Source organism: Paenibacillus intestini (assembly GCF_030803945.1).
Lineage (GTDB): Bacteria > Bacillota > Bacilli > Paenibacillales > Paenibacillaceae > Paenibacillus > Paenibacillus polysaccharolyticus.
Window position 1 is genome coordinate 57,461 of the sequence record NZ_JAURUN010000001.1, and the last position, 57,671, is coordinate 115,131.

At 46.4% G+C, this 57,671-nt stretch carries 48 protein-coding genes and 1 other annotated feature (2 of these 49 running past the window's edge); of the genes, 40 read left to right on the forward strand and 8 right to left on the reverse strand.

Features of this window, described 5'->3' with window-relative positions:
- The 23 genes from dapB to J2T16_RS00440 all read left to right on the forward strand — a co-directional run.
- Positions 1 to 101: the 3' end of a 4-hydroxy-tetrahydrodipicolinate reductase gene (dapB, locus tag J2T16_RS00330; RefSeq protein ID WP_221788199.1), read on the forward strand. It extends 703 nt beyond the left edge of the window; only the last 101 of its 804 coding nucleotides appear in the window; its start codon lies beyond the left edge, outside the window; its stop codon occupies positions 99 to 101.
- 18 nt (positions 102 to 119) lie between these two features.
- Positions 120 to 560 (forward strand): methylglyoxal synthase, encoded by a 441-nt coding sequence (mgsA, locus tag J2T16_RS00335; RefSeq protein WP_090917168.1) that lies wholly within the window; start codon positions 120 to 122, stop codon positions 558 to 560.
- The gene (bshB1, locus tag J2T16_RS00340) at positions 557 to 1,246 is read left to right on the forward strand and encodes a bacillithiol biosynthesis deacetylase BshB1 (RefSeq protein WP_090917166.1); all 690 of its coding nucleotides are present in this window, start codon (positions 557 to 559) and stop codon (positions 1,244 to 1,246) included. The genes mgsA and bshB1 overlap by 4 nt, the downstream gene beginning before the upstream one ends.
- A gap of 339 nt (positions 1,247 to 1,585) precedes the next feature.
- Positions 1,586 to 2,746, forward strand: a complete 1,161-nt coding sequence (gene bshA, locus J2T16_RS00345; RefSeq protein ID WP_253493422.1) for an N-acetyl-alpha-D-glucosaminyl L-malate synthase BshA — start codon at positions 1,586 to 1,588, stop codon at positions 2,744 to 2,746.
- Positions 2,747 to 2,787: 41 nt separating this feature from the next.
- The gene (locus tag J2T16_RS00350; RefSeq protein WP_499017419.1) at positions 2,788 to 4,086 is read left to right on the forward strand and encodes a CCA tRNA nucleotidyltransferase; all 1,299 of its coding nucleotides are present in this window, start codon (positions 2,788 to 2,790) and stop codon (positions 4,084 to 4,086) included.
- A complete protein-coding gene (locus J2T16_RS00355) occupies positions 4,073 to 5,050 on the forward strand; it encodes a biotin--[acetyl-CoA-carboxylase] ligase (protein WP_154890604.1) in 978 nt (325 codons plus the stop codon). The genes J2T16_RS00350 and J2T16_RS00355 overlap by 14 nt, the downstream gene beginning before the upstream one ends.
- Positions 5,051 to 5,403: 353 nt before the next feature.
- Complete coding sequence (gene panB / locus J2T16_RS00360; RefSeq protein WP_499017422.1) at positions 5,404 to 6,276, forward strand: 3-methyl-2-oxobutanoate hydroxymethyltransferase; 873 nt, start codon at positions 5,404 to 5,406, stop codon at positions 6,274 to 6,276.
- The gene (gene panC, locus J2T16_RS00365; RefSeq protein ID WP_499017424.1) at positions 6,276 to 7,178 is read left to right on the forward strand and encodes a pantoate--beta-alanine ligase; all 903 of its coding nucleotides are present in this window, start codon (positions 6,276 to 6,278) and stop codon (positions 7,176 to 7,178) included. The genes panB and panC overlap by 1 nt, the downstream gene beginning before the upstream one ends.
- Positions 7,171 to 7,554 carry an aspartate 1-decarboxylase gene (gene panD / locus J2T16_RS00370; RefSeq protein ID WP_090917154.1) on the forward strand — a complete coding sequence of 128 codons (384 nt, stop codon included), beginning with the start codon at positions 7,171 to 7,173 and terminating at the stop codon, positions 7,552 to 7,554. The genes panC and panD overlap by 8 nt, the downstream gene beginning before the upstream one ends.
- A 41-nt stretch (positions 7,555 to 7,595) precedes the next feature.
- Positions 7,596 to 8,291, forward strand: a complete 696-nt coding sequence (locus tag J2T16_RS00375) for a tetratricopeptide repeat protein (RefSeq protein ID WP_312027597.1) — start codon at positions 7,596 to 7,598, stop codon at positions 8,289 to 8,291.
- A gap of 200 nt (positions 8,292 to 8,491) precedes the next feature.
- Positions 8,492 to 11,353: an ATP-dependent DNA helicase DinG gene (dinG, locus tag J2T16_RS00380; protein WP_221788202.1), complete on the forward strand. Its 2,862-nt coding sequence runs from the start codon at positions 8,492 to 8,494 to the stop codon at positions 11,351 to 11,353.
- 218 nt (positions 11,354 to 11,571) lie between these two features.
- Positions 11,572 to 12,228, forward strand: coding sequence for a redox-sensing transcriptional repressor Rex (locus J2T16_RS00385; protein WP_154957563.1), 657 nt, complete (start codon positions 11,572 to 11,574; stop codon positions 12,226 to 12,228).
- Positions 12,212 to 13,519 carry an amidohydrolase gene (locus J2T16_RS00390; protein WP_221788204.1) on the forward strand — a complete coding sequence of 436 codons (1,308 nt, stop codon included), beginning with the start codon at positions 12,212 to 12,214 and terminating at the stop codon, positions 13,517 to 13,519. Before J2T16_RS00385 ends, J2T16_RS00390 begins: the two co-directional genes overlap by 17 nt.
- Before the next feature lie 44 nt (positions 13,520 to 13,563).
- Complete coding sequence (locus tag J2T16_RS00395) at positions 13,564 to 14,094, forward strand: hypothetical protein (protein ID WP_499017428.1); 531 nt, start codon at positions 13,564 to 13,566, stop codon at positions 14,092 to 14,094.
- 332 nt (positions 14,095 to 14,426) lie between these two features.
- Entirely contained in the window at positions 14,427 to 14,954 is a 528-nt protein-coding gene (locus J2T16_RS00400) for a hypothetical protein (RefSeq protein ID WP_090917144.1), read from the forward strand.
- Entirely contained in the window at positions 14,947 to 16,449 is a 1,503-nt protein-coding gene (locus tag J2T16_RS00405) for an AAA family ATPase (protein ID WP_336120221.1), read from the forward strand. Before J2T16_RS00400 ends, J2T16_RS00405 begins: the two co-directional genes overlap by 8 nt.
- A gap of 133 nt (positions 16,450 to 16,582) precedes the next feature.
- A complete protein-coding gene (locus tag J2T16_RS00410; RefSeq protein ID WP_123066052.1) occupies positions 16,583 to 17,455 on the forward strand; it encodes a 3-hydroxyacyl-CoA dehydrogenase family protein in 873 nt (290 codons plus the stop codon).
- On the forward strand, positions 17,452 to 18,657 hold the full coding sequence (locus tag J2T16_RS00415; protein WP_154890595.1) for an acetate/propionate family kinase: 1,206 nt from the start codon (positions 17,452 to 17,454) through the stop codon (positions 18,655 to 18,657). The genes J2T16_RS00410 and J2T16_RS00415 overlap by 4 nt, the downstream gene beginning before the upstream one ends.
- Positions 18,658 to 18,759: 102 nt before the next feature.
- Complete coding sequence (gene asnS, locus J2T16_RS00420; protein ID WP_090917136.1) at positions 18,760 to 20,055, forward strand: asparagine--tRNA ligase; 1,296 nt, start codon at positions 18,760 to 18,762, stop codon at positions 20,053 to 20,055.
- Between the two features lie 20 nt (positions 20,056 to 20,075).
- Positions 20,076 to 20,780, forward strand: a complete 705-nt coding sequence (locus tag J2T16_RS00425; RefSeq protein ID WP_499017432.1) for a DnaD domain protein — start codon at positions 20,076 to 20,078, stop codon at positions 20,778 to 20,780.
- A 245-nt stretch (positions 20,781 to 21,025) separates the two neighbouring features.
- Positions 21,026 to 21,526, forward strand: a complete 501-nt coding sequence (locus J2T16_RS00430; protein ID WP_090917132.1) for an RNA polymerase sigma factor — start codon at positions 21,026 to 21,028, stop codon at positions 21,524 to 21,526.
- Complete coding sequence (locus J2T16_RS00435) at positions 21,519 to 21,971, forward strand: hypothetical protein (RefSeq protein WP_253493490.1); 453 nt, start codon at positions 21,519 to 21,521, stop codon at positions 21,969 to 21,971. The genes J2T16_RS00430 and J2T16_RS00435 overlap by 8 nt, the downstream gene beginning before the upstream one ends.
- A gap of 28 nt (positions 21,972 to 21,999) precedes the next feature.
- The gene (locus J2T16_RS00440; protein WP_336120220.1) at positions 22,000 to 23,334 is read left to right on the forward strand and encodes a multi-tm2 domain protein; all 1,335 of its coding nucleotides are present in this window, start codon (positions 22,000 to 22,002) and stop codon (positions 23,332 to 23,334) included.
- A gap of 77 nt (positions 23,335 to 23,411) precedes the next feature.
- Here J2T16_RS00440 and J2T16_RS00445 read toward each other — a convergent pair whose 3' ends face one another.
- From J2T16_RS00445 to J2T16_RS00475, 7 genes are all read right to left on the reverse strand, one after another.
- Complete coding sequence (locus tag J2T16_RS00445; RefSeq protein WP_336120219.1) at positions 23,412 to 24,065, reverse strand: methylthioribulose 1-phosphate dehydratase; 654 nt, start codon at positions 24,063 to 24,065, stop codon at positions 23,412 to 23,414.
- A gap of 2 nt (positions 24,066 to 24,067) precedes the next feature.
- Positions 24,068 to 24,745, reverse strand: a complete 678-nt coding sequence (locus tag J2T16_RS00450; RefSeq protein WP_154890591.1) for a 2-hydroxy-3-keto-5-methylthiopentenyl-1-phosphate phosphatase — start codon at positions 24,743 to 24,745, stop codon at positions 24,068 to 24,070.
- Positions 24,742 to 25,965, reverse strand: coding sequence for a 2,3-diketo-5-methylthiopentyl-1-phosphate enolase (locus J2T16_RS00455; protein WP_336120218.1), 1,224 nt, complete (start codon positions 25,963 to 25,965; stop codon positions 24,742 to 24,744). Before J2T16_RS00455 ends, J2T16_RS00450 begins: the two co-directional genes overlap by 4 nt.
- A complete protein-coding gene (gene proC / locus J2T16_RS00460; protein ID WP_336120217.1) occupies positions 25,958 to 26,824 on the reverse strand; it encodes a pyrroline-5-carboxylate reductase in 867 nt (288 codons plus the stop codon). The genes J2T16_RS00455 and proC overlap by 8 nt, the downstream gene beginning before the upstream one ends.
- Positions 26,825 to 26,861: 37 nt before the next feature.
- Complete coding sequence (locus J2T16_RS00465; RefSeq protein WP_154957555.1) at positions 26,862 to 28,109, reverse strand: glutamate-5-semialdehyde dehydrogenase; 1,248 nt, start codon at positions 28,107 to 28,109, stop codon at positions 26,862 to 26,864.
- 25 nt (positions 28,110 to 28,134) lie between these two features.
- Complete coding sequence (gene proB, locus J2T16_RS00470) at positions 28,135 to 29,238, reverse strand: glutamate 5-kinase (RefSeq protein ID WP_090917119.1); 1,104 nt, start codon at positions 29,236 to 29,238, stop codon at positions 28,135 to 28,137.
- Positions 29,239 to 29,320: 82 nt separating this feature from the next.
- Positions 29,321 to 29,540, reverse strand: a binding site (T-box leader).
- 74 nt (positions 29,541 to 29,614) lie between these two features.
- The gene (locus tag J2T16_RS00475; RefSeq protein ID WP_499017437.1) at positions 29,615 to 30,823 is read right to left on the reverse strand and encodes a pyridoxal phosphate-dependent aminotransferase; all 1,209 of its coding nucleotides are present in this window, start codon (positions 30,821 to 30,823) and stop codon (positions 29,615 to 29,617) included.
- Positions 30,824 to 31,065: 242 nt separating this feature from the next.
- On the opposite strand from J2T16_RS00475, the gene J2T16_RS00480 reads away from it, so the two are divergent.
- From J2T16_RS00480 to J2T16_RS00495, 4 genes are all read left to right on the forward strand, one after another.
- Positions 31,066 to 32,094, forward strand: coding sequence for an ABC transporter substrate-binding protein (locus J2T16_RS00480; protein WP_336120213.1), 1,029 nt, complete (start codon positions 31,066 to 31,068; stop codon positions 32,092 to 32,094).
- 214 nt (positions 32,095 to 32,308) lie between these two features.
- The gene (locus J2T16_RS00485) at positions 32,309 to 33,934 is read left to right on the forward strand and encodes an ABC transporter substrate-binding protein (RefSeq protein ID WP_336120212.1); all 1,626 of its coding nucleotides are present in this window, start codon (positions 32,309 to 32,311) and stop codon (positions 33,932 to 33,934) included.
- Between the two features lie 68 nt (positions 33,935 to 34,002).
- Entirely contained in the window at positions 34,003 to 34,818 is an 816-nt protein-coding gene (locus J2T16_RS00490) for a carbon-nitrogen family hydrolase (RefSeq protein ID WP_221788217.1), read from the forward strand.
- Positions 34,819 to 34,908: 90 nt separating this feature from the next.
- On the forward strand, positions 34,909 to 35,091 hold the full coding sequence (locus J2T16_RS00495; protein WP_090917106.1) for a hypothetical protein: 183 nt from the start codon (positions 34,909 to 34,911) through the stop codon (positions 35,089 to 35,091).
- 385 nt (positions 35,092 to 35,476) lie between these two features.
- Here the strand turns inward: J2T16_RS00495 and J2T16_RS00500 are convergent, their stop codons facing one another.
- Positions 35,477 to 36,397, reverse strand: a complete 921-nt coding sequence (locus J2T16_RS00500; RefSeq protein WP_090917104.1) for a LysR family transcriptional regulator — start codon at positions 36,395 to 36,397, stop codon at positions 35,477 to 35,479.
- A 369-nt stretch (positions 36,398 to 36,766) separates the two neighbouring features.
- Between J2T16_RS00500 and leuC the strand changes: the two genes are divergently transcribed.
- The 13 genes from leuC to J2T16_RS00565 all read left to right on the forward strand — a co-directional run.
- Positions 36,767 to 38,188, forward strand: a complete 1,422-nt coding sequence (leuC, locus tag J2T16_RS00505; RefSeq protein ID WP_221788280.1) for a 3-isopropylmalate dehydratase large subunit — start codon at positions 36,767 to 36,769, stop codon at positions 38,186 to 38,188.
- 31 nt (positions 38,189 to 38,219) lie between these two features.
- Positions 38,220 to 38,822 carry a 3-isopropylmalate dehydratase small subunit gene (gene leuD, locus J2T16_RS00510; RefSeq protein ID WP_090917100.1) on the forward strand — a complete coding sequence of 201 codons (603 nt, stop codon included), beginning with the start codon at positions 38,220 to 38,222 and terminating at the stop codon, positions 38,820 to 38,822.
- A gap of 234 nt (positions 38,823 to 39,056) precedes the next feature.
- On the forward strand, positions 39,057 to 40,463 hold the full coding sequence (locus J2T16_RS00515; RefSeq protein ID WP_154957549.1) for an N-acetylmuramoyl-L-alanine amidase family protein: 1,407 nt from the start codon (positions 39,057 to 39,059) through the stop codon (positions 40,461 to 40,463).
- Between the two features lie 259 nt (positions 40,464 to 40,722).
- The gene (locus J2T16_RS00520; RefSeq protein ID WP_090917096.1) at positions 40,723 to 42,132 is read left to right on the forward strand and encodes an N-acetylmuramoyl-L-alanine amidase family protein; all 1,410 of its coding nucleotides are present in this window, start codon (positions 40,723 to 40,725) and stop codon (positions 42,130 to 42,132) included.
- 34 nt (positions 42,133 to 42,166) lie between these two features.
- Positions 42,167 to 42,862: a GerMN domain-containing protein gene (locus tag J2T16_RS00525; RefSeq protein WP_154983645.1), complete on the forward strand. Its 696-nt coding sequence runs from the start codon at positions 42,167 to 42,169 to the stop codon at positions 42,860 to 42,862.
- A gap of 71 nt (positions 42,863 to 42,933) precedes the next feature.
- Positions 42,934 to 45,672 (forward strand): S-layer homology domain-containing protein, encoded by a 2,739-nt coding sequence (locus tag J2T16_RS00530; RefSeq protein WP_499017443.1) that lies wholly within the window; start codon positions 42,934 to 42,936, stop codon positions 45,670 to 45,672.
- Positions 45,673 to 45,835: 163 nt separating this feature from the next.
- A complete protein-coding gene (gene nth / locus J2T16_RS00535) occupies positions 45,836 to 46,534 on the forward strand; it encodes an endonuclease III (RefSeq protein ID WP_090917090.1) in 699 nt (232 codons plus the stop codon).
- A gap of 20 nt (positions 46,535 to 46,554) precedes the next feature.
- A complete protein-coding gene (locus J2T16_RS00540; RefSeq protein ID WP_090917088.1) occupies positions 46,555 to 46,827 on the forward strand; it encodes an NAD/NADP transhydrogenase alpha subunit in 273 nt (90 codons plus the stop codon).
- Between the two features lie 439 nt (positions 46,828 to 47,266).
- On the forward strand, positions 47,267 to 50,938 hold the full coding sequence (locus J2T16_RS00545) for a dynamin family protein (RefSeq protein ID WP_499017446.1): 3,672 nt from the start codon (positions 47,267 to 47,269) through the stop codon (positions 50,936 to 50,938).
- A 389-nt stretch (positions 50,939 to 51,327) separates the two neighbouring features.
- The gene (locus J2T16_RS00550) at positions 51,328 to 53,100 is read left to right on the forward strand and encodes an ABC transporter ATP-binding protein (RefSeq protein WP_090917085.1); all 1,773 of its coding nucleotides are present in this window, start codon (positions 51,328 to 51,330) and stop codon (positions 53,098 to 53,100) included.
- A complete protein-coding gene (locus tag J2T16_RS00555; RefSeq protein WP_221788221.1) occupies positions 53,097 to 54,947 on the forward strand; it encodes an ABC transporter ATP-binding protein in 1,851 nt (616 codons plus the stop codon). Before J2T16_RS00550 ends, J2T16_RS00555 begins: the two co-directional genes overlap by 4 nt.
- A 248-nt stretch (positions 54,948 to 55,195) precedes the next feature.
- A complete protein-coding gene (locus J2T16_RS00560) occupies positions 55,196 to 56,857 on the forward strand; it encodes an AraC family transcriptional regulator (RefSeq protein ID WP_499017449.1) in 1,662 nt (553 codons plus the stop codon).
- 130 nt (positions 56,858 to 56,987) lie between these two features.
- A protein-coding gene (locus tag J2T16_RS00565) for an ABC transporter substrate-binding protein (RefSeq protein WP_154983643.1) crosses the window boundary here: on the forward strand, positions 56,988 to 57,671 show its 5' portion. The gene runs 318 nt beyond the window's last position; only the first 684 of its 1,002 coding nucleotides appear in the window; it begins with the start codon at positions 56,988 to 56,990; the stop codon falls past the right edge of the window.

Sequence of the window (57,671 nt, forward strand, 5' to 3'; positions counted from 1 at the left end):
CATATGAGCGTGCTGGTTATATGCCGGGAGTCAAGATCGGTGTACAAAAGGTGATGGAATATACAGGACTCGTTTACGGCTTTGACCACTTTATCGACTAAAGGAGATTGAAGATTGTCATGTTGAAAATCGCATTTATTGCCCACGATCGTAAAAAAGAAGAAATGGTAAACTTCGTTACGGCCTATGAGCCTGTGTTTACAGACCATCAATTATATTCAACAGGTACGACAGGTCTTCGTATTATGGAAGGTACATCCCTGCAGATTCATCGTTTTGAATCAGGGCCGCTTGGGGGAGACCAACAGATTGGAGCGTTGGTTGCACAAAACGAGATGGATCTGATCATTTTCCTTCGTGATCCATTAATGGCACAGCCCCATGAGCCGGACATTAATGCACTGCTTCGCCTGTGCGATGTTCAGGGCATTCCACTGGCTACCAATATTGCAACAGCCGAGATCCTTGTTAAAGCTCTTGACCGTGGTGATTTTGCTTGGAGGGAACTCGTACATAAGTATAAGCCGGACGCTGGATTGAATACGGGTGACTCTCAATGAGTCTAGATATTCTTATCTTCGGTGCACATGCGGACGATGCCGAGATTGGCATGGCTGGAACGATTGCGAAACATACGGCTGCCGGGTTAAAGGTAGGCGTATGTGACCTGACTCGTGCCGAGATGTCCTCCAATGGCACCGTGGAGCGCAGAACCGAGGAAGCGGAGCAAGCCTCACGCGTCCTCGGTCTTTCGTGTCGAACAAATCTCGAATTACCTGACCGGGGGCTGTATGTTACACCAGAACATGTAGAAGCGGTTACCGCTGAGATTCGCAGACATGCACCTCGAATTGTTTTTGCACCTTACTGGGAGGATCGGCATCCCGATCATATTATGTGTAGCAAACTCGTGCAAGAAGCGGTATTTAACGCGAAGCTTCGAAATTATATGCCGGACATGCCAGCTGTACAAGTGAAGGAAACTTATTTTTACTTTATCAACGATATCGGTCCTACGGATTTGATTGTGGATATTACGGAACACTATGAACAAAAGGAAGCCTCGCTTCGCTGTTATCGATCTCAGTTCGAGCAGGGTGCAGGTATCGTATCTACACCGCTGAATCAAGGTTATATCGAACGAGTGAGGGCACGTGATTCCTTACTTGGACAACGTAGCTTAATCCCGTTTGCAGAAGGATTTGCAACGATAACGCCTTATGTAGTGAAACAGTTTGGCGTCTAAACGGCGCTACCTCTGTATATAGATAGAACCATATATTCACACTTGAACGGAGAGGACAGAAAATACCTGAAAAAGCGAAGCGCTCGCCTAAAAGCTTCCTGAAAGAAAGCTACTTTGTAAGCATAGGCTTATCACCGGATTTTCCCCTTTTAGTAAAAGGGAATCCAAAAAATCTGGGGATAACAGCGATTGGCAGGTAATTCTGTCATCGGAGTGGACGTGTGAATTATAATAGGTCTAGTTATATAAACAGACCATAAACAAATCATGACATCAATTAATTTCCGTTGCATGATATCAACCTGCAATATGCGGGAGATCAAAGGAGCGTCCAACCCGATGGATCAAAAGCTAAAAATCGGAATCACCTGTTATCCGTCCCTCGGAGGATCCGGGGTTGTCGCAACGGAACTCGGCAAATTGCTGGCCGAACAGGGACATCAGGTTCATTTTATTGCGAACAGCATTCCGTTCAGATTAGGAAAGTTTCAGAAGAATATCTTTTATCATGAAGTAGAGGTTAACGATTATTACGTGTTTCGGTATCCTCCGTATGACCTGTCTTTAGCAACCAAGATGGCTCAGGTGGCAAAGGCTCAACAGCTAGACTTGCTACATGTGCATTATGCTGTACCGCATGCGGTATGTGCATTTCTCGCCAAACAGATGGTCGGAGACAATCTGAAAGTGGTTACAACTTTGCATGGGACGGATATTACGGTACTTGCTCAGGATGAATCGTTGAAAGATCTGATCCGTCTTGCGATCAATGAAAGTGATGCGGTAACAGCTGTTTCTCAGGATTTGATTCGGGAGACGGTTGAGCTACTGGATATTCAGCGTCCGATTGACCTGACCTATAATTTTATTGATAAACGTGTTTATTATCCAAGAGATGCAGCGAGTCTGCGACGTGATTATGCTGCCCCTCATGAAAAAATACTGATGCACATCTCGAACTTTCGTCCAGTCAAGCGAACACAAGACGTAGTGGAAGTATTCCGTCAAGTTCAGGAGCAGGTTCCCGCGAAGTTGTTGTTTGTGGGTGAAGGCCCCGACTTGCCCAAAATTCAGTGTAAAATTAAAGAACTGGGCTTGAGTGAAAAGGTTCATTTCCTGGGTAGACAGGATGATGTGGCTCAGGTGATATCAATGGCCGACATTTTAATGCTTCCATCCGAGAAAGAGAGCTTTGGTCTGGTAGCACTTGAAGCGATGGCATGTGGTGTGCCTACGATTGGTTCGCAGGCTGGCGGTATTCCGGAACTAGTATTGCATGGGAAGACAGGATTTCTCTCTCCGATCGGGGATACCCAATCTATGGCTGAGAATGCGATTCGTCTTCTGACGAATGAGCGTTTGGCTGCCGAGATCCGGGAGGCTTGCCTTCATCGTGCACATCATGATTTCTGCAATGACTCCATTCGGCAGGAATATGAAAAGATATATTATCGTGTGCTTGGAAGAGAAATCCCCAGTCTCAATCCCGTTTGCGGTTAAGTGTGGGGAACCACAACTGGCAAGAGAAGAGGTGATATGTGGTGGTTCAATGGACACAAGCAGATGATGAAATGGCAAAACAAAGTCAGAATGTCCTTACTCGATTAAATGAACATGGCTTCGAGGCTTATTGGGTTGGCGGCTGTGTTCGGGATGAAATATTGGGGCGTGCCGTGGACGACATGGACATTACGACCTCTGCTTCTCCCGAGCAAGTTATGGCTCTCTTTGATGATTGTATTCCTACGGGATTACAGCATGGGACCGTGACGGTCCGCTCTGGCGGCTATTACTTTGAAGTGACGACCTTTCGGACAGAGTCGGAATATCAGGATAATCGTAGGCCTGCAGCAGTGCAGTTTGTTCAAGACATCAAGGAAGATTTAGAGCGGCGTGATTTCACCATGAATGCTCTTGCAATGGACGTGAAGGGAGCTATAGTTGACCCTTTTGGCGGACAAGTTGATATTAAACAAGAGCTTGTGCGTTGTGTAGGCTTGGCGGTTGAGCGTTTTGGTGAGGATGCTCTGCGTATGTTGCGCTGCGTTCGGTTCGCTTCCGTCTTTAATTTCAGAATTGCGTACAATACCTGGAAGGGACTCGTTGATCAACGCGAACTGCTCCGGCATATTGCGATGGAACGGGTTCGTACCGAGATGGTAAAAATGATGGCAGGTCCTCATCCGCTCAAGGGATTGGAATTGTTATTTCGCAGCAGAGCGCTAGAATATGTCAAAGCACCAGTGGATTCTTCCAGGTTCAATAAAGATTTGTTAACTGGCTTGCAACATTTGGCAGGAGAACATGTGTTGCTTCGATGGTCATGTGTGTTGCTGGCTGGTGGATACAACCGGGAAGAAGCAGACAAGTTATTGCGGCTGTGGACATTTTCCAATGAACAACGTGTTCGAATTACGGGTGTGCTTCAGATGGAGCAACTGGTGACTGATTTTGTGGAGCATTGCGAAGATGATCAAGGGCTGCGGGAAAACTGGATTGTGTCCGTACTCCATTGTGGTGCTCAGGCGGCTAACGACTGGCTGCTCTTGCAAGAGCAATTGCCGAAACAGTGGCGTGAAGGTTCTGAACAGACACATGATCGACTCGTTAAAGTTCAAACTCTCGCGGCAGACTGGAGCCGATCCATGCCAGTCCACGCAATAAAAGAACTCGAAATCACTGGTGAACAGGTGTTGCAATTAGTGGAGCGCAAAGGTGGACCTTGGCTCGGACAACTCATGAAACATCTGCTCAGGGAAACGGCGATTGGAAATATAAAGAATCAGTATGAAACACTAAGTGCTGAAGTGAAACGGGTGGCTGCGAATGACCAAGCATGAGGACTTATTACATATGTTACTTCATGCTGACGGACAGTTTGTGTCGGGCGAGGAGATTAGCCGGCATCTGTCCATCAGCCGAACCGCCGTATGGAAACATGTCAATAAATTACGGGAGATGGGTTATGAGTTTGAAGCCGTTTCCCGTAAAGGGTACCGTCTGGTCACGAGACCCGAAAGCATTGATGAGACAGCTCTCCAACTTGCTCTGAAGACGACAACATTTGGCCGTAAAGCGATCATGCTGTCCTCAACGTCATCTACACAGGCTGATGTTCTTAAGCTGGCAGAAGAGGGCGAGAGTGAGGGCGCGGTGGTTTTCGCTGAAGAACAGACTGGCGGCAGGGGGCGTTTCGGCCGCAAGTGGTTCTCCCCTCCTGGAAAAGGGATCTGGATGAGCGTGCTGCTACGCCCCGAATTACCGTTGCAACATACGCCCCAGCTTACCCTTATGACTGGTGTAGCTGTATGTCGAGCGATTCGAGCTTATACTGGTGCAGAGGCTGGCATCAAATGGCCGAATGACTTGTTGATTAATGACCGTAAGATATGTGGCATTTTACTTGAATCTGCGGTGGAAGATCATCAGGTTCGATATTGCATTGCGGGCATTGGCGTAGATGTAAATTTCGATTCTCAGGATTATCCGGAAGACTTGCAACAGATTGCCACCTCGATTCAGATTGAAACAGGGCAAGCTATTGATCGGACGGGGCTGGCAGCCGCTATTTTAACGGAAATGGAACATCTTTATTTTTTATATCAAAAAGAGGGATTTGGAGTTATATCTTCACTATGGGAAGCGTTGTCCGTTTCGTTAAATCGAAAGGTGACTGTTACCAATCCTCACGGTGTGATTGAGGGAACAGCTGTAGGGCTGGACTCTTCGGGAGCACTGGTAGTTGAGAAGCAGGATGGGGTACGCGAACTGATCATATCTGGCGAAGTGACTTGGAAAAGCTGATATTTTGTCGAAAACTCTTGAATGATCTCGAACATAAGACGTGAACTTTGAGCAGAACTTTGGTATACTGTTTTCGTGAGGCGGTATCGGGCTTTATTGACCGAGCTGCACTCCGATGAGCAGTAACCTTTGTTCTGCTTGATGCGTTTTACCTAGACAAGTAGGACAGCAATAGCAAGGAAAAAATGGAATAAGAACAAATGTGTTGTTGGATTCTGCTCTGAGCCGAAGAGGACCGAGACAGAAGGGACGATCGCAAGTGACTCTTTTTTGACTTTTCGGGACTTTTTAGTGGAAAACTAAAAGGTTTTTTTGTTGCGTTTAATTGAAAAGGTGAGAGGGGTACAAGACAAATGGCAAACAAACAAGCATTAAACATTGTGAAGATGAAAAAATACAAGCAAGATGGCATTCCGCTTAGCATGATTACAGCTTATGACTATCCAACTGCTCTGCTCGCCGAAGAAGCCGGCATTGACATGATTTTGGTGGGCGACTCTCTAGGTAATGTTGTCCTCGGTTATAACTCAACTTTGCCAGTCACGATTGATGATATGGTCTACCACACTCGGTCGGTTGTGCGTGGAGCGGAACACACGTTTATCGTTGCAGATATGCCTTTTATGACGTATCACGGTAGCGTTGATGAAACATTGAAAGGTGTTCGCCGGTTGATGCAGGAAGGTCATGCTCATGCGGTCAAAATGGAAGGCGGCGTTGAGATTGCAGAGACAGTCAAGGCTGTTGTGCAAGCAGGTGTGCCTGTGCTCGGACATATTGGATTAACACCACAATCGGTGAATCAGATCGGTGGTTACCGGATTCAGGGCAAGGATGCAGCAGATGCCAAACGTCTGATGAATGAAGCCAAAGCGCTTGAAGCCGCAGGGGCTTTCGGCATCGTGCTCGAGCTCGTGACGGAAGAAGTGGCCGAGGCAATCTCGAAGGAATTGTCGATCCCGACCATTGGCATTGGTGCAGGGCGGGGATGTGACGGTCAAGTGCTCGTTTTTCATGATGTGGTTCAATATGCTTCACCATACACGCCTAAACGATTTGTCAAAACCTATGGTGATGTAGGAAGTGTGATTCGCAGCAGTATTGAAACGTATGTAAAAGAAGTGAAGGATCGCTCCTTCCCGGCCGAAGAGCATGTTTTCAGTGCAGCGGATGGCGTGCTGGATGGATTGTATGGACAACGTAAAGAAAAGGTGGAAATTCGCTGATGAAAGTCATACGGACGATCACAGAGTTAAGACGGGAACTAAGCTTGATGCGAAAAAAGCAAGCGATCCATTCCGAAGAAACGATCGTTGGACTGGTGCCCACCATGGGATACCTTCATCAAGGCCATGCCAGTCTGATGAAAGCAGCGAGAGAACAGAGCCACATCGTTGTTCTAAGCATCTTTGTTAATCCGATACAGTTTGGCCCGAATGAAGACTTTGAAAGTTATCCGCGGGATGAACAGCGCGATCTTGAAACGGCTCGTGCTGAAGGGGTAGATATCGTATTTATTCCCTCGGTGGAAGAGATGTATCCCCAGCCGACGCAAACGACGATTGCCGTATCCGGGATTACAGAGCGCTTATGTGGCGCATCCCGGCCAGGACATTTTAACGGAGTGACTACCGTAGTATCGAAGCTGTTTAACATCGTGCAACCGCAGAAAGCCTTTTTTGGGATGAAGGATGCACAGCAGGTGGCCGTTATTGAGCAAATGGTACATGATCTGAATATGCCAGTGGACATTATCCCTTGTCCTATCGTTCGTGAGCAGGACGGTTTGGCGCTCAGCTCCCGTAATGTCTATTTGAGCGCAGAGCTACGTCAGGAAGCTTTGGTCTTGTCTCAGGCACTGCGCGCCGCACAGGAGTCGGTGGAGATTAGAACAGCCGTTACAGCAAAAGACATTCGTCGTCTGCTTCATGAACATATTGGCAAATCTGAGCATGCTGTCATTGATTATGCCGAGATTCAGGCTTTTCCAAGTCTGGAGCCTCTTGCAGACCAAGAGGAATTGAATGCATATGATGATCTGCTAATTGCACTAGCCGTGAAATTTGGGAAAACAAGATTGATTGATAATATACGTATTCAAAAAATGGAGGTGCTGTCCCATGTTTAGAACTCTAATGAAATCCAAGATTCACCGTGCTACGGTAACGGAAGCCAACTTGAACTATGTGGGTAGCATTACCATTGATGAAGACCTTATGGAAACTTCGGATTTAATGGAAAATGAAAAAGTGCAAATTGTGAACAATAACAACGGAGCAAGGCTGGAGACTTATGTAATTCCAGGACCTCGCGGCAGTGGCGTCATCTGTCTGAACGGTGCTGCCGCTCGTCTTGTACAGCCTGGAGATACAGTCATTATCATTTCTTATGCCATGATGTCACAGGAAGAAGCGAATACGCATAAACCTACCGTGGTGTTTGTGGACAGTCAGAACAAACCGGTTCAGACGATGAAGAAAGAAGTTCACGCCACGATCTTGTAATCGACTGGGAAGGGGAATGAAATCGGCCCATCCAGCAAAAAATGAGTACAGGTCACTGCACTAATTCATTTTCCAAGGGTGGGGATGCATCGATGTTCCAGCATGTTTTCGCCGAAATGAACGACATGTTAGATGAAATTATCAAGAGCTATCCTTCCGCTGAAGGTCTGAACAAACAGGAGCTGCAACAAAAATGGAATTTGCTCAAACGAATGAGTGACGGGATGCTGGATGAATGGCTAATGTTTGAAGAAAAGATGAGTCAGATTCGGGAAAGGGAGCTGGACAAACCGGCTTCACTTGAGCCGGAGCAGGAAGCAGTGACAGCTTTGCCTGAACTTCATCTTGAATGCTTCAGCCGCGGCCAAGGATATTTTAAGCTACAAATGTATCCGCAGGCTATTGATCAATTCTTACGGGTTGTGAACGATTACCCGGATAGTGCCTTAGCCCGTTTTTATCTGGCACTCGCACACTTAAGTCTGGAGCAGATTTATGAGTCTGAAACCCATTTACAGCAGATTATGCTACTTAAGGGATCAGCAAGACTCAAAGGCCTTGTATGTAATGCTCTGGGCTGTATCCAAGCGAAGCTCTCCAATCCAGAAGCAGCATGCTCCCTGTTCGCACAGGCCCTTCAGTATGACCCGACGTTGACCGAACCTCTGTACAACATGGAAGTTTGCAGGCTGAACAGAGGTAAACTGCAATACGCAAACCAGCTAGGGTGTGTCTGAAAATCTGCACTTGCACTTCAGTCTGTTTCAAGACATGCCCAAATTGCCCTGAATTGAAAAAGACATGTGGCAACAAAAGAACGGTGTTTCCTCCTTTGACATAGCGGCGGAAACACCGCTTTTTTGTCAGTTAATTTTCAAATGTCCTTTTTTTTGCTATGCTGTAACATAGACTGGAATGGAAGGGATCGTATATTGCAATGAAATTTGCCGTTTTGGATTTCGAAACAACCGGCACGCAGTCCGACGGTGAGATCATACAGGCCGGACTTGCCATCATAGACCATGACTTCAGCATAACTCAAATATATAGTTCTTATGTAAATCCGGGTGTTCCAATTCCGCCATTCATCACTGGGTTGACCGGAATTACAGAAGAAGATGTCGCGGATGCTCCATCTCTTGAAGAGATGATGATGGAGATGGTACCGCTTCTTGACGATGTGGTTCTGGTGGGCCATAACGTAGCATTCGATTTTCATTTTTTACAGAATGCACTTGATCGATGTGGATATTTACCGTTTACAGGTCGTATTCTGGATACGATTGATTTCTTGAAAATAACTTTTCCGTCGCTGGGTTCATACCAGCTTGGTTATGTATCAGCCGAATTTGGATTTGAACATGACCGGCCTCATCAGGCTGACAGTGATGCACTGGCAACAGCTCATGTTTTGCTCAAATGTCTCGATGAACTTAGAGAGCTGCCGTTAATTACAATTCAGCGGCTTAGCGACCTGTTTGCACCAGAAGACAGTGATCTGGGATGGTTTTTCGACGGACTACGTGCGGAGAAGGAAGCAGAACCGATTCAGGACCTGGATGGGCATACCTATTACCGTCAGCTGGCGCTTAACGTTAGTGACTGGACGGAAATTGGAGCTCCTCGGGATGAAAGAGAAGCGAATCCGCTGGACGGTGTGACCTTTGATCAGTTTATGGATCAGGTGCGCGCCAACCTCAAAGAGACACTGGATCATTATGAAGAGCGTGAAGCACAGACACAGATGTTTGGCAGCGTGCGGCAGGCACTGGATGAAGAGAAACATCTTTTGCTGGAAGCCGGAACGGGAACAGGGAAATCCCTGGGATATTTGTTACCTGCTATTTATGAAAGTGTAAAACAAGAACAGAAGGTGATGGTAAGCACTCACACCATTAACTTGCAAGAACAACTGCGCGAACGGGATATTCCGATGCTGACGCAGGTGGTTCCTTTTCCGTTCAAAGCTTCCGTGTTCAAGGGGAGAGGCCATTATCTCTGTCTACGCAAATTCGAACACAAAATCAACAAACGTGAATTTGCTACGCCGAAAGAGGATTACTTCACGGCAGCACAGATGATTGTGTGGCTCACACAAACCGAAACGGGTGACGATGAAGAATTGAACCTCAGTGCACGCGGAGGAGATTTCTGGGAAACGGTGCAGAGCGAGTCCGAGTCTTGTCTCGGTAGATCCTGTCCGTGGTTCCGCAAGTGCTTCTATCATCGTGCGAAACATGAGGCGGGACTTTCTGATATTGTGATTACCAATCACTCCAAACTGTTTACAGACGTGAAGGCTGCTCATCAGCTGTTGCCAGCTTATGAAAGTCTGGTCATTGATGAAGCGCACCATCTTGAAGATGTAGCGGGTAAACATTTGGGGCTTCACATGAAGTATTTTACGCTCGTACACACACTGACCCGTTTGTTCAAAGATAGTCGTAATGGTCAGCTTCCCATGCTTCGCTCTCAGTTGTCAGGGCACGAGAACGGTGTACAGTGGGGTTCAATGGTGGATCAGATGTTTCCTCTCGCCGTGGAAGTGAAGGAAATGTGGGATCGTCTGAGCGATGCTCTGTTTGGTCTTTTGCCTGAACGGAGTGATGCTTCTCCAGGGGAGACCGGACAGTTCTCGCTGCGGCTTAAAGCGTCTCAGAAGCCTGCCAAGTGGCAGGAGTTGCAGGATTTGGAGAACCAGATCTATGTGACATTGGGTGATTTGGTTCGTAAGGGTGACAAACTGTTGCTCGAAGTAAAAGAAGATCAGGATGATTATCAGTCCGACAGTCTGATCACTGATATCACCGGGCTCTTGAAAGATCTGACGACGATGAAGGAGAATTTAAGATTCTTCATGCGTATGGATGATGCCAAGACCGTGTACTGGATGGAGGCCAGCGGACAGTTCCGTAGCAAGTCACTCCAGCTATACGCTGTTCCGGTTGATGTGAGCGCGCAATTGAAAGAGATGTTTTTCGATAAAAAGAAAAGCGTTGTGCTTACATCGGCTACGCTGTCGGTGGATAAGTCATTCCAGTTCATGATTGAGCAACTGGGTTTGCAGGAAGCTGCCGACAATAATCGGCTTCTGACCTCGATGCTACCTTCCCCATTCAATTATCGGGAACAAGCTTTGTTAGTAATCCCGCGGGATTTCCCGAGTCTGAAGGGGAGCGTAGGGGACGCGCACTTTGTACAGATGCTGGTGCACTCTCTTGCTGAGACGGCGATTGCAACTCAAGGACGTATGATGGTGCTGTTTACCTCTTATAAAATGCTTCGACAAGTCTATGAACCACTGAAAGAGGCTTTGTCCGGGAATGACATCTCGTTACTGGGGCAAGGTGTTGACAGCGGGAATCGTTCGAAGTTGACCCGACGCTTCCAGGATGCCAAAGCAGCAGTCCTGCTGGGTACGAGTAGCTTCTGGGAGGGCGTGGATATTCCGGGTGAAGCGCTGACCTGTCTTGCGATTGTGAGACTGCCTTTCCAGCCGCCTAACCATCCGCTTCTGGAAGCGAAGAGTGAACTGTTGCAAGAGCAGAAGAAGAATCCATTCATGAAGCTGTCTGTGCCACAGGCAGTCATTCGCTTCAAGCAGGGCTTCGGCCGACTCGTTCGGACAGGCAAAGATCGCGGAATCGTCATTGTGTATGATACGCGTGTAATTGAAGCTTATTACGGCAAGTACTTCCTGTATTCGCTACCGGGACCAAAGATGGAGCATATGCTGACAGAACAGATGGTTCCCCGTATTGCTGAATGGTTAGATCGACCTGCAGAAACTCAAAAATAATTACGATGTAAAGCTATAACATTGCATTGGACTTCACCATGGCGTTAAACTTTGAAGAAGACTTCACAAAGTTCGAACAGGGCAGCGCTTTAATGAACTTATATTCCTAATAATTCGGGCATTCTGTATGAGGACATCATGCATGGATATTGCATGTATACAGAATGCTCATCTTTTCAATATTTATTTAATCGTGGCGATGGTAAGGGGGAGCAAGGATGAAATCGGATAAAATATCAGAAGCGGTAGTACGGCGTCTGCCTGTATATTTGCGTTATTTAAACGAGTTGGTTCAGCGTGAGGTGACAACGGTTTCCTCGCAGGAACTAGGACAGCGACTGGATTTGAATCCAGCTCAAATCCGTAAAGATTTAGCTTATTTCGGTGATTTTGGTCGTAAAGGAATCGGGTATGATGTGTCTTACCTGATCGAGAAGATTCGTCACATTTTGAAAATTGATCAGCAAATTAATGTGGCTCTGGTAGGGGCCGGTAATCTCGGACATGCCTTATCGAATTATAATGCTTATTTGAAGGACAATATGAAAATTGTCGCTATTTTTGATGCGTTTGGGCCTAAGATTGGCAGTAAAATTAATAGCCTGACGGTCAAACCTATGGAAGAACTTACAGAAGCGGTTCAGAAAGATAACATCCGTATCGGGATCATCACGGTGCCGGACACGGAAGCTCAGAATGTTGCCGATCAACTGATTGAATCGGGTATTGAGGCGATCCTGAATTTTGCACCGACGATTCTAAAAACGCCTTCACATGTGCGGATTCATCATGCAGACTTTACAACGGATTTGCTCAGTTTGGCTTATTATTTGGAGAACGGGAAGGAAGATGAGCTTGATGACAACAACGAATAAATGGGTAATCCAAAATGGTAAATTTGCTGTAAATGAAGGTGCCAATTGGACTGTGATTCAAGGGTATATGGTCGTTGAAAATGACAAGATTGTGCATATTGGTGAGACGCTGCCGGATGGTGACGAGAACCTGCCTAAAGTGGATGGAAAAGGACTGCTCTTCCTGCCGGGTCTGATCAATACGCATGGTCATGCGGCAATGTCTCTGCTTCGAGGTCATGGTGATGACCTGGCATTGCAAGTGTGGTTACAAGAAAAAATGTGGCCAATGGAAGCCAAAATGACTTCTGAGGACGTGTATTGGGGAGCATCCCTTTCGGTGCTTGAGATGTTAAAAGGCGGAACAACAGCTTTCCTGGACATGTATGACCACATGGATCAGGTAGCAAAAGTGGTTGAACAGTCAGGAGCAAGAGCTGCGCTGGCTCGCGGTGTCATTGGACTGTGCTCCGAAGAAGAGCAGATGCGAAAGCTCGAAGAGTCCGCTGCGTTTGCGCGTGAATGGAATGGACAGGCGGATGGACGCATCACAACCGTAATCTCTCCGCACGCGCCTTACACATGCCCTCCAGATTACATAGAGAAGCTTGTTCAAGTTGCGCATGATCTAAACCTGCCTCTCCATACGCACATGTCAGAGACGCTTCGTGAAGTGGAGCAGAATGTATCAGATTACGGCATGCGTCCAGTGGCACATTTGGAGAAGCATGGCTTTTTCTCACGTCCTTCACTCGTAGCGCATGCTGTGCATCTCAACGATGAAGAGATCGAGATCTTGGCACGTCATGATGTCGCTGTATCCCATAATCCGGGTAGTAATTTGAAGCTTGCATCGGGTGTAGCTCGTGTTCCCGCTTTGTTGAAAGCAGGAGTTACTGTATCTTTAGGAACAGACGGACCGGCAAGCAACAACAATCTGGATATGTTTGAGGAAATGAGACTTGCAGCTTTAATTCATAAAGGAGTATCCGGTGATCCTACCGCCGTACCTGCCGGGGAAGCGTTGCTTCTTGGAACAGCTTACGGTGCGAAGTCCATCTTCCTGAACGATACTGGAGTTTTGAAAGTTGGTAAAAAGGCTGATTTTATTGCACTCAACATTGAACAGGCTCACTTCTATCCACACACGGATTTGATTTCACATGCAATTTACTCGGCTTCGGCGAAAGATGTGGAACATGTATGGGTAGATGGCAAACAAGTCGTAAAACATGGTGAATGTTTAACACTGGATGAAGAGCGCATTTTGCGGGAATCCCAGTTGGCCTTTGATCAATTGCTTGCGCGTTAAGAGGCAACTTCAATGCGCACTTTTAGGGAAAGGAAGTTCAACTCTTGAAGAAAAAAAAGAAGTGGATATGGATATCGCTGCTCATTCTCGTTCTGATCTTGATTGGGCTTCAGCGATATTACGTCTATGTCACGCAGGATCAGCGGCAGGAAGAAGCATTGGCGATTGAATCGGCACAGAACCAGCTGGGCATTACAGCACCTGATGAACTGCGGAAGTACGTGTGGGGCGAAAAGAGTGGCGCTGACAACATATACTGGACGATGACAGCTAAAAACAAAGATAATCAGGACATTATGATCTGGGTTAAGTTTGATAATAACAATCAGCCTGTACAAGGCGCGGCAGGTGTGCACAGTGAGTTATTGCAGAACGGGATGACCGAAATGCAGATTCGCAACCGTTTCAGCTCAGATGTTCCAGGCGGTGAGATCAAACGGATCATGCCAGGTGTTGTGAACAATATCTATGTGTGGCAAGTGTACTATGACGATGATACGCATAACTATTATCGCTTTTACCGATTTAGCAACGGAGAGCAAGTCGATCTGGTATATACGTTACCGAACAGCTGACTTCATACATCTTCTTCCATTATGATGATGAATAAAACGGTCAATTCATAGATAGTTGCACATAACAATAAGCCAAAAAACCGGCAGACGGGATACCGACTGAACCGGTTTTTTGCATTCCAACCATTGAACATCAAATGAAATAGTTAAAATTATTAATTTATTCATATTTTCGCCTTCGAAATTGTATATACGATGTGATATACTCAGATATGTACTGAAGTTAACGAACAACGCAAATAAATCTGCAATAAACGTTGCAGACATGATGTACAGCTAAATATACAAGCCTGTAGATTAAGGACGGGCTCATTTTGGGAGGGGTAATTCATTTGAAGCTGAAAGTATTGCCTATTGTTCTAACCGCCGTAGTTTCTGCCGTCCTGTTGTTTGGAGGTTGGTTCATATACCGTCAAGTAGCCGTACAGAGTCCGATTGAAAAGATGGTTACTCAGTACGAAGGTGTTAATAGCGTTCAGTTAACTATTAACCGCAATGATGTACAAATGAAACTTGATTTAAAGCCAAATGTAGATTTAGGTAGACTGGTGCAATATATTCATAGAGAAGGACAGAACCTGATCGGCTCCCGAGCGCTCAAACTGGATGTCGTAGACCACTCCAATGAGGCGCTTGAAAACTGGTGGGGAGATGCCATGTTTACCGTAGCCCAGGCGATGGAGAACAAACAATACGCCGAGATTACTCCGACGTTGTCCAAGATGGCTACAGGAGGAATTCAAGTCAATACGGCGATGGATGACAACAATGTTTATGTAAGTCTGCGAGACGGAGAAGCCAGCAAGTTTATTATACTGCCGCGTGTACCCGGTCAGATAGGAGTGTGGCCTAATGCCTAAATGGACAAAAGAAGCAGCCATAGGAATTGTCCCAGTTGTTATCATTTTTCTTGCTTTTATCGGTGTGAATATTGTTCCGATTCTGATCGCAGCATTGCTGGTTGGTGGGTTGTTATTCATGATGCAGATGCGCGGCGGGATTACGGTAGGTGCTGGACAAGAGCGTAAACGGAAGAAAAAAGGACCTTCAAAACTGACGTTTGAAGAAATTGGAGGTCAGGACAGTGCCAAGCAGGAATTAAGAGAGGCGCTTGACTTTCTGATCCGTCATGAAGAAATACAGAAGTTTGGGATAAGGCCAATGAAAGGTATTTTGCTGACTGGTCCTCCGGGAACAGGGAAAACGTTGATGGCTAAAGCCGCGGCTCACTACACGGATTCGGTATTCGTAGCTGCATCAGGCAGTGAGTTTGTTGAAATGTATGTCGGTGTAGGTGCCAGCAGAATCCGGGATTTGTTTAAGGATGCCAGAACACGGGCAGCGAAGGAAAACAAGGAAAATGCGATCATTTTTATTGATGAGATTGATGTGATCGGTGGTAAACGTGAAGGTGGACAGCAACGTGAGTATGATCAGACCTTAAATCAGTTGCTGACGGAGATGGATGGCATATACACTTCCGAGACGCCTAGGATATTGCTGATTGCAGCTACCAACCGTAAAGAGATGCTCGATAGTGCACTGACACGTCCAGGGCGCTTTGACCGTCATATTCAGGTGGATTTACCAGATAAAAAAGGTAGAAAACACATCTTGGAGCTACATGCAGTGAACAAACCACTTACACAGGGCGTGAGTCTGGAAAAAACAGCGGAAGAGTCTTACGGTTTCTCAGGCGCACAGCTCGAAAGTGTCATGAATGAAGCTGCGATCTATGCGATGCGTGAGGGCTTGCTTACCATCGAACAGCGTCATTTATCTCTTGCGATTGACAAAGTGATGATGGGTGAGAAAACCGATCGCGAGTCGAGCGTTGAGGAAAAGAAAAGAGTGGCCATTCATGAACTTGGACATGCCATTATGGCTGAGCTTGTGCGTCCTGGGAGTGTAAGCCAGGTAGCCCTTAGTCCGCGTGGACAGGCACTTGGGTACGTGCGTCATAACCCGCAACAGGAGCAGTTTCTGTATACGAAACGTTTTCTGGAGGAGCAGATCATGATTGCACTGGGTGGTGCAGCCGCCGAAGAAATGTACTATGGTGGTCGTTCTACAGGTTCACGCAATGACTTTGAACAAGCGACGAATGTTGTACAGACGATGATGGCTTCCGGTTTGACGTCACTCGGGATTGTAAATATGGATATGGTCACTACCGAAGAACTGATGAGAGAAAATAAAGTTATTCTTCAGGAACTGATGGAGCAGACGAAACGCCGGCTTGAAGAGCAACGGTCAATTTTCGACAATTCTCTCGACATTCTGATGCGTGAGGAAGTTTTGTCAGGAGAACAATTTCGTTGTCAATTTCGTGACAGTGCACGTTTACCAGCATAATTTCTTTATGCTGGTTATTTTTTTTTACATTTCAGTCGTGCTAAGATATTATTAGTTGTTGGGTCGAAATTTGTAATTTTCGGCGAACAGGGTACAATAGAGAAATAGAGAACCGAAAGGATGGAGCAGAACCATGTTTTTCAAAAAAATAGGAGTTGTCGGCGGCGGTACGATGGGGCAAGGAATTTCCCAGATGCTCGCAGCCAAAGGACTTGATGTGCTTCTAGTGGAGCATACGACTAAGAAGCTTGATCATGCATATGACATGATTGAAACTAATTTGGATAAACAGCTCGAGAAATGGGCGATTACCAAAGCGGAGAAGAAATTGATTCTCTCCCGTATTACGAAAGTAGCGCACTTGGCTGAACTGGGCTCTTGCGATATGGTTATTGAAACGATCTCGGAAGATCTGGAAGCTAAAAAAGCAGTCTTTAATCAATTGGATCAGGTATGTCCAAGCAATGTGATTTTGGCAAGTAACACGTCCACGCTGAGTTTGACCGAGCTTGCAAGCTCGACCAAGTACCCGGAGCGTGTTATTGGTATGCACTTTATTCACCCGGTATCCCGGGTTGATCTTGTTGAGATTATTCGTGGTCTGAAAACATCCGATACAACATTCGAAGAAACTCGCCGCTTTGTTGAAGAAGTCGTAGACAAAAAAGGCGTTATGATCTATGAATCCCCTGGATTTGTAACCTCCCGTCTGATCTGCTTGCTGATCAACGAAGCGCTTCATGTCCTGCAAGAAGGTGTAGCTTCTGCTGAGGACATCGATGATGCAATGCGTATCGGTTATAATTTCCAACATGGACCGCTTGAAATGGCTGACCGTTTCGGACTGGATTCCGTTGAGGCAGCTCTCGAAAGAATGTTCCGTGAATTCGGAGAACTGAAATATCGTCCTTCGATTGTCCTGAAAAAAATGGTGCGTGCAGGTCATCTGGGCGTGAAAACAGGAGAAGGATTCTTCAAGTACGACAAGGATGGTGACCGTCTGTGAATATACTCGTAATTAACGCGGGGAGTTCCTCGCTCAAATATCAATTGTACAACATGGAAGATGAATCGGTACTTGCAAAAGGTCTGGTAGAGCGGATCGGGATGGATTCTTCCATTCTGACACATAAACCGACTGGCCGTGAGGAAGTTACGGAAGTTAGTGAGATTCTGGAACATACGACTGCGATTCGTAAAGTCATTGATTTGTTGACACACAAGGAACACGGCGTGGTTGCTTCTGTTAGTGAAATTCAGGCTGTAGGTCACCGTGTAGTACACGGCGGTGAAGCGTTTAAAGAATCTTCACTGGTAGACGACGCTGCAAAAACCGAAATCCGTCGTTTGTTTGACTTAGCTCCGCTTCATAACCCGGCAGCAATGATGGGTATCCGTGCGGCGGAATTGAATATGCCAGGTGTGCCTCAGGTAATGGTGTTTGATACAGCGTTCCACCAAACGATGCCTGAACATGCTTATCTATATGCTATTCCACGTGTACTTTACAAAAAATACAAAGTACGTCGTTACGGCGCCCATGGTACCTCCCATGATTACGTAAGCAAAGCGGCAGCCGAGTATCTCGGTCGTCCGGTGGAAGACTTGAAAATTATCACTTGTCACGTAGGTAACGGTGGTAGTGTAACTGCTGTTAAAGGCGGCGTATCAGTGGATACATCGATGGGTATGACTCCACTTGAAGGTCTGATGATGGGAACGCGTAGTGGTGACCTTGATCCAGCGATTGTGCCTTATGTTATGAACAAGGAAGAACTTAGCGTAAGCGAAGTTAGCTCCATGTTGAACAAACACAGTGGACTTCTGGCGATTTCTGGAATCAGCAGTGATATGCGTGAAATTACAGAAGGCATGGAAAAAGGCGAGCCTAATTCGACGCTGGCTTTTGAAATGTATGAGTATCGTTTGCGTAAATATATCGGTTCTTATGCTGCGGCGATGAACGGTGTAGACGTGATCGTATTTACAGCTGGTGTGGGTGAAAACTCCGTTGTTCTTCGTCAGAAAGTATGTGAGCAATTGACATACCTCGGCGTTGAACTGGATGAAGCATTAAATGCGATCCGTTCCGGCGAGCCACGCCGCATTACAACTGAAAATTCAAAAGTGGACGTTCTTGTCGTACCTACGAACGAAGAATTGGTCATCGCACGAGATACACACCGAATCGTATTGAATTCTAAGTAATCTAACTGTAAAGTAAATACAGGATGACAATGAAGTGCAGAGGGCAGGTGCGAACCTGTCCGCTGCATTTTCAAATTTATGGAATCAAGGGGAGATATGGGCATGGATACGAATTGTGTAATTCGTAATGTGAATGAGCACGTGGGTGAGACAGTTACCATCGGCGCTTGGATTAATAACAAACGCTCCAGCGGTAAAATTCAGTTTTTGCAACTCCGTGATGGAACTGGATATATTCAAGGTGTAGTGGTTAAGAGTGAAGTCAGTGAAGACATCTGGAATGATGCCAAAAGCCTGACTCAGGAGAGCTCAGTCTACGTGACAGGTATTATCCGTGAAGAGCCACGGAGCGCGTCCGGGTATGAGATGACCGTTACTGGCGTGAAAATCATTCATTTGACAGAAAACTATCCTATTACACCGAAAGAGCACGGTGTGGATTTCTTGATGGATCATCGTCATCTATGGCTTCGTTCCACCAAGCAACGTGCCGTAATGGTGATTCGTGCAGAGATTATTCGTGCTGTTCAGCAGTTTTTTGATGGTAACGGATTCACACAGGTGGACCCTCCGATCCTGACGCCTTCATCTGCTGAAGGAACAACCAACCTATTCCATATCAAATATTTTGATGAGGATGCGTATCTGACACAAAGTGGACAATTGTATATGGAAGCCGCAGCGATGGCGCTTGGTAAAGTATATTCCTTCGGTCCGACCTTCCGTGCAGAGAAATCCAAAACCCGCCGTCACCTGATTGAGTTCTGGATGATTGAGCCGGAGATGGCATTTGTCGATCACGAGGAAAGCTTGCGCGTACAAGAGAAATTCATCGCACATGTTGTTCAATCCGTGGTGAAAAATTGCCGAGCTGAGCTCGAGTCTATCGGACGTGACGTCTCCAAACTGGAAGGCATTACAGCTCCGTTTCCCCGTATTACGTATGACGAAGCGATTGAGTTCCTGAATGGACAAGGCTTTGACATTCCTTGGGGCGAAGATTTCGGTGCACCACATGAAACAGCGATTGCGGAAAAATACAATACTCCTGTATTTATTACGCATTACCCAGCTGGAATCAAAGCATTTTACATGAAACCAGATCCAAATCGCCCTGAAGTTGTTCTGTGTGCAGATATGATTGCGCCGGAAGGTTATGGCGAGATCATTGGTGGATCACAGCGTATCGATGATCCAGAACTGATGCAACAGCGTTTTGAAGAGCACAACCTTTCGGATGAAGCGTACCAATGGTACCTGGATCTGCGTAAATACGGATCGGTTCCTCACTCCGGTTTCGGTCTGGGATTGGAGCGCACGGTAGCTTGGATCTGTGGACTTGACCATGTTCGTGAGACTATTGCATTCCCTCGTATGCTCTATCGTCTGTACCCTTAATGCTTAACGGAAAAGAGTATATGGAAGACGCGTCCTCCAAAGCCTGGTTAAGCGGTGCAGCTTACGGTATGGCTTCAGGTACTGCTCAACTACCGTATGCCTTACTACGTTTTTATCATCAGCTTGGATTGTCCGATACTGAGGTTCTGCTTCTCATTCAATTACTGGGCTTCCGTCAGGCGGAATTCAATGAATTTCCAACCCTTGAAGAGCTTGCTACACGAATGGGACTTGCTCCTGAAGGCATTGCCAGAATGTTGCAGCGTCTGATGAGGGATGGATACATTACGATAGATGAGCATCGGGACGAAGAACGGGATATTCAGTATGAACGTTATGACCTGCACGGCTTGTATGCCAAGCTTGCGATGTATACAGCGGAAGATGCAGCTCATGCCCGGTCAGAACAACAAAAAGCCAATACTTCACGTCCAGATTCGAACAGTGTTCAAAAAGAAGAGGAAGAGCGAAATATGTTCTCTATTTTTGAAAAAGAATTTGGTCGTCCTCTCTCGCCAATGGAGTGTGAAACGATATCCAGCTGGCTGGATCAGGATCGCTATCAGGAAGAACTTATTCTGATGGCTTTGAAGGAAGCGGTATTTGCAGGAAAAGTGCATTTCAGGTACATCGACCGAATTTTGCTGGAGTGGAGCAGGAATCGTGTTAAAAATGTACAGGATGCCAAAGCGTATACGCAACGTTTCCGCAATGGCGGACGTTAAATTAAATAAACAGGCCAGAATTCATTCTGTGCCTGTTTTTTGATATTATTTTGCTCCATAATATACTTCTTATTAGCTTTATATAAATCTATAACTTCAATACCCCAAGGGAGACTAATTATAAAAAGTTAATAAAAATTGCAGGGGTCAGTTGACCAGTCGTCGTCTATAGAATTGGAGAGGAGGGGAGAGTTATTGACGAAGCGCTCGTAATTGAACAAATCCGTCAAGGGGATGCATCTCAAATGCGTGTTCTGATCGACAAATACAGTCAGCATGTCTATCATGTGGCGTATTCTGTCTTACGTAACGATCAGGATGCACAGGATGCCGCTCAGGAGGCGTTCATTCAGATTTATAAATCTCTCCCCGACTACCGATCCGAAGGGTTCAAGACGTGGATCACACGGATTGCTTTTCACAAGGCTATTGATGCCAAACGCAAGCTGGGCAGACGGAGTGCTGAAGATCTGGGCGGAGATGAAATGGTAGTTAATCTGCCTGGACGGGATGAAGACGTTCTAGCCCGTGTCATTCGTGAAGAACGGCAGGAGAAACTTCGTGAGCGGATTAATCAGCTGCCTGCCCAGCACCGGGATATTATTACCGCTTATTATCTGAGCGAGAAAAATTATGAGCAAATTGCCCATGAGGCTCAGGTTGCTGTAAAAACGGTTGAATCAAGGTTATACCGGGCTAGACAGTGGATTCGAAATCATTGGAAGGAGGAAGAGTGGCGTGAGTAAAAAAGAAATGTATACCATCCAGCAATGGACGGATTATATCGAAGGCCGAATCAGCGGCAAACAGGCGATTCTGATGGAGCAGTTTCTTCTGAATGAACCAGATGCAATGCAAGATTATCTTGAAGCTTTAGATATGGAGCGAAACTACCCTGCATTACCGAATTCAGCGGATTTTACCGACTCCGTCATGAAGCGAATTGAGAGTATGGCGCCCGATGGCAAGACACGACATTCTAGAGGTGAACGAAACCGCCGATGGTTTGAACATAGAGTATTTCACTACGCTGTAGCAGCCTGTTTAACATTGATTTTTCTTTCTTCCGGACTGTTTGACAAGGTGGCCCCTTATCATAAATTCCAAGAAGGTGACACTTCAGGCTCATTTACCGAGAAATGGACTGAGGCGGCTACCTCATGGCTGGATAATTTCAAACCCAAACCTTGATTGGTTTCACATGGCCTGAATAGAAAGGATGACGACTGTGCATTCAGATCGTAATAAATTACTTGCATTTTTATTAAATCTGTTCCCTGGGCTTGGGTTCCTCTATTGGCGGCGAACGGCCCGAGCTGTAGTTTACCCGTTATTATTTTTTGGAACGGGCATTGGTTTTGTCATGTTGACCTATTTGGTCGGTGATAAGGATCTACTAGTCTTTGGATTATTAGGTGTGATCTTTATCTGGTGTCTCAGTATGCTAGACATGATTATTGTGTTGCTCTCTGCACCTTCCGTCCGAGAAATGTATTACAACGGACAAGGTATGCATTATGGTCATCCTGAACATCATCAAGGTTCCACCTATCCAGAGGGTTATGTTAGAGAACAAGGACCAATGGGGGCTATAAATCAGAATGACATGCATCGCCAGGGTGCTGAGGGTGAGCATGAATATGGTGGATTTCCTGATGGGGCAACCTATACGGGACCTCACCCCATGTACCGTAAGGGAAGTGAAGGGGAGCGTTTTTTCACCATTTTGCTTTCATTTGTGCCTGGTCTTGGACATTTACATCTTGGATTGCTTCACCGGGGCTTATCCTTTTTGATCGCATTTTTTGGTTCATTCGCCATGATGGTGTTCGTATCCGCCATTACAAACGAATCTATATTTTTGATGTTTTTGCTCATTCTGCCTGTAATCTGGGTGTACTGCATGTTCGATGCGGTCCAGCATGTACATCGCAAGCAGGCTGGTGAAGTGTTACAGGATCGAACGTTATTTGAAGAGCTCGAGACAGGCAGAATTATGGGCAAGCGCAGCAAAGTGCTGGCCACACTGCTCTCCGCTTTTCCGGGTGCGGGGCATATGTATCTCGGATTGCAAAAAAGAGGTCTGCAACTTATGTTTTTGTTCCTTGGTAGCATCTACATTCTGGACCTGCTTCGTTTATCTGTGTTCCTGTTTATGATTCCACTGATCTGGTTCTATAGCTTCTTTGACGGACTTCAATGCTCAAGTCGGTATGGACGTGAACCGCTTAATGATCAGCCGGTCTTCAAAGACTGGGTTCGACATCAGCGTTTTATCGGAATGGGAATCGCGGCTCTCGGTTTGTACTATTTAACGATCCGCCTGATTATTCCGCAATTAAACGAGATGTTTCCGAATGTGTTCCTGACGTATGAGATTCGTTCGTATTTGAACACAGTTATCGTTTCCTTTTTGCTCATCTTTGGTGGGTTAAAGTTGTTATTTGGAAAACAGCGTGAGTCTACTGCTGAGGCATCCATGGCCAATGCAAACCATACGAAGGATGATGAATTGGAAAGTCTCTTTTTATTCAAGGATCGAGATAAACGATGATTCGTTTACAAGAAACAGTATAAAAAGCAAAACACACCAGGGCTGATCTCAAGCCGCTGGTGTGTTTTTGTGATAATCTATTTTTGTGCGCCTTTCAGCAAAAGCTGACGGTACATCACTTCGAACAAAAATTCAAAAGCTTCCAGATGACGTTTCGCCTCAAAAGCATCCTTACCCCACGCATAAATCCCGTGGTTACGCAGCAGAATTCCAGGAACATTAGCGTCTAGTGCACCCGGTACCAATTCAGCGATGGAAGGAATATGTGCGAAGTTGGGCAGAACAGGAACACGAATGGCTGCATTTTCTTCCCAAATGTTAAAGGCTTTGATCAATTCAATACCTTGAATCGGCACATGACCATCTTCACCGAAAAATTCGCTGATGAGGTTGTTAAACACCGTATGCACATGGAATACCGCGCCACAACCGGTTAAACGATAGATTTCACAGTGAATCAACGTTTCGGCGCTCGGCTTCAACGTAGTCGCTTCGATCGCTTTGCCTTCCTTATCAACAAAAAGGAAATCTTCCGGCGTACGCAGGGACTTGTCTTTGCCTGAGGCCGTCACCGCAAAATAAAATTGTTCCGGGTCGAATTCACCTACCCGCATCGACAGGTTGCCACTTGTGCCGGGAAACCAGTTCCGGCTTGCAAATAAAGCTTTGACATCCGCCAGTTCCTCCAGAACCTGACGTTTGTGTTCCAGTGTAATCTTTTCAAAAGCCATCTTTACAGCACTCCTTGTAATTGCTTCTGCTTCATATCTTCGATGATGTCATAAAAGGTCGTAAAAGGCACATGATCTACACCAAGTTCCACACATTTATCCGTCAGAATGGAGCGGGAGTAGACCAGATCAGCGATTTTAGCTCCTTCGAAATCTGTTAGACTGTCTCCGATCAGAATCCGGTTATACTGTTCTTCCGGAAACGTACGAATTACGGTCGTTTTACACATCCCGCAACCGTTGTTGCAAGGGGGCTGACAGGGATGCGGCCATTCAATGCGAATGTGTTCACCGGAGAAATCTGCACCGTTACAGTATACATGATCCTGCGGAATGTCGAAGGGGGCGAGTAAGGGCTCAATGAAGAAGTCCATGCCACCGCTGGTCACATTAAATTCGATGTCCTCACTGCGAACATACTCCAGAAATGCTTGGAATCCTTCACGAATGCCTGCTTGTCCAAGAACAAATTCAACAATTTCATCTTTTTGCGAGGAAGGCAGGAGAGCAAACATGGCTCCCACCCCTTCGCGAAGAGATATTTTTTGTTCAATCGTGTCTTTCATGATGGCATCGATACCTTCTGGTTTGAAGTGTTTCATAATGGCGACAATGTTGTCTGAGAGCGTAATGGTTCCATCAAAATCACAGAAAATTGCTGTTTTCTTATCTGATCTCATCGTTCTCCACCCCACAGATCAAGTGCGCTTTTCAGCTCGGGGTGCTCGGAAGCATACTCGGCCAGTGGAATGGAGCGCCCAGCGGCTTCAATGGCTTGCAAGAACGCACGTCCACCTGCTTCGGTTCCCATGGGATGTCCGTGAATTCCTCCGCCGGCATTGACGATCACATCCTTGCCGAAGTCTCTCAGAATCATCGGAACAAGTCCTGGATGAATTCCTGCTGAAGGCACGGGCATACTCGTTCTTACAGGTAGATCAGATGTGAGCAATTGCTCAGTGATCGCCATATTTTCTTCCTTCGGCATCGTAACCGAACCGTAAGGTGAAGGGAAGAGCACGAGATCAGCACCGGCGAGACGCATCAACTGTCCCAATACAACAGACGCAGAAATACCGTAATGCGGTGATGGATACAAAGCACCGGCAAGTGCCGGGTGAGCCATGATTGGCACGTTAATGTCAGGATCACTGCTTAGTTCATGCAACACATCATAACCATAGGAGAGCACATTGAAGAGTAACGCATTCGCACCTGCACTGATCGCACGTTCAGCTTGTTGTTTCAAACGGGAGGTAGGTCCCGTCAAATTGGTGGCGTACAGAAGTTTTTTGCCTGTTTCTTGGCGAGCCTGTTCGGCAGCCTTCATGCAGACCTCAACTCTTTTTTCAATCGGTGTAAGCTTGTTCTCAAACAGGATTTCATCGTCTTTGATCAGATCAACGCCCCCAAGAGCCTGACGGATAAACTGCTCCCGCAGTTCTTCGGCATTCAGTCCAATAACCGATTTGAAAATACTCATCAGCAAAGGACGATCATGAACTCCAAGCAGATCCCGCACACCGCTCAGTCCAAACTTCGGTCCCGGGAAAGCGCGCAAGAAGTTATCTGAAAATCCGAGATGATTCAGCTTGATACGTCCGTCCATCGAGATTTTGCCAAAAACGGTGACAAGCAAAGCTGGGATATCTTGACTAAAGTTAATATCCGGGTATCCAATGGTGATATCTGCATAACGTTCTCCAGGTGCTAATCCTTCCGCTTCGTGTACCTCGACCTTGATCACTTCACCCAGATGTTTTTGCATGGCTTCCCGCTGCGCCTGAGGTAGCTCCGTCCAACTGCCCACGGTCATACCTATGGCAATCGAATGAGCTTTTTTGTGAAAATCGGCATGATCATCATGCAGACGATATGTGGCAGTACACATGTTATTCATGTTTTAAATCTCCTTCCAACGCAGCTCCCATCTCGCGAGAACGTTCTGCACAGCGGCTCACGGCCGCAATGACATTTTCAAAGAAGTCTCCTTCATCCAACGTTTTCAGAGCTGCCTGTGTTGCACCTCCAGGCGAGGTTACATCACTGCGCAGTTTCATCGGTTCCATGCCCGTCTGTTGCACCATGCGCGCTGCACCAAGCACCGTCTGAACGGTTAGATCACGAGACTGTTGACCAGACAATCCGCCGCGGATTCCGGCTGCAATCATGGCTTCCATTAGGTAGTATACATAAGCAGGTCCGCTGCCGGAAATACCCGTAAGCACTTCGAGTTTGTCTTCTGGCACAATCGTTACGATGCCTACAGCTTCGAAAAGGGACATGACTGTACTACGCTGTTCATCGGTAATCTCCGCAGAGAAAGCAAGTCCAGTGGCACCAAGTCCAATGGAGCTGGAGGTGTTAGGCATCGTTCTTGCAATCGGCTGTTTACGGCCAAGCAGGCTCTGCATCGTACGGATCGATAGTCCAGCTATAACGGATACGATTAGCTGGTTTGGAGACAACAGGGGTCCCAGTTCACGAAGCGCCGCCGCGGCATCTTTGGGTTTCATACACAGCACAATCACAGGGGAAGAGGAAAGGATATCCATTGATTTTGAGGCTGTTCCGGTATGCACGGCATAACGGGTGCTCAGTTCCTCCTGACGTTTCAAGTTGCTGCGATTCAGCATCGTAATATCCTGAGGACGAACGACAAGGCGGGAAATGAGCCCACGCACGATGGCTTCAGCCATCGCACCTGCTCCGTGGAAAGTAATCTTTTGTTGTAGTAGTGTCTGTTGCTCTTGGCTCATGTATATCGTTCCTCCTATATAACTGGTTGCTCAAAAATTATTGACGAATCTGACCATTGCCTGTAATCCGGTATTTACTTGACGTCAGTGCAGGTAGCCCCATTGGGCCCCGTGCATGCAACTTCTGTGTACTGATTCCAATCTCGGCACCGTATCCGAATTCGAATCCATCGGTGAAACGAGTGGAAGCATTATGATAGACAGCCGCCGCATCAACTTCTTGCATAAACCGTTCTGCATGCGCGGCATCACGGGTCACAATGCATTCGGAATGCTTCGTTCCATAGTGTGCAATATGCTGCAGGGCTTCATCCAGATTTTCTACAACGCGGATGTTCAAAATATAATCGTTATACTCGGTTGCGTAATCTTCCTCTGTGGCCTGGGCAGCTGTCGGAACAAGGCGACGCACCGTTTCACAACCTTTTAGAACGACACTTGCTTCACGGAAGCGCTCAGCCAGAGTTGGGAGATGCTTTTCTGCATAGTTCGCATGTAGTAGCAAGGTTTCCATAGAGTTACATACCGATGGGCGCTGTGCTTTGGCATTGATAGCAATATCGGTTGCCATGGCTTCGTCCGCTGATTCATCCACATAGGTATGACAGATGCCAGCACCCGTCTCAATGACCGGTACGGTTGCGTTCGCTACGACAGTGCGAATTAGTGAAGCACCACCACGTGGGATGATAACGTCCAGCAGTCCGTTCAGCTTGAGCATTTCGTCAACGGAAGCACGGTCTGCGTCTTCTACCAACTGAAGTGCATCTGCAGGCATTGCCGTAGTTGCCAGAGCTTGATGTAGCACCTCAACAATTTTTCGATTGGAGGAGAGCGCAGAAGAGCCACCGCGCAGAAGTACAGCATTGCCTGTTTTGAGACAAAGGCCTGCAGCGTCAACCGTCACGTTAGGACGAGCTTCATAAATAATGCCAATCAGGCCAATCGGAACTCTTGATTTTTCGATGTGCAGGCCATTCGGACGTGTAAAAGTTTCCAGCACTTCGCCCACAGGATCGGGTAATTCCGCGATCTGACGTAAACCTTCAGCGATGCCTGTGATACGCTCTTTATTCAGTGCCAGACGATCCAGCATGGATTCAGGAGTGCCTTGTTCTCTGCCGCGATCCAGATCTTCCACATTTGCAGTAATGATGGCATCCGCCGAAGCAATTAAGGCGTCAGCCATAGTGCGCAGTGCGGCGTTCTTCTGTTCCGTACTCAGCCGATTTAATTCGGTGACGACAGCTTTGGCTTTACTTGCTTTTTCTCTAACTTCACTCATCTTAAATCCTCCTCTAGTTCAGCTATTATTTCAAGGTAATCCATTCATCGCGATGAATCACTTCAAGTCTATGGATGCTGTTCAGCTGTTTCATGACCTCGCCGCTTGGCAGTCCCGCGATCTGACGAAGCTGATCATCATCGTAATTGACGATGCCACGTCCGAGTAGCGACTCATCGGGGCCAAGTACTTCGACCACATCGCCCGCATGGAATGTGCCCAGAACTCGCTTTACGCCTACGGGAAGCAGACTGTGCCCACCGTGAACGAGCGCTTCCTCAGCACCATGATCAACAACAACTGTCCCAAGGGGAGTGGACATGAAGCCAAGCCACTGTTTTTTGCGAGAGAGTGAAGCCAGCTTGGTCTCAAAATAAGTTCCTTTTCCGATTCCATCCAAAGCGAGTTGCATGTCCCCAGGTTCTTTCACACTGCCTACAAAAACAGGAACACCTCCGCGTGTGGCGACTTTGGCGGCATCCACCTTGGAGCGCATACCGCCTGTGCCTACAGCTGATCCCGAACCGCCGGCATATGCATATATCTCGGCTGTAATTTCAGGTATACGGTCGTATCGCTTCGCGGTAGGATCTTTACGTGGATCAGCGGTGTACAACCCATTCGTGTCTGTAACGATGATCAGATGCTGTGCCTTGACCAGATTGGCAACCAGCGCAGATAACAGATCGTTATCACCGAATTTCAATTCGTCGACAGATACGGTATCATTTTCGTTGAAAATCGGAATGACCCCTTGCTTGAGCAGTTCCTCTACGGTCATACCCGCATTTCCCATGCGTTTACGGCTGTGGAAGTCGGTACGCGTCAGTAAGATTTGCGCTGTAGTAACGCGGTGCGCCGCAAAAGCCTGTTGATATGCCTGCATCAGCAAAGCCTGCCCAACCGCCGCAGCCGCTTGTTTCTCATGTAGTTGTTTGGGACGCTGAGGGTACCCGATCTCCCGGAATCCGGCAGCAACGGCACCAGAAGTGACGAGCAGAACTTCGTGGCCTTGAGCAACAAGCGAGGCCATTTCATCTGCGAAAAAGGATATCGCCTGGCGATCCAATCCGCCTTCTTCAGTGGTTAATGAGCTGCTTCCGATTTTAACGACAATACGTGAAGTCATGATTTCACTTCCTTAAACATAATTAATCAGTGATTGCGAAGCAGTCTGCTTAGGTACAAAAAAAACTCCCGTCCTTTGGTTAAAAAAGGACGAAAGTTCGTTACTTCCGCGGTACCACCTTTATTGATGATCATGATCAGATCATCCGGCTCATGCCCTGTAACAGAAGGCACTGTCCTGTACACAACAGGCCGCTCAGGGGTAGGTTTCGGAGAGAAGCCGCGGTAAATTCTTGCAGCCAGATGGAATTTACTCTCTGTGCGCAACTGATTCTCTCTTACTGGTCCCGTCATCACGTTTCGTTTGCTATTTCTTATAACATACCATGGAAAGTTGGCATATGCAAAGAGATTGTAGCCATGTGTTCAGCTTTCACTTATTTGAAAAGATGAAGCTTCCCAATTCGCTCCGCCGCTTCACGCAGTCGTTGCTCATCACTCAGAAGACCTATGCGTACATAACCTTCTCCGTGGGAGCCAAAACCGATACCAGGCGCGACAGCAACCTTCGCTTCTCGTAGCAGAATTTCAGCCAAACCAGAGGAGGTATATCCTTCCGGCACAGGCAACCATCCAAAGAATGAACCTTCCGGCTTGGACGCTTGCCAACCGATCGCGGAAAGAGCCTCGTAAAATGCATCACGACGAGATTCATATCGTCTGACCAGTGAAGTGACACAGTCCTGCGGGCCTGTCAGAGCTTCCGCAGCGGCAGCTTGGATACCGCCAAACAAGCTGACATAGATATGATCCTGTAGCAGATTGATTTTAGAGATGATCTCCGCATTCCCCAGTGCAAACCCGACACGCCATCCTGCCATATTATATGTTTTGGAGAGGGTGTAGAACTCGATGCCTACCTCTTTGGCTCCTGGAGCTTGCAAGAAACTGACAGGACGACGCCCGTCATATCCAATTGCACCATAAGCAAAATCACTGGCAACGACAATCTGATTCTGAATCGCAAATTCAACAGTGTCCTCGTAAAAGGATAGCGGAGCGGTGGCCGAGGTTGGGTTGTTGGGATAGTTCAGGAACATAAGCTTGGCCTTCTGCCGATCATCAGCGGAGATTGCTTCATAATCGGGTAGAAATGCATTGGATTTCAATAGAGGCATAAAGCTCATACGCGCCTGCGCGAGAGCAACGCCTGACCAATAGTCAGGATACCCTGGATCGGGAACGAGACATACATCCCCGGGATTCAATAAGACTTGAGGTAATTGAACCAGTCCGGTTTTGCCACCAAATAGAATAGCGACCTCGGTCTCGGGATCAAGATCAACGTTGTAATCTTCTTTGTAACGTTTGGCAACGGCTTCCTTCAGGAAGGCATACCCGCGAAACGGAGAATATTTATGATAAAAGGGATTTTCAGCCGATTGCTGTAAAGATTGAACAATACGCGGTGGAGTAGGGGTGTCAGGATTACCTTGCCCCAGATTAATGACATCATGACCGCTCGCAATCTCGCGGTTCACATTTTGAACAAGGGTCGCAAAAAATTGCGTTGGCAACTGTGACATGACATTTGCAGAGGGGATTGGAAAGGCTGAAAGAGAAGATCTATGTTCTGAATTCGTCATCGTATATATCACTCCATGATGTTCATATATGGCAAAACGTTCTCATTAATTTATCACGTCAATCCCGAGCTGTATAGAGGGAGATAGATGTGAGGAAGAACATTTTTGTACAAAAGGGAAAAGCAAAATTCAAGTTTATCCATTGAGATCAAAAAATCCATGAGTTAAGATATTTTACGATAATGATAATCAATATCATTTGAAAAAATTTGAGAGCACATCAAACAGGGGGAAAAATAGAGATGCAAAGCAAGTTCCATAACAAGTTCCGAAATACGGCCCTTTTATTGACAGTCACAGCGTTGTCTGTACTTTTATTCGCATGTTCAAACGAGGTATCGACATCTGCACCAGCTTCAGAGAATCCAGGTAATGTATCGGTTAATCAGGCAAGTGGAGACACAGAAACCGGAAAACAAACTTCTGCAGATGAGGATAACGTCGGACAGACAAGACAGTTCAAAGATTGGACAGGTCATACCGTGACTGTGCCTGTTACTCCTCAACGTGTAATCTATCATGGCGAAGTTACAGGGGATCTGGTCGCACTGGGCGTTATCCCGGTGGGCATACTTCGGCAGGAAGGCATGGTGTTTGACGAGCAGGTCGCGGATTCGGAAGATGTGGGATTTCCGTTTAGTGTAGAGAGGGCCGTTGGACTGAGCCCGGATCTGATTATTTTTTCGAATAGTGATGAAGCACAGTATGATCAGATCTCAAAAGTCGCACCTACAGTAACCTTTGATTCATTCGCAACATTGGAGGAGCGCATGCGAACGTTAGGCGATCTGTTAAACAAAAAACAGGAGGCAGAGGACTGGATTACAGCGCATCAAACTGCAACAGAGCAAATGTGGAAAAAGCTTCGTGATCATGGCCTAAAAGAAGGAGAGACAGCATCGGTGTTTACGATGTATCCGGGGAATCGTCTTTTTGTGATGGCTGGAGCCGGGTTACCTCAGTTGTTATATGGCAAGAATGGGATGGAACCAACACCTGAAATCCAGAAGTTATTGAATGAGGGAATGGGATTTGCGGAGATTTCTACGGAAAAAATGACAGAAATTGCTGGTGATCGGATATTTATCCTTGAACCAGTAACGGAAGATGCCAAGCAGTCCACCAAGGAATTGATGGACAGCGCAGTATGGAAAAACCTGCCCGCCGTTAAAGCTGGCAAGGTGTATCATTTTGATATTGTCAAAGCTTCGGGTGATGCGATGTCCAGAGAATGGTTATTGAAGGAGCTGCCTGAGCAGATGATTCAATGATGAAGTTCAAGGGAATCCGACAATCGAATCACCACCAAATGAAATCTTAAAATTCCCAAAAGCGATCAACTTTGGTTGAGCGCTTTTTTGATACGAATTATCTGTAAGGAGCTCATTACAAAATGATCTAGATATAAGATTAGTACTAGACTATAATGAGCCCATAGAGTTTTTAATGATAATAATTCTCAGTAATGCTAGGAGATAAATGAACATGAAAACGTTGGATGTGAATCAAGATAAGTTATTTTTTTCGACATTCATGTTTCGGCTGGAGCATCTGGAGCGACGAATAGAACGATCTAATCAAATCATGCTGGAGGTACAGTGTGATAAACATACATTTTTAATCTGTGAAGAAGGAGAAGGGCACTTGTACATCGGCCAGGAATACTGGCCTTTTACTGCGGGTTGTATCTATCCGATTTCCCCGGGCGAGGCATACCAGCTGGAACACAGGAATTCAAACCATTTGACTTATACGGTTATGGCATATGATGCTTTTCAGGTTTTGTCCGGCCATCTCAAGTGGTATTCACCGCCTTTATTTCAGCAACGCGCTCAGTTCAACGATGCTACATATGAGTCTGTGAGCAGAGTGTTAGTCGAATTGTTTGCATCCCGGAATTATAAAAATGATGCGGAGTATTGCAATCTAAATGTGGGGTTTCAGCGATGGATGGAACGGATCATAACTCGTTATACCACAAAAGGTACTGATACAAATTCGGAGTCCAGGTTAACCCGGACTATTCAGTATATTGATGAGTGTTACAGAGATGAAATCACGGTCCATAAGCTTGCGAATATGGCTGATGTTCGTCCTAAACTATACACGACAATGTTCAAGCAACGTACTGGTCAGAAACCGCTTGATTACATCAATCATGTTCGAATTCAGCATGCCAAAGATTGGTTACGCAAGACAGATGAGCCTTTACGTGATATCGCGAGCCGTGTCGGATTCAAAGATGAATATTATTTTAACAGACGTTTTCGCCAGATTACCGGACTATCTCCTCGTCAGTATGATAGATCTATTCAACAGCAGACCTTGGTTCAGGATTGGTTAGGACACGATGTACGTATTCCCGCTAATCCAGAGCGAGTGATCTATTATGGAGATACTGCGGGAGATTTGCGAGTATTAGATATCCATTTAATTGAGGATGAGGAGTATAATGCAGGCACTCCGATCAATGTTGAAAAGACGATTCGTTTGAAGCCGGATCTGATCATTATAGACAGTGAAGATGAGCATCAGTATGAGCAATTAACGCGCATTGCGCCTACGCTGGCTTACAATTCGCATGCGCCTCTTCATGAACGTTTGACGAGAGTAGGGGACTGGTTTGGCAGGCAGAAACAAGCCGAGCGATGGCTGAGTTCGTATGAAGAACGTACATTGCAGATGTGGGAGAAGATTAACAAAATAATTCATCTGGGAGAAACAGCCTCAGTACTCACATACCACCGGGGAGCTCGCTTGTTTGTGATGGGAAATATCGGACTTGCGCCATTATTATATCACCCATTTGGTTTCAGGCCTGTTCATAAGGTGCAGGAAGCTCTTGCAGCAGGCAGAGCATACAAAGAGATTTCGGCTGATACGGTTCAAGAATATGCTGGAGATCATCTGTTCCTCATGCTACCTCAGGAGCCAGATGCACGGCAGGCGACAGAGAAACTGATACAGAGTCCAGAGTGGAGAGCTCTTACGGCTGTAAGACAAGGGCGTGTGTATCCTTTGGAGGAACTGGCCTGGAATTCAGGTGATGCACAGATATGTGACCAGTTGCTGGAGAGGTTACCTGAACTGTTAGGTAGTCATCTGAGCTAATACGGTTGCGAATTTTCTAGGGATCAAGCTATGATATCAAGTATTACAGTTCGGAGGAGTGTTGGGTCATGACTGAACAAGGGGAAATGCGGGTTGTTTTGATTCAAGGGGATATTAAACTGGGAGATCCGGAAGCTAACCATCAACATATGCAGAGGTTGCTTGAACGCGCAGTGGAGCAATATCCGGATGCAAAGCTGGCCGTGCTTCCCGAAATGTGGAACACCGGATATGCTTTGCCGCAAATTCACGAGCTTGCTGACCCGGAAGGGAAGACGTCAAGAGAATGGCTGTCTGCTTTTGCGAGAAAACATCAAATCTCCATCGTAGGCGGTTCGATTGCCGAGAAGCGTGACGGACAGATCTACAATACGATGTATGCCTATAATGAGGAAGGAACAGAAGTATCACGGTATGATAAACTTCATTTGTTTCGTCTGATGGATGAAGAAAAATACTTGGAGCCGGGTGCACAGCCTGAAATGTTTGAACTCGGCAACGGTCTGACGGCGGGGGCATCGATCTGTTATGATATTCGGTTTCCAGAATTAGCTCGAACCCTCGCTCTGAATGGTGCACGTGCATTAATTGTGCCTGCTGAATGGCCTAATCCTCGTCTGCATCACTGGCGCACATTATTGACTGCTCGGGCTATCGAGAACCAGATGTATGTTATTGCGTGTAACCGCGTCGGCAAAGGGGGAGACACTGAATTTTTTGGACACTCCTTGATCATCGACCCTTGGGGAGAGATCGTAGCTGAAGGCGGTGAAGGCGAAGAGATTGTATCTGGAGTCATCCGCCCTGGTTTGGTTGACGAAGTCCGTGGACGTATCCCGGTGTTTGAGGATCGCAGACCAAGCATTTATTTTAGCGGGAAATAGTTTTTCTCTAAAAAAAATGGCATATGCTGTTTATCGCTCCAGGAGGCGGGTAATTATAACTATCCCGTCACCAAGGAGGATGATCAATCAATGGATAACCATGTGAAAGATACGCTCAGGAGACTGGAACAAGGCAACAGAAGGGTAGATCACTTGAGAGCATTCTTAGAGAATGGGACAGGAGGCTTGTCACCCCCTGAGAATTCGCAGGAAGAAGGCCGTGCCATGGATCAACAGAACAGGCTGACAAGTGATCGTAATCTGCGAAGGTAAAGGATAGAATCATGCTTGCGCAGAATAACTGAAGGTTATGTATTAAGATGATGTGAGACATGCTAGATAAGCTATGATATATATGCAATTATTTGAGACAAGACAAGTTAAATGGTATGACAGTGACAGTGAAATGAAGGTTGATGCGTGAATAGCGAGTGCTTACTTGCCATAATTTTATGTATTAACAAGCAACATTGTGCTGTAACAAAAGATGCTACATTGTTTGTGGGTCAGTTGTTCAGCTGGTCTGTAAACGAAAAAAGCTGTCCCGTAGTCATTAGACTATGTGGACGGCTTTTTTGGTAAGAGCTTATAAGTGTTCTCGTCAACTTGTGATTACACAATGCAAATCATAAATCCACTAACTTGTTACAGCATCGGTTTAATCTGTTTTGGAAAGCTCGGCAACGGTTTGTCGAAAAGTCTGTATAAAAGCTTCGGCTGCCTTGGATAGGACGCGCCCTTGACGATAAGCGACGACAAGTGTACGACTTGGCGTTGGATCGGCAAGTGGGACATATACAGGCACGAACTCACTGCGGGGTGCACGGGCGATAAAACGGGGAACCAGAGTGATGCCCATGCCTGTTGCCACCAGAGATTGCAATGTTTCAATGTTGGTGCTCTCAAAAACCACCTGCGGGTCAAAACCGGCCTGTTCGCAGAGATCAAACGTCAGCTTGCGGAAGCCCTGTCCTTTTTTTAATACAACAAAGGGTTCATCCCGAAGCTCATCAATCCGCACAGGCTGCAGATGGCCCGGGGTTCCCCGATGAGCCAAAGGGTGGTTCGGCGGTACAGCCAAATCTATACGTTCCTCGCCAATCTTGACATAAGACAAACTGGACTCCTGCAAAGGTAGAGAGAGCAGGCTGAGGTCAGCTTTGCCGCTGGCTGTTAACTTTTCGAGTGTAATCCCGGAATCTTCTAATAAAGTTACTTCGATGTCGGGGTACGCTTGCTGAAAGGCTGGGAGCACATGCGGAAGCAGATGAGAACCGGTAATCGGCATACTGCCTACAACAACCTTTCCTTTGCGAAGCTGCGAGATATCCGACATTTCCTGACGCAACAGCTCCATGGCATCCACAATCTTTTGGGCCTGTTCAACAAAAGTAACTCCCGCGTGTGTCAGCTCAACAGTGCTGGTATTCCGCTGAAAAAGCAATACGCCAAGTTCCTTCTCCAGCTTGGACAGTTGCTGACTGAGTGAAGGCTGGGCAATATGTAATTTTTCTGCGGCTCTTGAGAAGTTCCGTTCAGCAGCAATCTGTAGTGTATATTGAAGTTGTCTGAATTCCATAATGATACGTCATTCCTTTCATTGATGCCGTTATTATAACATTAATGAGCACGGGTTCGTTATTCTTATCAGGGAAGCATGGCCCGGACAAGAATTCAAAAAGAGAAATTAAAGCATTGACAGGGCCAAGACATGCACGTAGTATAAGTTATACATGATAATGATAATTGTTATCAATTAAAACCTCTGTATTCTACAGTGGTTTATTGCTGTTTGTCTTATTATAGGTTAAACCTATCACATCTATAGATATTATATCTTGGAACAATGAAGGACGGGGTGATATATTTAGGTCATTCAAGAGCTTCACTTTTAGACAAAGATGCACGAAGCTCTTCCAAGGACCGAACTTATGATGAGGTGAAAATGATGAGTAAAAAAACGATGTTTGAGAAAATTTGGGAAAATCACGTAATTCATCAGGAAGAAGGAAAACCAAGCATTCTGTATATTGACCTTCATCTTGTGCACGAAGTAACATCTCCGCAAGCATTTGAAGGACTTCGTCTGAGCGGGCGTAAAGTTCGCCGTCCAGAGCTGACATTTGCAACGATGGATCACAACGTGCCAACGAAGGATCGTTTCAACATTACAGATCCGATCTCCAAACAGCAAATTGACACACTGTCTCAGAACTGCCGTGATTTCGGCGTGAAGTTGTACGATCTGGACACGATTGACCAAGGTGTAGTACACGTTATGGGACCTGAGCTGGGCCTGACTCATCCAGGTAAAACGATTGTATGCGGCGACAGCCACACATCTACTCACGGGGCATTTGGTGCACTTGCATTTGGTATCGGAACAAGTGAAGTGGAACACGTTATGGCAACACAATGTTTGCAGCAAGCAAAAGCAAAAACGATGGAAGTTCGTTTTGTCGGCAAACGTAACCCGGGTGTTACGGCGAAAGACATGATCCTTGCGGTCATTGCCAAGTACGGCACAGACTTTGCAACAGGTTATGTTATCGAGTATACAGGGGAATCCATCCGTGAACTGAGCATGGAAGAGCGTATGACTGTATGTAACATGTCCATTGAAGGTGGAGCAAGAGCAGGACTGATCGCTCCGGATGAAACAACGTTTGAATATCTGCGTGGACGCGAGTATGTTCCTACAGGTGCTAAGTTTGATGAAGCTGTTGCAGCATGGAAAGAGCTTGTGACGGATGAAGGTGCTGAGTTTGACCATGTCGTTGAAATTGATGTGGAATCACTGATCCCACAAGTAACCTGGGGTACTAGCCCAGGCATGGGAACCGATATTTCTTCCAAAGTTCCTGTACCAGCAGAACTGCCTACAGAAAATGAGCGTAAAGCGGCTGAAAAAGCGCTTGAATATATGGGACTTACACCTGGAACACCGATTGCAGAGATTCCGATTGATTATGTATTTATCGGTTCTTGTACGAATGGACGGATTGAAGATCTGCGTGCAGCGGCAAAAGTGGCCCAAGGTCACACCGTTTCCAGTAATGTAACTGCTATTGTTGTACCAGGCTCCGGACGTGTTAAAATCCAGGCGGAAGAAGAAGGTTTGGACAAAATTTTCACTGAAGCTGGTTTTGAATGGCGTGACGCAGGATGCAGTATGTGCCTTGCGATGAATCCGGACGTACTGAAGCCGGGACAACGTTGTGCATCTACTTCCAACCGTAACTTTGAAGGGCGTCAAGGACGCGGAGGACGGACGCATCTGGTGTCACCAGCAATGGCGGCAGCGGCAGCGGTTAAAGGTCATTTTGTAGACGTACGTGACTGGAATTTCAAAACAGAAGCAGCGATCTAAGCGATAATCGCCAGAAGGGAGAACGGAACATATGGAAGCATTTCAAACACTGCAAGGCATCGTGGCACCGGTAGACCGGGTCAATGTAGATACAGACGCAATTATCCCGAAACAATTTTTGAAGCGGATTGAACGCACCGGATTTGGACAGTTTTTGTTCTACGAATGGCGTTTTGATGAAGAGGGAAACAACAATCCTTCCTTCGAAATGAACAAGCCTCGTTATGAAGGAGCATCAATTCTAATTTCTCGTGCTAATTTTGGTTGCGGGTCTTCCCGTGAGCATGCACCATGGGCAATTATGGATTATGGATTCCGTTGTGTCATTGCACCATCTTTTGCGGATATCTTCTATAACAACTGTTTCAAAAATGGAATTTTGCCGATTAAACTGTCCGAAGAGCAGGTAGAAGACTTGTTCCAGCGTACAGCAAAGCATGAAAATTATGAGATGAATGTGAATCTGGAAAATAAAACGATTACAGACGCACACGGATTGCATATCGATTTTGATCTGGACGAACACCGTCGTCAATTCCTGTTGCAAGGACTGGATGACATCGGTCTGACACTTCAACATGATGATGCGATTACTGCCTATGAAGAGCGCCATGCGGCTAAACTTTTTGGCTGAATAGAGTGATTAAACACCAAGCCTCCATCTGGACAAGGAATGTTCACGTTCCTTTGCTCAAGATGGAGGCTTCTTTAATTTGTTATTTTCCGACTAAATATGACAACGTTGTAACCGGATCACTAGACATTATCTGATAGACTGGATAGTAGATTATGGAAGGGTACATAGCGTAATACAGGTAGTGAATCAGGCCTCAAATCTACATAACTTAACTAGAATGGTGGATGACGAATGAAGAAATGGTCGGCAGCAGTCATTTTTTTTCTGTTCCTTTGTCTTTTCCCAGTGATGGCTCATGCAGACCGTGCGCCTTCGATCGTGCTTGATGGAGTCACCATTGACCAAAAAGTAGGAGCACCCGCAGAGAATATTGGGAAAACGGTCATGGTTCCGATTCGGATTGTATCCGAAAACCTGGGTTATGACGTGAAATGGGAACAGGCAACGCAAACGGTGCACGTTCAGCGAGGCAAAAGCTCCATCGAGATGACGGCTGGCAAAGATGCAGCTACGATTAATGGAAATGTCGTCAATCTGGATGCACCTCCCTTGATTAAACAGGGTACAACACTAGTACCTTTGCGTTTTGTAGGTGAGGGCATGGGACTACAGGTAGGATGGGACAATGGTACTAAAACGGTTAGCCTGTTTAGTATTCCACCTGTAGTAGATACGGAGCCTGACAGTGATCCGGTGGTGACTCCTGCCCCGGTTGGTTTGACGGAACTGCAAAGCATAAGTTACAGCGGAGACCGTTTAATCGTTGCGACAAATGGAAACATCAGCCCTAAAGTGTCTAGTATTAGCGGGCCTGAGCGGATTATTGTAGATCTGCCGAATACAACCTTTTCACAGACATTTGTACAGGGACAGGCTTCGAATCCGGACGGAAGTGGGCAAATCGATGTCATGGACTCATCTCTTGTTTCTAAAGTCCGATTTGCCATGTTCAGCCAGTCGCCATCGACGGTGCGAGTGGTTTTGGATCTAAATCAAAGTACAACAGCAAACTGGTCACTTGGAGAGAATAACGTGTTGCTCGTTGATCTCTCAGCTACGAATGGAACATCGGGTAGTCAGCCAGCCTTACCGGAGAATAACGGTAAAACAGTGATTGTTATTGACCCTGGACATGGTGGACGTCAGTCTGGCGCAGTCAGTGTATCAGGTGCTTACGAAAAAGATTTTAATCTAGCGGTAGGACTTAAAGTGAAGGCGCTTCTGGAACAGCATGCCAACATTCAGACCGTGATTACACGTCAGGATGATACAGAACTTTCCTTACAACAACGTGTGGATATAGCGAAGCTGAACCAGGCGAATCTGTTTGTGTCCATTCATGGAAACAAATTCACAACTCCGGTTCCAAACGGGATAGAAACATTGTACACACGAAAAGAAAGTAAAAGTTTAGCGGAAATCCTTCACAAGCACGTATTACCTGTTACAGGACTTAAAGATCGCGGCGTAAAAGTGGCGAGTCTGCACGTGACTCGGGAAACATCGATGCCGGCTGTACTCCTTGAATTGGGTTTTTTGAGCAATCCAACCGATGAAGCTCTGATGCTTACAGAGTCATATCAGGATCAGTGTGCTCAAGCGATTGTCGACGGAATTTTAGATTATTTGAGTTTGTAGAATGGGATTTTTCGTAAATATGCAGAGTAGGGAAGTCCGTTGTTTCAAGATGCATAATTGATAAATTAGGAAAAAATAAGACATTAAAATGTAAAAAAAGCTTGATCTGACAACGTTTTTTTTCTGTTATGTTGGAATATATTCGCAACTTTTGAGATTGGGAGACGTCTAATAGGTGTCTGGTAATGCCCAAGTGCGCAGTGAAAGTTGCAAGCCTACAACATGCGGCAAAAAAATATGAGATTGGTAGGGGTGAAGGATGAAGAAGTTCGGTTTTTTGGTACTGTTATTTGTCTTTGGGCTCGTTTTCCCGGGCTATAGTCATGCAGCAGCAGACACGAAAATTATCCTAGACGGGAATGAGATCGTACAGCCTTCGGATGCGAAAGCGGATAACATCAATGGTAAGGTGATGGTCCCGATTCGTACGGTTTCCGAAAGTTTGGGATACTCTGTCGATTGGAAACAACAGTCGCAAACGGTGACGATTAGCAAAGACAACACTGCCATGCAGATGATTGTTGGACAGAAGACGGCAACAGTGAACGGCAGTAACGTAGACCTGGATGCCCCGCCCCTCGTAAAAAATGGTACGACTTTAGTACCACTCCGTTTCATCGGAGAGCAAATGGGTCTTAAGGTGGGTTGGAACAACACCACGAAGACGGTAACATTAGTTACCCAGAATGCAGGTTCCGGAAACGGGACAACCACTCCCCCGAACTCTGGTAACGATGGCGGAGGATCGAGTCAGGAAGGTCTTGTACAAGTGAACGGCATTAGCTTTAGCGACAACCGTTTCATGATTGCTACAAGTGGAAGCACAAAGCCGAACGTATTTACGATGAACGGCCCGGATCGAATTGTAATTGATCTGCCAAATACGGCTTTTGCGGATTCGTTTAGTCAAGGTCAGGCGCTGGATAGCAATCAAAATGGTCAACTCGTTGTTAACGGTTATCCAGATGTGTCTCAAATTCGTTATTCCTTATATAGCAACAGTCCTTCTACCATTCGGTTTGTTATTGATCTGACAGGCGCCAAAGGGTACAGTGTGCAGAACGATTCAGGATTGCTCATCATTGATCTAAACAATCAAGGTAGCACACCTGCTCCGCCCGTTGGTGGGAATGGCAAGAAAGTTGTAGTCATCGATGCGGGGCACGGAGATCAAGACCCTGGAGCGATTGGTGTTACAGGCAAAAGAGAAAAAGATTTCAATCTTGCCATGGCATTAAAAGTGGAGGCACTTCTGAAAAAAGAGCCTCAGATCGATGTCGTATTAACACGTAGTGATGATACATTTCTCGCACTGAAAGAACGTGTGAAGGTTGCACAGAACATAAATGCAGATATCTTCATCTCCATTCATGCGAATAGCGGCCCTGTCGCGGCAACGGGGGTAGAAACTTTTTATTCCCGCTCGGTTAGTAAGGAACTGGCTAATATTATGCACAAGTATCTCGTGAAGTCTTCCGGTTTAAAAGACCGGGGAGTAAAAATGGCCAGTCTCCACGTAACCCGTGAAACAACGATGCCTGCGGTGCTGTTAGAGGGAGGATTCCTTAGCAACAAGAGTGATGAAGCTGTATTGTTTACGGAAAATTTCCAGAACAATGTAGCCAAAGGTATTGTTGCTGGGATCAAGGAGTATTTGGGAATTCAATAAGGGACAACCCTTATGCTGAGGAGGATGAGTTAGAATGAACAAAAAAATATGGATCGCAGCTTTGCTGGTAACGGTTATGGCCGTAGCTGCTGGATGTGGTAGTAAACCGACAGCTGCTCCAAACCAGACACAAGGTGCGGGATCAGAGACACAAACAGGGAACGGCGCTACAGAAGTGGACGGTCAGGTCATTACCGACCCTACGACGGCTGGTTCCGAGGATAACACAACACCATCTAACTCAGCGAACGGAAGCTCGGAGGGAACAACGTCTTCTGGTGGAGCTTCTTCTGGTGAAGTATCTACGGACAAACCTTCAACATCCGATAGCAAGGAGAAGAAGTCTATCGAAGTGTTTTATACCGATCCGGAGGAGCTGGAACTTCACAAAGCGTCAGCCGAAATTACGTTTGCATCGGAAGATGACAAATATAAAGAGGCTTTTGCTTCTTTGCAGCAAAGCAAAGATGAGAAGCTCGTTCCGCTATGGTCCAAGGATATTGAGCTGAAATCAGTTCAATTCAAGGATGGAGCACTGACACTGGATATTCATATGCCGGATACGGCACGTCTTGGTGCTGGTGGTGAATCGTTTGCCATCGATGCGTTGAAACAAACGTTCTTCCAGTTCGATGAGGTAAAATCACTTGATCTGCTGGTAGATGGTAAATCAACTGAAAGTTTGATGGGACATGTGGATCTTGAACATCCAATGACAAGATCCAATTAAGTTTTGCTTCAAGTGCGTTACCGTAGACTCACGGATTGAGGTCGTTTTTATATGAGAGAGGGGAATCATAGGTGACTTTTAAATATAACCATCCATCACACTCTAAAAAAGTAGTATCAGCCGTGCTTGCAGGCATGATGGCCCTTAGCGCGGGTGGAGCTGCTATGGCAGCAGACACAACAGAAACGGGACAGGGCCAAAATGCGGCAGTACAAAGTACGGCTGCACCAACAGGTTTGTTTAGTGATATCAAGGCTGGATACTGGGCTGAGAAACATGTATACAAGCTGGCGTATCAAGGTATTCTTCTCGGCAATAACGGCCTGTTTCGTCCAGGGGACGCGGTAACGCAACAAGAAGCGATAACGATGGCCATCCGTTTTATGAATACGGAATCGCAGTTGAACACGAGCACGGCTGCGGCATTACCGACAAATATGCAAGTAGGAAACTACTTTAAGCCATATGTTGCGCTTGCACTTCAATTGGGACTCGTGGATAAAACGGAAGAAGCATCATCTGATGTCTCCAAAACAACATGGGGACAAAAGCCGGCAACTCGTGAATGGATTACTAAACTATTAATCCGCTCGTTGAACAAAGATGCTGAAGCGAAAGCACAGAATAATCAGTCCACTGGATTTGCTGACAACGCAAATATTTCAGACAGTGCGAAAGGGTATGTAAATCTGGCTGTTAGTTTGGATCTGGCCAAAGGTTTGGAAAACAACAAGTTCAATCCGACAGGCTCTGTAACTCGTGCTCAGCTTGCGACATTTTTTAGTCGTGGTGAATCGTTGACGGATACGAAGTATCCGAATACTTCTACGGGTTATGTTACCGGATTGAAAGACGGGCAGATCACGCTACTAGTTGACGGTAAAACGGTTAACTATGCAGTGAACAGCAATACCCCGTACTTTACCAAAGATAGTGAAACACGCGCATCTGCATCGGATGTGAAACTATATACGAAAGTTCTTATCGTTGGTTCGGCAGGTGCAGCTTCCTATGTGGAGGTTGTTGATGCCAAGCAACAAATGGAGAGCGTAGAAGGTACGTTTGCGCGTGCATTGTCCGGGAACAAAATCGGTCTCTTTGTAGGCGAAAACTATGAAACATATACTTATGATGAGAATACTGCATTCATGGATCAGAACGGAAAAGCAATTAAATTGTCTGATATTACAGTGGACAGCATCATTGAAGTACAGCGCGAGACGTTCTCTGCTGACAAAAAAACAGTGGTGATCCGGGTTAAATCCGGTATTGTTAACAAGAGTGACAGCGGTGTAGTTGCGGAAGTGGTTACTTCCGGAAAAACGATCAAGCTCGTGAATGCTGCGGGGGCAACAGAGCAGTATACGTATACAGATAATCTAATTATTCGTTATCAAAACCGCATTTTGTCTTTGGCTGATTTGAAGGCAGGCAGCACTGTGAAATACACTGTCAAAGACAGTGTTCTGCAGACAATTGAGCTGAATCAGGGCGTAGAACAATCCGTTCGTGGAACATTAGTTGAGATCGGCGGCAACCAATCCACATTGATGTATAAACGTGATGGAGGTTCACTTGAAGCAAAATTGCTGAGCGAGAAACCGGAAGTGATTATTAATGGTATTCAAGATGCAACGCTGAATGACCTGATTACAGATGCGAACAATGGTGACAAGGTTGAATTAACATTAAACAGTGATGACCAGGTAACTCGCATTCAGGTGATTGGCCGGCAAATGGAGCCTCTGAACGGGGCTACAGTTGTATCCTATAACAGTAAGACCAAAGTGCTTACTGTACTGGATGCAAATAAAAAACCTTATGTATTCACACTGGATGAAAAAACAAAAATGGACTATAACACAGTCAAACCGACACTGGCAGGTCTGGAGTCCTTGCTCAATGACGGACGCAAACTGGATCTGACTTATGTGGGAACTCGTGCATTGTCTGTGAAGGTAATTTACAAATACGAAGGCACAATTAGTAATATTGATACAACAAACCGAAAAATCAGCTTGTTATCTGGCAACCAGACGATTACAGTTCCTTATACGACAGCAGCAGCGGTTGAAATGTATAACAAATCAACGGCTAGTCTGTCTGATTTGAAGGTAGGGGATAATGTTGCGGTTACCCTTGGAACAAATCAGGATGTAGCGCAGAAGATTGCATTGAAAACAGTTGCTCAATTCGAAGTGGTCTCCATGGAATCCAACGGTCGTGTTCGGGTAAAATCAGATCTGCTTACAAGTCAGTTTTATGTGGATCAAGCGGTATTGACTGGCGAAAGTGGTCAATCCATTACACCTTCCCAGTTGACTGCAGGCAATTTGATTAATGTAACGTTTGAAGGAGTTACACCGAAGGCTGTTCAAGTGGTTAAACGTACGCTGGCTGAGGTTACTGCAGTGGATGCAACTTCGGTTACATTGAAACAGTTTAATGGTGCGACAGATAAAGTATCTGTGAGTGGACCTGTTAAAGTTGTTAAAGCCGGTTCGACATTAACATCTTTGACTAACCTCACGGTTGGCGACCGTGTGGAAATGACTAAAGATACAGATAATTCCACACGTTTCAGAGTGCTTACTGTCATGAGTAAACAGTTCTGGTCTTATGATGGAGTGGGTAACCAGATTTTGGTTAAACGCGAAACAACATCAGACATGAACTACCGTTTTGCACTGGGATCTAATGTATTTGTTCACCAGGGTGACAATACTTTAAGCGTGCAATCTCTCAGAGATAATGATAATATTGTATTGTATCTCCTGAACAACGTCGTGATGGAGATTCAAAAACAGTAATCGTTTCTTTTTCGAGGATCAAAAGAATGACCGTCTTGATACGGGATCTTTCCCGCATCAAGACGTTTTTTTTGCAAGCTTTTTGGATCCCCGCCAAGCTACTTGGCTGAAGCTTGAAGTAAGGCTCTACAGTGTGGAGCAGACTTGTGGGAGGTAGCCCTTCATGAATGCAGCGACGGTAAGACATATACTCGAAACCATGGAAGCCATGTTTCCTGATGCACATTGCGAGTTAAATCACAGCAATGCATTTGAACTAACGGTAGCGGTCCTTTTATCTGCGCAGTGCACAGACGAAACGGTGAACAAGGTCACTGCAGATTTGTTTCAAAAGTACAAAAGCCCGGCCGATTATCTAATGGTTCCTCTTGAAGAGCTGGAGCAGGATATTCGCCGAATTGGATTGTACCGAAACAAGGCCAAGCATATCCAGAACATGTGCCGAATTTTAATAGAGCAGTATGGCGGCGATGTACCGCAGGAACATGATCAGCTTGTCACCCTGCCAGGTGTCGGACGTAAAACCGCGAATGTTGTCGTTTCAAATGCGTTTGGAGTACCGGCGATCGCTGTAGATACTCATGTTGAACGTGTGTCGAAGAGACTGGGGCTCGCGGGTTGGGATGACTCCGTACTTGAAGTCGAGAAGAAACTGATGAAGCGCGTACCTCGGGATGAGTGGACAATAACTCATCACCGGTTTATATTTTTTGGACGCTACCATTGCAAGGCTCAAACTCCCCAATGCCATATCTGTCCGCTCTTAGACATATGCAGGGAAGGGAAAAAACGTATGAAAACGTCCCAGATCAGGAAAGATAAGGAACGTGTCACCACCCGAAAACGAAAATTAAATTCATAAGCAGAAAAGGATGAATAACGATGAAATGCATTTCCGTGTACACTGACAATTTTGAAGCCTTCTCCGATATTTTTGAACAAATCGTTGAACAGGAAATGGCGGAGAATGAAGAAAAAGAAGTTGAAGGCATTACTGTGAGTCACTCTGGTGACGTGCCTGAGCATTATCTGGAGCGTATGTCTACAAAGCCTGAGGTTGTGGTAATGAGAGACAAAGGCCGTGGCATTACCATTTTGCAACATGGTCAAGTTTTTGAAATCCTGTTGCCTACAATGGAAAACGCAGTATCTTAAGTTTTTGTTAACCTATGATCAGGAACCTGGTTGCATTGACATTGCCGAGAAGCGATCGTTAATGTAGCTGCTAGGCATGTCATGCAGCCAGTTACTTGATGATAAACATCCCTAATTAGTGTGGGAGTTAAAAGTATGACCTGTATAAAACCGACATGTCGGTTTTATTTTTTTATAGATACATAGTAACGGATTAACGTACCAAACAAACGTAAACGTGGAAATTAGCGTGATGAGTTGGTTCGAAAGAATTTTTTGCCATCATCGGGCGTGGCAAATCATCTCAAATTGAACTTATATTGATCTGGAATCCATCTACATGCAGATTCAAGTGAAATCGTTCAAATTCAAACATGATGATGTTAAACTATATGAAGATAAATCAGAGATTGACGTCGAAACGGATGTCAAATTAGAGGAGCCAGGAGGAAGGCCAGTCATGTCCAGAACAGATTACCCAGCAGAAATGGCCACACCTTTGTTACCGCTACGTGAAGCAATGAAGCAGTCAGGGGACCATACCGCTGTAGAGGCACTAACGGATTTAATCAGCAAGGCTGAAACGAAACATCTGACGATTGCGTTCTGTGGACATTTCTCGGCAGGCAAGTCGAGTTTGATCAACAGCTTGTGTGGCAAGCGAGTACTGCCATCAAGTCCGGTGCCAACCAGTGCCAATGTCGTCGCAATACGCAACGGCAAGCCGAGAGCACTTATTTATACTTCACCGAACGTAAGCGCTGACAATAAAGCAGGAACATTGGAAGTTTCACCAGAGGAGCTGGAGACGTATTGTAAAAATGGAGGGGCGTACAGTTCCATAGAAGTATGGGATCATATTCCTCTACTACAGGACGATGCTGTATTGCTGGACACGCCAGGTGTGGATTCGACGGATCGCGGACATAGCCTGGCTACGCATTCGGCACTACATCTGGCTGATGTTGTGTTCTATGTGATGGATTACAATCATGTTCAGTCGGAGACAAATCTTTCTTTTGCCAAAAGTTTGTCCGACTGGGGGAAGCCACTATTTTTAATTGTGAATCAGATCGACAAACATCGGGAACGGGAGCTTTCGTTTGATCAATATGTGGATGGAGTAGAGGCGATTTTTGCCGCATGGGAAGTCCGTTATGACGGTCTGTTATTCACTTCCTTGCGTGACCAGCAGCATCGATATAATCAGTGGGGTCAATTACCGGAACTGATTACTGAGCTGATGACCAAGAAAGAAGAGCTGATCTCTCACAGTTTAGCCAGTTCAGCCAGTCATATCACGGAGCAACATCTGAGACGGGAAGCCGGGATGAGAGAAGATGAAGAAACTGCACTGCTTGAACAAGTAGGAGGACAAGAAGGTATCGAACGTTTGGAGCGTGAGATTGCTCTACTGGATGAACAAGTCGCAGAGCTTCGAGCCAAACCGTCGCAAGTCCGTGAGAAATTCAGGGCAGAGGTGGATTCTTTGCTTGCTAACGCAAACCTGACCCCAGCGGATATCCGAACTTCGGCTGGTCATTATTTGGAGAGCCGCAAGCCGGGATTCCGGGTAGGTCTGCTCTTTTCAGGAGGCAAAACGGAACAGGAGAAACAGCGCCGGGCTTCGGAACTGGTGAGACTGCTTCAGGATCAGACTTCCAGTCAAGTGGAGGTTCATATTCGGACGATGCTCAGACAGCTAGGGGAAGCTTATCAGGTCTGGGATGCCGCGTGGGAGCAGGCACTTAACACAGAATTGCCTGTAATTAATGAAGAATTGCTTGAACTGAAACGAAGTGCGAGTGCAGAACTATCGCCTGAGTATGTCATGCAATTCAGCAAAGATGTCCGGGGCGAGATTGAGGCCCGGTACCGTAAGTCGGCCATGCTGCTGGCCGACCGCATCCTGGAAGCGCTGGCTGCGCAGGGCGAAGCCGCGCTCCAGGCGCTGGACGCCAGCCGCGCAGCGCTGCTGGCGCAATCCGCGGCGGCGGCGCGCTACACGGCGCTCCAGCGCGCCGCCGCCGAAGAGGCAGCAGGGCTGCGCAGCCTGCTGCCTCCTGCGGGCCCCCTCCCCTCCGGGCTATTGCCGGAGGTGAAGGGCCCGCACGTGCCCGCGCCTGAACCGGGCGAAGCTCCCGGTTCGCAGGCGGGCACGTCCGCGTCTGTGGCGGCGCAGCCACAGACGCAGGCCCCTGCGCCGCCGCGCGTAGCAGCGGCGCAGGGCGCACCGGCGGCGGCTGGCGCGGAACGCCGCCGGCGCCTGGACGCAGCAGCGGCACGGCTGGAAGCCGCTGCTGCGCTGGTGGAGTCGTACCCCGCCATGGGGTCGGCGGTACGGGATTTGCGTGCACGCGCGGCTTCGCTTGCGGGTGGCACGTTCACGCTCGCGCTGTTCGGTGCGTTCAGCGCGGGCAAATCCTCCTTCGCCAACGCATTGCTGGGCGAAGCGGTCCTCCCGGTATCGCCGCATCCAACGACAGCGGCGATCAACCGTATTATGGCTCCGGCCGGTGGCATGGAGCATGGTACTGCCCGGGTCCGCATGAAGACCCGGGAGGCCTTCCAGGAGGACCTTGCCTATTCCTTCCGTCTGCTTGGTCTTGGAGAGCCGGGCACGGAATGGCAAAAGCGGGTGCAATCACTCACGCCTCAGGATGTACACCCAGCAGGGCGTCCGCATTACAGCTTCTTACAGGCCGCTGCGGCTGGCTGGGAGGAAACAGCGGATCAACTTGGGCAAGATGTGCTGGTGGACTTGAACGGATATCGCCATTTTGTAGCCAATGAGAAGAAATCTTGTTTTGTAGATTCCATTGACCTGTATTACAGCTGTGACGTGACTGAACAAGGAATAGTGCTTGTGGATACACCTGGAGCAGATTCAGTCAATGCCCGGCATACAGGCGTAACGTTTAATTATATGAAAAATGCAGATGCCTTGATTTTTGTAACCTATTATAATCACGCCTTCTCCCAGGGAGACCGGCAGTTCCTGAATCAACTTGGGCGAGTGAAAGATAGCTCGGCGATGGATCAGATGTTCTTTGTCGTTAATGCGAGTGATTTATCTTCCTCGGAAGAAGAATTGGAACAAGTGCTCGATCATGTAGGGACAGAACTGCGGAAAAACGGGATTCGCTCACCACGTCTTTTCCCAGTATCCAGCATGCTTGCGATGGAAGGTAAAATGGATGGAAACGTTGATCGATTGCAACAATCGGGTTTTATGCGTTTCGAAGAAGAGTTTAATCAATTTGCAGGCAAGGAATTGGCTGATCTCGCAGTTGGTGGAGCCTCCGAAGAGCTGGCGCGTGTCATTCAGCGGTTAAAGCAACGTGCAGAGGATGCGGCACAGGGGGAAGAAACACTGCGTCAGCGGCGAGATGAACTGGGCACGATATCGGAGCAGTCACGCTTGCGGATTGAGCGATTAGCGCAGCGATCAATGAAGGATGAACTGTCACAGGAAACGAATGAATTGCTTTTCCATGTCAGACAGCGTTTAGCCTTCCGATTGGGTCAGTTTATGGCAGAGGCGTTTCATCCATCCGTATTACGTGAAGATCAGGGCAACTTGAAAACGGCGTTCGCAGCTTGCGGCCGGGAGCTGTTGCGTATGATCGGCATTGAGCTTGAGCAGGAATTGCTCGCCACAACACTGCGATTGGAGCAGACTGGTCATGCTTGGGTTGGCAAGCAAGTAACTGAATGTATTAATGAAGTGAAGCAGCTGACAGGCGGTATCGACTTGTCCTTAACCTTGGATGAAAAGTGGAGTACCCCTGTGCTGGATGAAATTCGGCTAGAAGAACCGTCGGGCTGGAAAAACTACTGGAGTTACTTCCGGAATCCGAAGCAGTTCTTTGAAGGAGAAGGGCGTCAGCGCCTTCAGGAGGCACTTGAGCCGGTGCTCAAACAGATGATGATTGAAGTGCTTCCAGCCTCAGAACAGAAACTGGTGCAATTTTATGATACACAGGTTCATCAATCGGTGCAGCATCACTCTCGTCAGCTCACCGAAAGGCTGGAAGAAGCCGTTACGGGCATACAGGATACCCTTGCAAGTGGAATCCAGGCTGAGCAATGGGTGGCCTTGTCCGAACAGCTTGAACAAATGCAGGAATAGATGGTCATGGGGGTTGCATCACCGTGTGAAACTTCTGATAAGTGATACTCTATATTGCCACAAGGTTGGTTGATCAAATCTGCAAATATTTTGGAAACGTTTGTAAAATAATTGATTTCTTCCATAACCCAGTGAAAATGTTGCAAAAAAGCGTCAAAAAAGGCTCCCGCCGCAAAGGCATATAGGGAGCCTTTTTTTGGCATGAACAACCTGAAATATAGAGAATATTCAAACATTTGATTGAAAGTCGGCTATTGGCATCCGTTAATGCGATAATTAGCTGAAAGTCGCCTGAATATGGTCTATTATTCGCTTTGCCGCGAATGAGGGACGGTGATAAACTTCATAAATGTTCATATCATTTCAAGCAACATTAGAGGAGGAGACACATGGATGTTCTCAGGCAACTGCAAACCTATTTTTGGGAGAAGCGAACGTATTTATTGGTATCGATCTTGTTTCTCGCCTTAGCGACCGCACTAGGATTAGTCTATCCGAACCTGCTTCGAATTTTGATCGATGACGTTATTGTGCCACGTAATTTTGAAGACGTTCCCATGCTTGCCCTGACGGTGTTAGGTGTTGTTATTTTGAAAGCAGGCATGCAATTTTTACACGGTTTCTTTGGCGGACGTCTAGGCAATTATTTGGCGTATCGTTTACGTAATGCCTGTTATGAAAAACTTCAATTTTTATCCTTCCGTTATTATGATACGGCCAAAACAGGTGATCTGATGTCCCGCCTCACGGGAGATTTGGAGGCCATCCGTAACTTTATCGGATTTGGTTTCGCCCAGATTCTTAACATGGTTCTTATGGTCGTATTCGGTGCAATTATGATGATGACGATGAGCTGGAAGTTAACGCTGCTGACACTCGTCTGCATCCCTCTGCTTGCCTTCGTTGCGCTTCGATTCGAATCCAGAATTCATCCGGCATTTCAGGAAATGCGATTGGCATTAAGCTCGCTGACTACAGCGGTGCAAGAAAACATTACAGGTGTAAGAACGGTTAAATCGTTTGCACGTGAGCCTTATGAAGTGGAGAAGTTCTCCACACGAAACGAACGCTACAAAACGAATCAAATTCATGCTGCCACGTTGTGGAGCCGCTATTTTCCGATTATGGAGATTTTGGCTTCGGTAAGTGTCGTACTGCTGCTTGTGATCGGTGGCAGAATGGTAATCCAGCAAACCCTGACCTTGGGTCAACTTGTTGCCTTCTTCAGTTTGATCTGGTACATAATTGGTCCAATGTGGGGCCTCGGCTTTCACATTAACAACTACACTCAGTCCAAAGCTTCAGGTGAACGGGTGCTTGAGTTGCTGAACACCCCTGTGGATGTGCAAGAGACCGAAGACCCGGTTATTGTGGAGACAGATCAGGTGAAAGGTCATGTGACCTTTGAATCGGTAACGTTTGCTTATGGTAACAAAATGCCTGCTGTAACCGATATTAATTTTGATGCTCCGCCTGGTTCTGTAATCGGTTTCCTCGGAGGAACAGGATCAGGGAAATCTACGATTATCCAGCTTTTGATGCGTGCCTATAACGTGAACTCCGGTTCGATCAAGCTCGATGGCAGAAACATTAAAGATATGGGCATTCGTAGCTTGCGAAGTCAGATTGCTTCCGTGTTCCAGGAGACGTTCCTGTTCTCCTCTAGCATACGTAACAACATCTCCTACGGGTTGAAAAATGTGACGATGGAAGAGATTATCCGCGCCGCCAAGCTGGCGAAGGCTCATGACTTTATCATGGAGTTTCCCGAAGGATATGATACGGTCGTCGGTGAACGCGGTATGGGACTCTCCGGAGGACAGAAGCAGCGGATTGCTATTGCGCGGGCTTTGCTGAAAAATCCGAAGATTCTTGTCCTTGATGATGCCACAAGTGCCGTTGACATGGAAACCGAACATGAGATTCAGTCGGGCTTTCAAGAGGTTATGCGCGGCAGAACGACATTTATCATTGCCCACCGGATCTCTTCGCTGCGACATGCAGATGAGATTCTGGTGCTGGACGAAGGACGCGTGGTACAACGCGGCAAACATACGGAGTTAATTCAAGTACCTGGACCGTACCAGGATGTCTATAACATTCAATATGCAGACTACATTGCCCGCGGGAAGCGGGAGGCTGGGGAGCAGGTGAACTCATGAGCGCCGAAACAATAACAGATAGGCGAGAGGTTAAGGAACCCTCGAATAAAAAAATGAATGAACGATTTGTCTATCAGGATGATGAAGTGATCGAAAAACCGTTTAACTGGCAAGAGTTTGCACGATTGTTTGCTTACATGAAACCGTATGCGAGGCAGCTCCTGCCGTTTGTGATTCTAATGATGATTCTTGGAACGATTACGAAATTAGCCGTACCTTTTCTAATCAGTCTTGCAATCGATAGAGCTATTGCACCGCAGACCGGAGTACCTAGCATGACACTGCTGTATATTATCGCAGGTTCAATCCTGCTACTGTATCTCATCCAGTGGGCAGCTAACACATACCGTATTAAACTGACGAATATTATTGGGCAACGGGTGATTTACGATCTTCGCTCAGACTTGTTCAAACATATTCAGAAGCTGTCCTTTAACTTTTTTGACAAAAGACCCGCAGGTTCCGTGCTTGTACGTGTAACGAATGACATCAATTCTTTACAGGATCTGTTCACGAATGGTGCGGTTAACGTCATGATCGACTGCGTGCAGCTACTTGGTATCATCGTCATTCTCCTGTTGATTAACTGGAAACTCGGTCTTGCTGTAATCATTACGGTACCGATTATGTTCATTATATCTACGAAATTGCGGGTGCTGATTCGCCGGGCGTGGCAGGATGTGCGTATGAAGAACTCTCGGATTAACTCTCACCTCAATGAATCCATTCAAGGAATTCGGGTTACGCAGGCGTACACTCAAGAAAAAGAAAATATGAAATACTTCGACAACATGAATATGTCCAGCAAAAAGTCGTGGGACAAAGCATCAGCAATGAACCAGGGATTTGGTCCTTTGATTGAAATTACAGGTGGTTTCGGGACGTTAATTCTGTTCTGGTACGGCGCACATCTCATTCAAAATGAAATGTTGACCGTGGGTTTGCTCGTGGCTTTCGCCAACTATGTCGGCAACTTCTGGGACCCAATTAACCGTTTGGGACAGATGTACAATCAGTTGCTGGTTGCCATGGCATCTTCTGAACGAATTTTCGAGTTTATGGATGAAGAGCCGAATATCGCTGACAAACCAGGTGCCAAGCCGCTTCCTTCTATTAAAGGGGATATCGTATTCGATAATGTCGTATTTGAGTACGAAAAGGGAAGACAGGCGCTGAAAGGCATTAGCTTCAAGGCGGCGGCAGGGCAATCCATCGCACTTGTCGGTCATACAGGCTCGGGTAAAAGTACAATCATCAATCTGATTAGCCGTTTCTATGACATCACGGGCGGCCGCCTGACCATCGATGGACATGACGTGCGTGATGTGACGGTGGAAAGCCTGCGTAGTCAGATCAGCATTGTGCTGCAGGATACATTCATTTTCTCGGGCACGATCCGGGACAATATCCGTTTTGGACGGCTGGATGCGACGAACGAAGAGGTGGAAGAAGCGGCGAAGGCTGTTAACGCGCACGAGTTTATCATGAAGCTTCCGGGTGGATATGATACCGAAGTGGAAGAGAGAGGTAATGTGTTGTCGATGGGACAACGGCAACTGTTATCTTTTGCCCGGGCATTGCTCGCTGATCCGCGCATCTTGATTCTGGATGAAGCTACAGCCAGCATTGACACGGAAACGGAGTTGAAAATTCAGGAAGCCCTCAAAGTATTACTTCAGGGGCGAACGTCCTTTATGGTGGCTCACCGCCTCTCCACCATTCGTAATGCCGATCATATTATTGTGCTGGATCATGGGGAGATCAAGGAAGAGGGCAACCATGAACGGCTTATCCAGAAACAAGGAGTTTACAACGGTCTGATTGAAGCACAGTATCGGTTTTTGTAATAAACATAGCGAGTAACGCAGGTTTACAGACACTTCAGCTTATTTTGTTTGGGTGATCCTTTCATCGGACGGTCCTGATGAGAACACTGAGACAAAGGCTGAAGTGTTTTTTTGAATATAATCATTGGGCATTCCTGGATCAACTTGAGTTCAAGATGAATCGTTTTTATTGTTCAAAAATGAATAACGAAATTATGTTATATTTTAAATAATTGAAGGAAGCACAATAGAGATATGTGGAGGAAAATATGCAGATGAAAGCCACCGATGAGGCTAATTTATATACATTTTTTGATCAGTTAGATCAGCTGCATTTCAAGTTGGTTGAATTGGAGTCAGCAGTTACAAATCATTCTGAATCAAACTGGCGTCTCGGAAAACACTTTCTGGATCGTTATCTGTTACTATTTATTACTGATGGTGAAGGATGGCTTACGGTGGACGGTCAGTTTATTGAACTTCGGAGCGGAGCAGTATATCTAGGTCTGCCTGGACAACTGATTGAAGCAGAGCTTAGGGGAAAAGAAGCAGGAGGACTCTATCAGATCAGATTTAACGTTTTTTTAGGCGAACAGTCAAATTCAAACGTAGTATCCGCTTTGGGGATGATGAAGCAAGTGTGTACGCAGACGAATGGTCGTGTGATTCAATGTAGCTCACCGGTTGCCGTGAATTTGTTATGTCAGGAAATCGAGCAGCTGATCCGTGGGGAAGACAGGCTGCAGCATTTTTTAGGTCAGATTCGTTTTCAGGAGCTATTGTATAAGATTTTTAATGATATGGTTTATGTACAGTCCCACCAACCAGCATTACCTATTGAACAAGTTAGACATTATATCGAACAGCAGTATATGAAAAAAATAACGATCCAGGATTTGGCTGAGGTTGCACGAATGAGTTCTCGTCATTTCATGCGGTTGTTTAAGAAAATGTATGGCTGTAGCGCAATGGATTATTTGACAATATACCGGATCAAACAGGCTCAGATCATGATGAGGAATGATCATAGTCCAAGGCTAAAGGAAATTGCAGCTTGCGTAGGGTTTCAAGACGAGATGTACTTCCGCCGAAAATTCAAGCAAATTACAGGTCTCCCGCCAGCAGCTTTTATACAAAATAGCAAGCAACGTATTGCTGCGGTTCACTCGCTTGGCATTGGAACATTACTGGCCCTCCAGATTATTCCTGCCGCTGCTCAAGCTAGTCATCCTTGGACAGCGTATTACAGACGAAAATACCAAACAGATAAGGTAATACCTCTGATCGATAATGAGCATGGCTGTTTGCAGCAATTAGAAGCGATTCGTCCTGATTATATTGTCGCTGTTCGTGAGGAAATGTCTGAGAGTATGATGCAGCGTTTAAGTTCAATCGCACCTGTTTGTGTGTTAACTCAGTCGGAAGGAGATTGGCGGGATCATCTGAGAACGGTAGCTGAATTTATGAATCGGTTTGAGGCGGCTGAGGTGTGGCTCGAAAGATATGAACAAAAGGCTGACGTAATTAGATCACAGCTATCCAAGCAGGTGCGTCAAGACCGGTTAATCGTGCTTCGTGTGCATGGTACGGAAATACAGGTTATGAATCCGCAAACCATCGCTTCGGTGTTTTATAACGATATGCAGTTAAGGGCGCCAGAGGGTATGGAGTATATTTGGCATAAGCCGCATTTTAATATCGGTGATCTAGCGGAATTAACCATTGATAGGGCATTGCTTATTGTGAGTGAAGACGAGGAATCAAGACAGACGTGGGCAAAAATTCAACAGTCAGAGGTATGGATGGCGACAAAAGCGGCTCAAAATGACTGCATCGATATGTTGATCCCTAGTGTTCTGCTGGATTATACGGCCTTTACCCATGAATTGATGCTGGATGAAGTGTTAAAGTTGTGGCGACATCGTCCATAAGATAAAGTCTGAATCGTCAATATCTTGGAACGCCGTTATTTAATATACTACTCCTATGTCTAATTGATAATGATAATTATTATTGATTGGTGCTTATCATATCTTTTCATATATAGGAGGTACATAAGAAGTGAAGTCAAAATGGTGGGTTCTTATAGGTGTCTTGTTAATGGTGTTATTACTGGGTGCATGTGGGATGGCTGCTGGGCCAGACACTTCTGCTTCTGGAGAGAGCGAAAAAAGCTCATCCAGCGCCGCAACGAATACAACGAATGACAAAGGTGAAGTGAAAGTCGTTCAGACCGAGATGGGCGAAATCACGATTCCCAAGTCTCCTAAGCGTGTGGTTGGGTTATCTGTTGTATACCCGGAGCTGTTATATTCACTCGGTATTGTTCCGGTAGCTGTTCAAAATTATCATGAGGACTTCCCTAAGTATTTGCAGGAGCCTTTCAAAAATACAATGAAGATGGGGATTGCGAAAACACCCAATTTTGAAGCGATCCTGGAGGCGAATCCGGACTTGATCATAGCACCTGCATGGTGGTCGAAGAAGGATTATGATCAGCTTTCAAGTATTGCACCGACGGTGCTTCTGCCAGAGCGTGAAGAATGGCCTGAAGAACTACAGGATATCGCTGCGGTTTTTGGCAAGGAAACAGAGGCCAAACAGGTTTTGGAAGATCTTAAGCAACATGAAAAAGAAGGAGCAGACAAGCTGCACAGCCTCATCGGTGATGAAACGGTGTTATATGCGCGAGTGATGGAGAAAGAGATTGTTTTGAATGGTCCCAATCTTTCTCGGGGTGCTTTT

Coding starts and splice junctions, on each gene's coding strand:
- mgsA (WP_090917168.1), top strand. CDS start 120: ATGTTGAAAATCGCATTTATTGCCCACGATCGTAAAAAAGAAGAAATG.
- bshB1 (WP_090917166.1), top strand. CDS start 557: ATGAGTCTAGATATTCTTATCTTCGGTGCACATGCGGACGATGCCGAG.
- bshA (WP_253493422.1), top strand. CDS start 1,586: ATGGATCAAAAGCTAAAAATCGGAATCACCTGTTATCCGTCCCTCGGA.
- J2T16_RS00355 (WP_154890604.1), top strand. CDS start 4,073: ATGACCAAGCATGAGGACTTATTACATATGTTACTTCATGCTGACGGA.
- panB (WP_499017422.1), top strand. CDS start 5,404: ATGGCAAACAAACAAGCATTAAACATTGTGAAGATGAAAAAATACAAG.
- panC (WP_499017424.1), top strand. CDS start 6,276: ATGAAAGTCATACGGACGATCACAGAGTTAAGACGGGAACTAAGCTTG.
- panD (WP_090917154.1), top strand. CDS start 7,171: ATGTTTAGAACTCTAATGAAATCCAAGATTCACCGTGCTACGGTAACG.
- J2T16_RS00375 (WP_312027597.1), top strand. CDS start 7,596: ATGAGTACAGGTCACTGCACTAATTCATTTTCCAAGGGTGGGGATGCA.
- dinG (WP_221788202.1), top strand. CDS start 8,492: ATGAAATTTGCCGTTTTGGATTTCGAAACAACCGGCACGCAGTCCGAC.
- J2T16_RS00385 (WP_154957563.1), top strand. CDS start 11,572: ATGAAATCGGATAAAATATCAGAAGCGGTAGTACGGCGTCTGCCTGTA.
- J2T16_RS00390 (WP_221788204.1), top strand. CDS start 12,212: ATGACAACAACGAATAAATGGGTAATCCAAAATGGTAAATTTGCTGTA.
- J2T16_RS00405 (WP_336120221.1), top strand. CDS start 14,947: ATGCCTAAATGGACAAAAGAAGCAGCCATAGGAATTGTCCCAGTTGTT.
- J2T16_RS00410 (WP_123066052.1), top strand. CDS start 16,583: ATGTTTTTCAAAAAAATAGGAGTTGTCGGCGGCGGTACGATGGGGCAA.
- asnS (WP_090917136.1), top strand. CDS start 18,760: ATGGATACGAATTGTGTAATTCGTAATGTGAATGAGCACGTGGGTGAG.
- J2T16_RS00425 (WP_499017432.1), top strand. CDS start 20,076: ATGGAAGACGCGTCCTCCAAAGCCTGGTTAAGCGGTGCAGCTTACGGT.
- J2T16_RS00430 (WP_090917132.1), top strand. CDS start 21,026: ATGCGTGTTCTGATCGACAAATACAGTCAGCATGTCTATCATGTGGCG.
- J2T16_RS00440 (WP_336120220.1), top strand. CDS start 22,000: ATGACGACTGTGCATTCAGATCGTAATAAATTACTTGCATTTTTATTA.
- J2T16_RS00445 (WP_336120219.1), bottom strand. CDS start 24,065: ATGGCTTTTGAAAAGATTACACTGGAACACAAACGTCAGGTTCTGGAG.
- J2T16_RS00450 (WP_154890591.1), bottom strand. CDS start 24,745: ATGAGATCAGATAAGAAAACAGCAATTTTCTGTGATTTTGATGGAACC.
- J2T16_RS00455 (WP_336120218.1), bottom strand. CDS start 25,965: ATGAATAACATGTGTACTGCCACATATCGTCTGCATGATGATCATGCC.
- proC (WP_336120217.1), bottom strand. CDS start 26,824: ATGAGCCAAGAGCAACAGACACTACTACAACAAAAGATTACTTTCCAC.
- J2T16_RS00465 (WP_154957555.1), bottom strand. CDS start 28,109: ATGAGTGAAGTTAGAGAAAAAGCAAGTAAAGCCAAAGCTGTCGTCACC.
- proB (WP_090917119.1), bottom strand. CDS start 29,238: ATGACTTCACGTATTGTCGTTAAAATCGGAAGCAGCTCATTAACCACT.
- J2T16_RS00475 (WP_499017437.1), bottom strand. CDS start 30,823: ATGACGAATTCAGAACATAGATCTTCTCTTTCAGCCTTTCCAATCCCC.
- J2T16_RS00480 (WP_336120213.1), top strand. CDS start 31,066: ATGCAAAGCAAGTTCCATAACAAGTTCCGAAATACGGCCCTTTTATTG.
- J2T16_RS00485 (WP_336120212.1), top strand. CDS start 32,309: ATGAAAACGTTGGATGTGAATCAAGATAAGTTATTTTTTTCGACATTC.
- J2T16_RS00490 (WP_221788217.1), top strand. CDS start 34,003: ATGACTGAACAAGGGGAAATGCGGGTTGTTTTGATTCAAGGGGATATT.
- J2T16_RS00495 (WP_090917106.1), top strand. CDS start 34,909: ATGGATAACCATGTGAAAGATACGCTCAGGAGACTGGAACAAGGCAAC.
- J2T16_RS00500 (WP_090917104.1), bottom strand. CDS start 36,397: ATGGAATTCAGACAACTTCAATATACACTACAGATTGCTGCTGAACGG.
- leuC (WP_221788280.1), top strand. CDS start 36,767: ATGAGTAAAAAAACGATGTTTGAGAAAATTTGGGAAAATCACGTAATT.
- leuD (WP_090917100.1), top strand. CDS start 38,220: ATGGAAGCATTTCAAACACTGCAAGGCATCGTGGCACCGGTAGACCGG.
- J2T16_RS00515 (WP_154957549.1), top strand. CDS start 39,057: ATGAAGAAATGGTCGGCAGCAGTCATTTTTTTTCTGTTCCTTTGTCTT.
- J2T16_RS00520 (WP_090917096.1), top strand. CDS start 40,723: ATGAAGAAGTTCGGTTTTTTGGTACTGTTATTTGTCTTTGGGCTCGTT.
- J2T16_RS00525 (WP_154983645.1), top strand. CDS start 42,167: ATGAACAAAAAAATATGGATCGCAGCTTTGCTGGTAACGGTTATGGCC.
- nth (WP_090917090.1), top strand. CDS start 45,836: ATGAATGCAGCGACGGTAAGACATATACTCGAAACCATGGAAGCCATG.
- J2T16_RS00540 (WP_090917088.1), top strand. CDS start 46,555: ATGAAATGCATTTCCGTGTACACTGACAATTTTGAAGCCTTCTCCGAT.
- J2T16_RS00545 (WP_499017446.1), top strand. CDS start 47,267: ATGTCCAGAACAGATTACCCAGCAGAAATGGCCACACCTTTGTTACCG.
- J2T16_RS00550 (WP_090917085.1), top strand. CDS start 51,328: ATGGATGTTCTCAGGCAACTGCAAACCTATTTTTGGGAGAAGCGAACG.
- J2T16_RS00555 (WP_221788221.1), top strand. CDS start 53,097: ATGAGCGCCGAAACAATAACAGATAGGCGAGAGGTTAAGGAACCCTCG.
- J2T16_RS00560 (WP_499017449.1), top strand. CDS start 55,196: ATGCAGATGAAAGCCACCGATGAGGCTAATTTATATACATTTTTTGAT.